Source organism: Microvirga pakistanensis (assembly GCF_004458765.1).
GTDB lineage: Bacteria > Pseudomonadota > Alphaproteobacteria > Rhizobiales > Beijerinckiaceae > Microvirga > Microvirga pakistanensis.
In genome coordinates, this window is sequence record NZ_SPJX01000296.1 from 1 (window position 1) to 57341 (window position 57341).

Sequence of the window (57341 nt, forward strand, 5' to 3'; positions counted from 1 at the left end):
GGTTCACCACCGGCTCCCCGTTGTTCAGGCGCCGCACCTCCGGGTCACGCCCCAGATTGCCCACCAAGATCACCTTGTTCACACTGCCCGCCATCGGACATCCTCCTGTTCACTGGAAGCTGTTGTGGAACAGGAAGACCCGTAGGACAAGTAAATCGTCGTCCTTCTTTCCCTGGAACGGAAACCGGATCGGACCTTTTCCAGGGGAAATTGCCGGTTACGAAGGAAAGCTTCCCAGAAGCCGCAGGAGCAGCTTACCCCTAGGGTCCTAAGCCATGGGGAGGCTTTTAGCGTTCAGAACCATCAGATGACGATGGGGCTGTTGACGGCGATGGCCTTTCTGACGCCGATATTGGCGAACGCCAGCTATCCGCCAGTTCCTCGAAATGATGTAAAAGCCCAACGTGGAAGAACGAGCCGCAGGAGAGGCGCCTTGCAACCATTGTCCAGGCACCCGGGACGAGCTGGCCTTTGACCCTTTTGCGCGACCCAAGGCATGGCTTCGTCTGCCCTGCCTTGGCTCCACGCGGATCGCCTTAAACGATTAGGAAGTCGCTGTAGGTGAGCCCGAGGTACTTCGCGAGCTTGACGACCTCGACCGCCCTGCCCGAGCCCGAGCCGTCCGCGTCGTAGTACAGCACGCCGGTCTTCTTGTTGTAGATCAGGTAATCGTCCCTTTCCTTGGCCGCGGTACCAGTGATGAAGAACTCCTTGTTCACCCTCCTCGGCGAAGTCGCCGAACCTGAGCCGAGCTTTTTGAAGATCGCGTTATCGAACCAGAACGAGTCGTATCTGACGCTGAAATCTCCGACAGTGTCGAGATTGCTCGTCTTGCTGGGCTTGGTGTTCATCACGAAGATATCGCTGCCGCTGCCGCCATACAGGGTGTCAATCCCTGAGCTGCCATAGAGCGTGTCGTTGCCGGCATCGCCGTAGAGCTTGTCATTGCCTGCCCCGCCGTAGAGCTTGTCGTTACCGGCGTTGCCTCGCAGAACATCCCGTCCGGCGCCCGCCTTGAACACGTCGTTGGCAGCGCTGCCGGCGGTACTCTCGGTTGCCAAGTCGGTCACATTGATCGTCAGATCCCTGGTAAAGCTTAGGCCATTTTCGTCTGTGACAGTGACTTTGATGGTGTGTGCCCGTGCCTGTTCGAAGTCCAGCCGAAAACCATTGGCCACCTGGACCTCATAGCGGATCTCGCCGCCGGCGGTGACCTCCACCGGCACGATCTTGAAGCGGCCGTCGGCGCTGACGAGACCGTTCGAGCCGGCCAAGGCGTTGGTGAAAGTATAAGTCATGGTGTCGGCCTGATTGCCGTCGGTCGCACTCAGCACGCCCACCAACGTATTGTTGGTCGACGACTCCCTCACCGCCGCGTTCGACAGCTGAATGTCGGAGGGCGCCATGGCGGGCTCTGTGACCGTCACGGTGACCTTCTTGATGGTAACCAAACCGCCTTGATCCTCGGACCGGATCCAAACGTCATGCGCGCCCCGATTGACCTCCGCGAGAGCGGTTCTAAGGACGATTCTGTTGGTTCCCTCCTGGATCTGGAACAGAGCATGGCCGCCAGGAATTTCCGTCCCGCCTGCATCGGCGACGATGGTGTAGGAGTGCGTGTTCTCAGCGTCGGGATCTGCGGTCGACAGGGTTGCTACGGTCGCGCCGACCTCCGCATCCTGGCGCACACGTCCTCCTGCCGCGATGGCGACATCCGTCGGCGCCTCATTGACGTTGTTGACGGTGACCGTGACCCTCCTGACGACAGAAAAGCCGTCCTGGTCCTGCGATCTAATCCAGAGATCGTGCGTGCCGACCTGCGCATCGTCGAGGCTGGCCCTCAGCACGATCTTGCCTGCGTGCACGCCCGTGCCGATGGCGAAGAAGGGATGCCCGTTCGGCAACGCATCGCCGTTCTGGTTGGCAACGATGGTGTAGATATGCGTCCCTCCATCGGGATCCTGGGTGGCAAGAGTGGCGACCGAGGCGCCGATCTGCGCGTTTTCCGCAACCGTGCCGCCCACGCTGATGCTGATGTCAGTCGGCGCTGGAGCGATGTAAGTGCCGGAACCGTCTGTCACCGTCTCGATGCCGTTTCGGAACAGGGCACGTCTCTGCTCCACGCTGAAGGTCTCATCGCCGGTCAGCGTAACGCTGTCGTCGTTGCTTGCGGCGCCACGCAGGCGCAGGGCGGTGCCGATGTCGGCCACCGTCACGTCTGCTCCACCCGTTGCCGTTAAGGCAATGGAGGCGAAATTGCTTAAATTAGCGATCGACAGATTGAAGGTGCTCCCTCTCAAGGGCAGGGTATTCGTGCCGTCCCCGCCATCCAGGGCCAAGTTCCAGACATGCGTAGCGTCGGCGACGATGATGTCGTCCCCTGCCGAGCCGCGCACGATTTCGAAGCCGGTCATGATCGTCGGAGCCGTGAGATCGAGAGTTCCGGACGCGGTCATGAGAAGGGTGTCGGTGCCGCCGCCGCCCACAAGAATGTCGCCTACGTCAAGACCGCCAGCCGAGACAGACAAGGTCTCAGCTTCATCGGTACCCAAAGCATGCTCGGCCCCAGGACGCAGGATCGCGCCCGTGGTTTCGGAAAAGTGACGGTAGCGGAGTTGATTGTCGGCGGCATCTCGTACCGTCCAGACCACAATCCATTCATCCTCAGAAAGCGCCACCACGGACTGGAATTGATTTGGACCGGAGGACAAGACGTTAATTTTCATTTCGCCCCTAACCGACACGCCCTCCTGATTGAAGCGTTTCTGGTAGAGGTAGCCATCCTCCGATAACCACGAAACAATCCACCCGCCGTCCGGCATTGCCGTCATAGCGGGTCTAGACTGGCCACCAGCGATGACCGTGTTCACCAGCACCGGGCCTCCGAGGCTGGGGACGCCGTTCTGGTCATAGCGAAGCTGATAAATGCCGCTGCTTTGGCTGTCAGTCGCCGACCAGGAGACAACCCAGCCTCCCCCCTCAAGAGCAATCACGTCGTGTGCGCCGCTCGTATCCCTGTGCGGGTCAACCAATGTGACAGGACCGATAGCATTTCCTCCAAGATCATAACGTTGTTGGTAGATGTTCCACTGGGAGTACCATGTGACAACCCAACCGCCATCTGAGAGCGCCGCAACGGAAGGGTTCAGATGACTGTTATTATCAACTAGGTTGACCTGCGTTTCGGTGCCCACTGGACTACCGCGGGAATCATAAAGCTGCTGACGGATCGAGAGTGGGGATGAGCCATCGGAGCTAGACCACGTTACTGTCCACCCACCATTCTGAAGGGACGTGATGACGGGTTCATCTTGAACGCCTGCCTGCTGGGTGTTGACCCGCGTCGGCACCCCGATACGGGCGCCACTCTGATCGAAGCGTTGTTGGTAAATATCACCCATTGCACTCCAGCTTACCGCCCAGCCGCCATCGCTCAAAACAGTGACGGACGTGCTGGTGCGGAAATCATTATCGGCAACAAGGACCGGCGCGCCAATGGGCGCACCGTCGGCTCCGTAAAGCTGCTGATAAATCCCGTAGCCGTCGCCCTGCGAATCCTCCGCTGCCCAGGTGACGACCCACCCACCGCCGCCAAGAGGTGCGACACTCGCCCCTGCTTCGCGGTGCGGAGTGTTGTCGATCGCCTCTTCCGAGCTCGTCTTGATAACTGAGAAAGGCATATTGGAACTCCTTCATTTCCCGCTGGCGCGCGATAGTGTTGGGCCTGGTGACCTGCAGGTTGCTCACCTGTTATAGTTTAATGCTGTAACATATCATCTATAAGAAAGTTTGCCTTTTATCCGCCTGCTGTCAACGAAGGCCGCGTGGCACAGGAGCGATGTGGTATTGCCCTCCGTACCCTCTTTGTTCTAGGGTTTGTGACCTGGAATCATCCGCCGCATTGCATCGGCGGGAGAGACGTCACATATCCCGGAGCTGGCCGCTCATGGCCGCTTCCCCTTTGAAGGCCGCTTACGCCATGGCTAAACTCGACGAGCTGTTCAACCGCGCCAAGGCGGGCGACCCGAATGCGCGCGTGATCTCGGTGCGCGGCGCCCGGGAGCACAACCTCAAGAACGTCGACTTGATGGTCCCAAGAGACAAGCTCGTGGTGTTCACCGGCCTGTCCGGCTCGGGCAAGTCGTCGCTCGCCTTCGATACGATCTACGCGGAGGGGCAGCGGCGCTATGTGGAATCCCTCTCGGCTTATGCCCGCCAGTTCCTGGAGATGATGCAGAAGCCCGACGTGGACCAGATCGACGGCCTCTCGCCTGCGATCTCCATCGAGCAGAAAACCACCTCCAAGAACCCGCGCTCGACCGTCGGCACGGTGACCGAGATCTACGACTATATGCGCCTGCTCTGGGCGCGCGTGGGCATTCCCTACTCCCCGGCCACGGGCCTGCCCATCGAGAGCCAGACCGTCAGCCAGATGGTGGATCGGGTTCTCGACCTGCCGGAAAAGACGAGGCTCTACCTGCTGGCGCCGGTGGTGCGCGGCCGCAAGGGGGAGTACCGCAAGGAGATCGCCGAGTTCCAGAAGAAGGGCTTCCAGCGCCTGAAGATCGACGGCGAGTACTACGCCATCGACGAGGCCCCTGCCCTCGACAAGAAGTTCAAGCACGACATCGACGTGGTGGTGGACCGCATCGTGGTGCGCTCGGACATCGCGGCGCGCCTGGCGGATTCCTTCGAGACGGCGCTGGAGCTCACCGATGGCATCGCCGTCGTCGAATATGCGGACGAGAAGGACGAGAAGGGACAGCCGAAGCGGATCGTCTTCTCGTCCAAGTTCGCCTGCCCGGTCTCGGGCTTCACGATCCCCGAGATCGAGCCGCGCCTGTTCTCGTTCAACAACCCCTTCGGCGCCTGCCCCACCTGCGGCGGCATCGGCCACGAGATGCGCATCGATCCGGCTCTGGTGGTGGACGAGACCCTGTCCCTGAAGCGCGGCGCGATCATGCCCTGGGCGAAGTCCACCTCGCCCTATTACGGCCAGACCCTGGAGGCGATCACCAAGCACTACAAGGCCTCCATGACGAAGCCTTGGACCGAGTTGTCGGAGAAGGTGCGCGACGCGATCCTCTACGGCTCGGACGGCGAGAACATCCGCATGGCCTACGACGACGGTCTGCGCGCCTACGAGGTGAGGAAGCCCTTCGAGGGCGTGATCCCGAACCTGGAGCGCCGCTACAAGGAGACCGAGAGCGACTGGGCCCGCGAGGAGATCGGCCGCTTCATGAGCGAGACACCCTGTGAGGAATGCGGCGGCAAGCGCCTGAAGCCCGAAGCCCTCGCGGTGAAGATCGCGGGCTTCGACATCGGCGACGCCACGGCGCTCTCCGTGAAGGACGCGCACGAGTGGTTCGGCGGCCTCTCGAAGAAGCTCAACAAGAAGCAGAACGAGATCGCAGGCCGGATCCTGAAAGAGATCCGCGACCGCCTGACCTTCCTGGTCGATGTGGGCCTGGAATATCTCACGCTCGCCCGCTCCTCCGGCACCTTGTCCGGCGGCGAGAGCCAGCGCATCCGCCTCGCATCGCAGATCGGCTCTGGCCTGACCGGCGTCCTCTACGTGCTCGACGAGCCCTCCATCGGCCTGCACCAGCGCGACAACGACCGTCTGCTCGTGACGCTGAAGCGCCTGCGCGATCTCGGCAATACGGTGATTGTTGTCGAGCACGATGAGGACGCGATCCTCCAGGCCGATTACGTGTTCGACATCGGCCCCGGGGCGGGCATCCATGGCGGCCAGATCGTCGCCGAGGGCACGCCCGACGAGATCATGAAGAACCCGAAGTCGCTCACCGGCAAGTACCTGACGGGCGAGATGTCCGTGAAGGTGCCGGCGCAGCGCCGCAAGCGCGATCCCAAGCGCATGCTCAAAGTGGTCGGCGCGAAGGGCAACAACCTCAAGAACGTGACCGCGGACATTCCCCTCGGTACGTTCACCTGCATCACCGGCGTGTCCGGCGGCGGCAAGTCCACGCTCGTCATCGACACGCTCTACAAGGCGGTGGCGCGCAAGCTCAACGGCGCGCTGGAGCATCCCGCTCCGCACGAACGCATCGAAGGCCTGGAGCATCTCGACAAGGTCATCGACATCGACCAATCGCCCATCGGACGCACGCCGCGCTCGAACCCGGCGACCTATGTCGGCGCCTTCACGCCGATCCGCGAATGGTTCGCCGGACTTCCGGAGGCGAAGGCGCGCGGCTACCAGGCGGGCCGCTTCTCGTTCAACGTGAAGGGCGGGCGCTGCGAGGCCTGCACCGGCGACGGCGTCATCAAGATCGAGATGCACTTCCTGCCCGACGTCTACGTCACCTGCGACGTGTGCAAGGGCAAACGCTACGACCGCGAGACGCTGGAGGTGAAGTACCGCGACAAGTCCATCGCCGACGTGCTCGACATGACGGTGGAGGAAGCCCGCGAGCTGTTCAAGGCGGTGCCGTCGATCCGGGAGAAGATGCAGACGCTCGCCCGCGTCGGTCTCGACTACGTGCATGTGGGCCAGCAGGCCACCACGCTGTCGGGCGGCGAGGCGCAGCGCGTGAAGCTCTCGAAGGAGCTGTCCAAGCGCGCCACCGGCCGCACGCTCTACATCCTCGATGAGCCAACCACGGGCCTGCACTTCCACGATGTGGCGAAACTCCTGGAGGTGCTGCACGAACTGGTGGATCAGGGCAACACGGTGGTGGTGATCGAGCACAACCTCGAAGTCATCAAGACCGCCGACTGGGTGATCGACATGGGACCCGAAGGCGGCAGCGGCGGCGGTCAGGTCGTGGCCGAGGGCACGCCGGAGGACATCGCCAAGTCCAAGGCCAGCCATACGGGCCGTTTCCTGAAGGAAGTGCTTGAGCGCAGACCCTTGAAGAAGGATGCCTCCGGCAAGGAAGCTCCGAAAAAGGTCAAGAAGGTCACACGGCAGGAAGCGGCGGAATAGCCGCCTCGGGCCTTCAGGAACACAGCCGGATCATGCAATCCCCTACGGCGTCGAGGTCACCCTCGGCGCCTTTTCGATATCGTCGAGCACCGCCTGGTACGGCGTCGTGTCGATGGTCGTGGGACCCGCATAGGGATGGCTCAGGGCCAGGATCGAATAAAGAGCGAGCCCCGTATAGGCTCCGTAAACGGAGAAAATGGCCGTGTGCAGGACCGATGCGGGGAACACCAGGAAAAATGCGACGATGATCAGGAAGCCCGCGATGGCCATCCACCAGAACAATGCGGGCACCCCCTGGTGGAACAGCGCCAATCGCTCCTTCCGGTGATCCTGAAGCCCATCCATGTTCATGATCAGGCGACCACGGAGCGATTGCTGCTGCGGCGTGTCGCCCTTCAGGTCGAGGATTCCTTTGTCGAGGGCGTAATAGGCCTGTCCCACGTTCCGGCTGCCCTGGTTGCGCCCGGTCACCTCCTGCCACTCTTCCTGCAGAACGGCCCTGACATAGGCGGCTAGCTGGCCACGGAGCCTATCCGCTTCCGGTCCGCCCCATTGATCCAGCTGCAGGGCGATATGCTCGATCGCGGAAACCTCCTTCGAAACCTCCTGCTGCAGGTCCGTGTGCGTCGATTGAGCCTCCGCGAAGACGAGCGCCAGGATCAAGCCGTGGATGGCGCCGATGCGAACCGCCACCGTTTCCGCGACGTCGCGCGCCTTCTCCGGAAGGTCGTCGCTCAACCGCCTGCGGACGATCACGAAAGGCACCGCGGAGACTGCGATCGCCACCACCATCGCCAGGGCGGCGCCGAGCCAAACCGGAAGCTGCAAGAGACCCGCCAAGAGATCCGCCATATCCCCCTCCTGGCCGCCGCCTCCCCGTTTCATCCGGCGCCGGTGCCCGCAAGGAGAGCACGTCACGAGCCGGGCTGCCACGAATCTTCGGGCGTAGGCGACCGCGAATCAGGCATCGCCGTCCAGGAGCAGAGCCGGTGCGCCCGAACCTTTTTCTACCCTTTTTGAGCCTCTTGCCTCGTCATGGCATCGGCAGGATGATGACGCGCTTTTTTGCGGTGGAGGAGGCCATGAGCGCCACCGATACAGCCTTTGCCGGCTCGATTCCTGCCCTCTATGAGCGGCATCTCGGCCCCCTGCTCTTTCAGCCTTTTGCCGAAGACCTTGCGGTGCGGCTGAAGGACATCACCTCCGGCAGGATTCTGGAAACAGCAGCGGGAACGGGCATTGCGACCCGCGCGATCGCGGCTCTCCTGCCGGCGCAGGTCCAGATCGTCGCCACCGACCTCAACCAGGCGATGCTCGACTTGGCACAGACCAAGCTCCAGGCCGCAAACGTGACGTGGCAGCAGACCGACGCGCAGAGCCTGTCCTTCGAGGATGCCTCCTTCGATGCGGTGGTATGCCAGTTTGGGGTCATGTTCTTTCCTGACAAACCGGCGGCGTACCGGGAAGCATTGCGCGTGTTGAAGCCCGGCGGGCGCTTCCTGTTCAATGTGTGGGACAGGCTGGACGCGAACTTGGTGAGCAAGATCGTCTCCGACGAGGTGATCGCGATGTTTCCCGACGACCCGCCGCGCTTTTTCGAGCGCACCCCGTTCGGCCATTTCGACGAGGACCGCCTCCGCGGCGAACTCCAATTGGCCGGGTTCGAGACTATCGCCGTGGAGCCCGTCGACAAGGTGAGCCACGCTCCATCGGCTCGCGATGCAGCCACGGGTCTCACCCAGGGGACACCGCTGCGCGGCGAGATCGAGGTCCGGGCGCCCGGCCGCCTCGAAGACGTGACGGAAAGGACCGCTCAGGCCCTCGCGGCGCGGTTCGGTGAGGGAAGCATCGAGAACCGCATGAGGGCGCTCGTGGTCACGGCCCGGCGGTGACCCTGTCCGGTGAGCCGGTCGACCCCCGCTCAGGCATCGGCGAGCGTCATGGCCGAGACGACGACGTTCCGCCCGTGGTCCTTGGCTCGGTAGAGCGCGAGGTCCGCCTCCCGGAGCAGCAGCTCGATGCTGGCATTGGTGGAGGCCGAGCAGCCGACGCTGACGGTAACCTGCGTCTCGGAGCCGAGCATGGCGTTGCCGGCTCTGGAAAAATCATCCCTGACAGCCTCGCCGAGAGCCGCGGCGCATTCCATGTTCATCGGCAGGACGGCTGCGAACTCCTCGCCTCCCAGCCTGCCAAAGGATTGCTGCGGCAGATGCCTGCCAAGCACCTGGCCGAAGAGCTTGAGGACGGTATCGCCGACCTCGTGGCCGTAGCGGTCGTTGATGCGTTTGAAATTGTCGAGATCGAGGACGAGACAGCTGACAGGCTTGCCTGCCTTGGATGCGATCAGCGCCTCCGCATTCTGCATGAAGGCGCGCCGATTGGGGATCCCGGTCAGAGGATCGACGAACGCGGCCTGCTTATAGCCAAGCTCCACGCTTTCCTTGGCCATGGACAGGAAAATGAATGCGAGCGTCGGCGCGAAGACCACCAGGAAGAGGGCCATCTCGGACGACCAGCGATAGGCCAGGGCATCGATCCAGGGAATCGAGGTCAGGGCAATTCCGGGCCAAGTTCGCATGATGTTGAAAATGGCCAGCAGGTTCAGGAGAACAACGGCGATCCGCTGGGACGCGAGAGGCTGTCTGGCATGCCGCTGGAGTTCACGGGCGCTGAGCAGGGAATAGGCGCCTGTCGTCAGCGCAACCAGGATCAGCCGATGATCCTGCCTTTCGTAGATGAACGGGAAAGCCGCGATCCATAGTCCCACCCCCGTCACGATCGCTGGAGGGAACCCCCTGCGGCCGTTGAAGATCCGGCAGCCGGCATAAAGCGTCACATAAGACATCAGTCCTAGCACGTTTCCTATCAGCAGGGCCGGATAGGAACCGCTGGATCGTCCGAGGTTCGCGACTGCGAAACCGCTCGCGATGAGACAAAAAGCCGCTCCCCAGGGCAGGAGTGCGCGCACCTTCCGATTGAGCGTCCAGGCGAACACCAGCAACACGCCGAGAACCAGCGAGAGGAGGACGAAGGCGACGTTGAGCGTGGTTGGATCTAGGGTCATCGAATCGGCGGCAAGGATTCGGCTGGCCTGCAGTAGTGAAGGAGCCCCTGCACGCCCCTTACCCTAGGGAAATGATTGCTATCGCTATCTTCGATTAACCCTCGGATGTCCAGCCCCATACGTCGTGCGACATCGCCGCATGGTCCGCGGCGCAGGAACGAAGCCTTGGCCGCAGCATTCTTCTTCAGGTTGCTTCCGAAGGAGAGTTCCCATGGGCCGCTATCACCGTCACGGGGTGGAAAGCACGGCAGCGATCGCCGGGCACCCGCTTCATCATATGCTGATCGTCTTCCCGGTGGCCTTCCTGATCGGGGCGCTGGGCACCGACATCGCTTTCGTGACGACCGGAAATCCGTTCTGGGCCGAAGCCTCCTATTGGCTGCTGATCGCCGGTATCGTCACGGCGCTCGTGGCCGCCGTTCCCGGCATGATCGATTTCGTGACCATCGACCGCGTTCGCAATCTTTGGATTTCCTGGACGCATATGGTCGCGAATCTGCTGGTGGTGGGGCTGGCCCTCGTGAATGTGGGGGTCCGTCTGGACGACCCGGCGGCGGGCGTCCAGGGTTGGGGCCTGTGGCTGTCCGTCATCCAGACCCTGCTTCTGCTCTTCAGCGGCTGGCTCGGCGGCGAAATGGCCTATCGCTACCGGATCGGGGCCATCCAGGACGACAGCCCGCAAGTCGAACAGTTCCATGTGGAGGTGGATCGGACCCGCGCCGCCGAGACCGTCGATCATCGAAGCGGCACGGGCACGTTCTAGGGCCCGCCCTGTCCATCTTTGCTCGTGGGCATTCAGCAGCTAGACTGAAGGCCCATGAAGCACGTCACACTTATTCTTCCGGCCCTTCTGCTTGCCCTGGGCGCCCCTGCCCAGGCGGCCTCCCCCTGCCCTCCCGGCTTCGCGATGCTGCAGGCCTCCGACACCTGCGTGCGCGTCGGCGGCCGTGTGCGGGCCGAGACCATCCTGCGCTCCTCCGGCAACCGCAAAGCGGACACGGTGACGAGCCAGGCGAGCGGGCGCGTTCAGATGGACGTCAGGAAACAGACCGAGTACGGCCCCCTTCGCGCCTTCATCCGGGTGGAAGGCATCCGGCCCTGAGGCGGCCGCGCAGGCAGGCTCGCGACAGCATGGGCGCCTGCCGCTGATTCCGGATCCGGCAAGGGGTTTCCGTTTCTCACGCAAAAGGGGCCGGAAACCGGCCCCTTCGTCATCGTCATGTAAAGTTCAGGCTTACTGCGCGGTCGAGCTGCCGCCCTGCCCCTGCGAAGATGAGCCACCCTGCTGCTGGAGGGGCAACCTTTGGGAGGACGTCCCGGTATTGCTCCTCTCGGACGACGTGTTGGCCCCGGACGAGCTGCGGGTCGAGACCGACCCGGTCGAGGATGGCGCGTTCGACGTGTTCACGTCCGTCGATGTGCGGGTCGAGCTGCGGCGCTGCTCGACGGAGACTCCGACGCTCGGCGCTTCCTGACGGGTGCGAACGGTCGTGCGGCGGTTCACGGAGACGCTCGGCTCGTTCACTTCCTCGTAGCGGCGCACCGTGCGACGACGAACCTCCACCGGCTCGTCGACCACCTGGTAGCGCCGCTTCTTCACGGCAACTTTCTTCTTCGTCTTCTTCACCGCCACCTTTTTGGACGGCTTCTTCTTGATCACCGTACGGCGAACCTCGGTATCCGGCTCTTCGATGGTGGTCACGCTGCGGCGACGGGTGACCGAGACGCTCGGCTCTTCGACCTCACGCACGGTGCGGGAGCGAACCGAAACGCCCGTGCGCTCGCGGGTCTCGACGCCCACGCCCACGCGAGTGCTGCCCTGCTCGCGGGTCGTCACGTTGGATCGCGAGGTCGTGCTGTCGCTGCGCCGGGTCTCGCCCGCCGCCTGCTCCCGGTCTCCCGATTGCTGTTGGCCAGGAATCATCCGAGTGTCGGAGGTGGACGAAGACGAGGTGTTCGAGTTCGTCGTGGTCTGCGCATAGGCGGTGCCGCTCAACAGCAGAAGGGCAGCACCGAGAGCGATTTTCTTCATGGGTTCATCTCCACTTACCAAATTGTGAAGTGAGAACGCGCATCCCAAATTCGTGTTCCGCATCCCTTAAGTATTGATTGGCACCAATACTCCAAACCACTTTATGAATACCTGTTCATCTTGCCGCGCGGTCGCGCCGTTTACGGAGCATTAACGCCGCCAACCCTTTTAGCGAACGGTGCAGCTTACATTCAGAATCGCTCCTGTAGAGTAGCGATACTAAGTTTCTCAATGGGGATGCGCCGCCATGGCTGTCTTTCAAGCCTTCAATGCCGCAGGTGTCGGCTTCAACATGTCGGGGACGAGCCCGTCCGGCTGGTCCTTCGTGCGGGTCAGCCCGTACATCGAAACGGTCAATACGTACGACGATGGATCCGTCGCGGACTTCGACGTGTACGGCAGTTCCCTAATCGATGCGTACAGCGTCTGGTACCAGGACTACGGATACACGATCGTCATCGACGACCTGCTTTACGAAAACAACGGCCAAGCCGTCCTGTCGATCAAGGGCCTCAACCTCACGACAACGATCGACGACCTGTATGCCTATGAGTGGTATGTCGCGCTCAACCGTGGCCATGACACGTTCTACGGCAACGACTACGCGGACGTGATCCGCGGCGGCAACGGCAACGACCTCGTCAAGTCCTACGGCGGAGCGGACATCGTCTTCGGCGACGCCGGGCACGACGATCTCTACGGGCTCAACGGCGACGACGATCTCTACGGCGGCACGGGCCAGGATTATCTCAGCGGCGGGTACGGCAGCGACTATCTCAGCGGCGGCCTCGACGTCGATACGCTGGTTGGCGGCGCCGGGAACGACTATTTCGTCTTCGATGCGACGGCCTCGCGCTCCAATGTCGACACGATCTCGGACTTCAGTCCAACCTACGACACCGTCATGCTCGACAACCGGATCTTCACGCGGCTCGGACCGGACGGCTGGCTCTCGAGCGCTGCCTTCTGGACCGGTTCCCGCGCCCACGATTCGAGCGACCGGATCATCTACAACAAGACCACGGGCGCCCTGCTCTACGATCCCGACGGAACGGGCAGCGCGGCAGCCGTCAAGTTTGCTCAGATCAAGGCTGGACTCGCCGTCACGAAGGCCGATTTCTACGTGCTCTAGCGGTCAGCGGCTCCCGCAAGATCTCGGCCCCGGCCCAAGCCGGGGCTTTTTCTTTTGGGAACGCCTGCCCCGGCTTGGCGTTGCGTCCCCATGCAGGACATCACGCTGACCCTTACCACCGCTCTCGAGCGATGGCAGAGCTTGTGGCCGAGCTGGTTGGTCAACATCGCTTTTCTCGCCGTCGCAACCCTTCTGCTTCTTTTCCTCCACTCCCTCATCTTCAACGCCTTGCGTTTGGCGTTGCGGGGAAGACTGGCGGAATTCGGACGCAAGCTGCTGCACAGGATCGGTCCGCCGACCAAGCTCGGCCTCCTGGTGCTGGGCCTCGGCCTCGTGCTGCAGGCGCTGCCACGGCGCGGGCCGAGCTACGACCTGATCGAGCGGGGCCTGCTCTTCGGGTTCATCATCTTCCTGGGCTGGAGCGCGATCACCTTCGTGAACACCGTCTCGGAGATCTATCTGCGCCGGGCGCTGAAAGGCTCCGAGGACAGCGTCCTGAGCCGAAAGCTCCTCACGCAGGTGCGCCTGCTGCGGCGAACGGTCGTGTTCGGTCTGGGCTTCCTGACCTTTTCCGCGATGCTCATGACGATTCCGTCCGTACGGCAATACGGCGTCAGCCTTTTCGCGTCGGCGGGCGTCGCCGGCTTGGCCGTCGGCTTGGCCGCCCGGCCGGTGCTCTCGAACCTGATCGCGGGTGTGCAGCTCGCCGTGGCCCAGCCGATTCGGCTCGGCGACGAGGTGCTGCTCGAAGGCGAGTTCGGGACTGTGGAGGAGATCCAGACGACCTATGTGGTCATCCGCCTGTGGGATTGGCGACGCATGGTCGTTCCGCTCTCCTATTTCATGGAAAAGCCGTTCCAGAATTGGACCCGGCAATCCAGCTCCATTCTGGGCTCGGTCTTCTGGTATGTGGATTATGCGACGCCGATCGACGAGGTGCGCGCCAAGTTCCTGCAGATCCTGAAGGAATCGAAGCTCTGGGACGGGCAGGTGGGCGTGCTGCATGTCACGGACGCCAAGGAGACGACCATCGAAATCAGGGGCCTCATGAGCGCGGGCTCCTCGGGAGCCTCGTCCGACCTGCGCAACGAGGTCCGCGAGAAGCTCATCGCGTGGCTGCTGGAAGCCTATCCGCAGGCGCTGCCCCGCACCCGGACCGAGTTCGTCAGCCCGGGACGGGAGCCGATGGCGCAGGTCCGGGCCCATTAATCGGGCCTTAAGGCGGTATGCTACTAAAGCATAACTGACCTACATTATTACCGCTCCTCTTTCGCGGCGCACAGGCCTATATGCTGCATTGCACACGCAAGAACAAAGGCCAGCCGGTACAGGGGCCGGCACATCGATAGGAGTTCCCAATGTTCGTGTCTTATATCCTCGCTAAAGTCCGCACTTACCTGCGTTATCGCGAAACCGTCCGCGAGCTCTCCCTGCTTTCGGACCGCGAGCTCGACGATCTCGGCATCTCGCGCTTCCAGATCGACAGCATCGCTCGCCAGCACGCTGCCGCGTAAAGATAGCTGCACCGCAGCAAAAGGTTTCGCCCGCCTCGAGCGGGCGTTTTCTTTTTGGGCTGCCGCCTTCTTCCGGCTTCGGCCGTCTCACGGCCGGGCTTGGCCTTAGCCGTAGTCGGACGAGGCCGCGCCTCTCCTTATCGGGATCACCGGCTCTGTGCCGGTGATGACCTGGGATGATTCTACCGCCAGCTCTCCGTCATGGCCGTCCCCGGACTTGATCCGGGGATCGGTCCCGGCCATCCCCGTCTTGAGAACCGCGCCGAGTCAAAGACGTGGATGCCCGGCACAAGACCGGGCATGACGAGAGATGAAGAGCACGGGGATCACCGGGACAAGACGGCGACCGCGCGATGGAGGCCAGTTTCGGCGGGGACTAGCGCCCGCCCGTGACCGGCAGGTTGGCGCCGGTGATGTAGGACGCTGCGTCCGACATCAGGAACAGCACGGCCTCGGCGATCTCCTCCGGCTCTCCGATCCGCTGCATGGGAATGAAGGGCTTCAGGCGTTCCAGCCGTCCCAGGTCCTGGGTGCTGCGCTCGTGGATGTCCGTGCGGGTCATGCCCGGCGAAACGGCATTCACGCGGATGCCGTCGGGCGCCAGCTCCCGCGAGAGACCCACCGTCAGCGCATCGATCGCGCCCTTCGTGGCCGCGTACCAGACATACTCGCCCGCGCTCCCGAGCTTGGCCGCGACCGACGAGATGTTGACGATTGAGCCGCCCTTGCCGCCCCTCTTCACGGAAAGACGCCGCGCCGCCTCCCGCGCGACGAAGAGCGCGCCGGTGACATTGATGTCCACGCAGGTGCGCAGAACCTCCGCGGAGGTGTCTTCCAGGCGGCCCGACTTGCCGGTGACGCCAGCATTGTTCACCACGTGCGAGAGAGGTCCGAGCGCCGCCTCGGCCTCGGCGAACATCCGCAGCACGTCCGCCTCGACCGCCACGTTGCCCGGGCAGGCGGTTGCCCTGGCTCCGGACGCCCGGCAGGCGGCCAGAACCGACTCGGCGGCTTCGTGCTCGGACCGATAGGTGATCGCCACGTCAAAGCCGCGAGACGCCGCCAACTGCGCCACCGAGGCCCCTATGCCCCGGCTTCCGCCCGTTATAAGGACCACCGGCCGCGTGGAATGCATCGTATCAACCTCTTCGACAGCACCGGCTCAGCTTGACCAGGGATCCCGTGGGAGTCAACAAGACCGCAGGCATCGGGTCCAAGAGTGGATTGCACTTTTGGGAGACATCCAATGCTCAAGTCTTTAGGCGGCGCATCGCTTGGCGCAAGAAACCGCTTGGCGCAAGAAACCGGGCCACTTTTTCGCGCGATGCGCTAGGAGAATGACCATGAGCAAGATCGAACCCATTCACGTCATCGGCGGCGGCCTCGCAGGCTCCGAAGCCACCTGGCAGATTGCGCAAGCCGGCGTTCCCGTCGTTCTTCACGAGATGCGGCCCGTGCGCGGCACCGACGCGCACAAGACGCAAGGACTGGCCGAGCTCGTCTGCTCCAACTCCTTCCGCTCGGACGATGCCGAGACGAACGCCGTCGGTCTCCTGCATCAGGAAATGCGCACGCTGGGCTCGCTCATCATGGCGAAGGGGGATGCCCATCAGGTGCCCGCGGGCGGCGCGCTGGCGGTGGACCGGGACGGCTTCTCCGATGCGGTGACGGCGGCGCTCGAGGCGCATCCGCTCGTCACCATCGAGCGCGGCGAGATCGCCGGTCTTCCGCCCGAGGAATGGTCGTCCGTCATCGTCGCAACGGGCCCCCTCACCTCGCCGGCCCTGGCCGAGGCCATCCTCAGCCTCACGGGCGAGACCTCGCTCGCCTTCTTCGACGCCATCGCGCCGATCGTCTATCGCGAATCCATCAATATGGACATCGCCTGGTTCCAGTCGCGCTACGACAAGGTCGGTCCGGGCGGCACGGGCAAGGACTACATCAACTGCCCGATGACGAAGGAGCAGTACGACGCCTTCGTGGATGCGCTGCTGGCGGGAGACAAGACCGAGTTCAAGGAGTGGGAGGCCAACACCCCCTATTTCGACGGCTGCCTGCCCATCGAGGTGATGGCCGAGCGTGGCCGGGAAACCCTGCGTCACGGCCCCATGAAGCCCGTCGGCCTCACCGATCCGCGCAGCCCCGACCGGAAGCCCTACGCCGTGGTGCAGCTGCGCCAGGACAATGCGCTCGGCACCCTGTTCAACATGGTGGGCTTCCAGACCAAGCTGAAATACGGCGCGCAGACCGGCATCTTCCGGATGATCCCGGGACTGGAGAACGCCGAGTTCGCGCGCCTTGGCGGCATTCACCGCAACACCTATCTCAACTCGCCCAAGCTCCTCGATCCGACGCTTCGCCTGAAGGCGATGCCGCGCCTGCGCTTCGCCGGCCAGATCACCGGCTGCGAGGGCTATGTGGAGAGCGCGGCGGTGGGCCTCATGACAGGCCGCTTCGCGGCCGCCGAGCGGCTGGGCCATCCCATCCAGCCCCTGCCGCATACCACGGCCCTCGGCGCCTTGATCAACCACATCACGGGCGGCCACATCGAGACCATCGACGAGGGTCCGCGTTCCTTCCAGCCCATGAACGTGAATTTCGGCCTCTTCCCGCCGCTCGACCGGGCGCCGAAGGCGGAGGACGGCAAGCGCCTGCGCGGCTCGGCCAAGACCATCGCGAAGAAGAAGATGCTCACGGACCGGGCCCGCGCCGACCTCGCGGCGTGGCTCGCAGACACGACCCTGCCGGCGGCGGCGGAGTAAACTGCGTCGCCTGTCACATCGTCATGACCGGACTTGATCCTGCCGTCCACGTCCTTTCGAAACGCCGGCAAGGCGTGGATCACCGGCACAGGGCCGGTGATGACGTCAAGGACGGGGTGGCACGGACGGAGCGGTCTTCCTAGAACGGCCCGCGCCAGAGCGCCCAGATCCGCCGCCATTGCGGGAGATCGACGGGTGTGTGGAGAGGATCGTAGTCCCGCCTCTCCATGCCCTTGAGGTACGGCTCGACCAGCGCGAGCGGACGAAAGGCGGTCTCGGCCGCGGACGGGATCGTGGCACGCAATTGTCTCGCCTGGTCGAGATGGCGGCGGGCGATGGCGCGCATGTCGGCGAGCGCTCCTGCGAGGCCGGGGCCGCCGCGTCCGGTGACGATGTCGTCCCGCACGACCCCGTGACGCGCCAGGATGTCGACCGGCACGTAGAGCTGCCCCTGCCGGGCATGGATCGGGAAGGCGCGCAGCAGGCCCGTGACGGCGTAGGCCACGCCGGCATGCCCCGCGGCATCCGCGGTTCCGGGATCCTTGCCGTCCGCCAGGATGATGCTGGACAATTGGATCAGGCTCGACGACGTCTCGCCGGCATAGCCTTCGAGGTCGTTCAGGCTCGGCATGGGATCGTCGTAGAGATCGAACATGCGGGCCTCGATCAGATCCACGAGCGACTGCCGGGGCAGCCGGAACTTGACGATGGTGTCGTCGAGCGCGGCCGCGACGGGATTGGCCCGCACATCGCCCCTCGCCTCGCCCTGCAGCGCATCCCGCCACCATTGCAGGCGGATTTCGCCGAGCATCGGCTCGCGCACGGCCTCCCGCACGCGGGCAATCTCGAAATTGAAGGCATGGAGCGCGTGCAGATAGGGCCGCTTCTCCTCCGGCGCGAGGAGGCTCGCCCAGTAGCGGTCGGGATCGGCCTCCCGCACCAAGGCTTCGCAATGGGCGAAGTTCGCTCGCGGATCCGCCATGTCAGCCGACCGCGATGAGGGCCGCGGCGACTTTGCGGTTCTCGGCCAGCAGGATGTTGTAGGTGCGCGCGGCCGCGCCCGTCTGCATCACGTCGAGGCCGATTCCGGCCTCGCGGAGGCGCGCGCGGAAGGCCCCGGGAAGCGCCGCGATCTCCTGGCCCGTGCCGAAGAGGAGAAGTTCGATCTCCTCCGCCTCGGCCAGGATGGGGTCGAGCGCCTCGTCGGTCAGCTCCCGCATGGAGCCGACCGGCCAGGCCTTGATGCCCGAGGGCAGCGCGAGGATCGAGCCGCGATGGGACATTTCCGCGAAGCGAAAGCCGCCGTTGCCGTAAGCGTCGATCTGGTAACGCCCCGGAACGAAACCGTCGTACAGGCGGCCACTGCTCATCGCATCACTCCGCTGCCGCGGCCCTGCCCTCCGGCACCTTCACGGCCTCGGAGCCGCGCAGGCCGATATAGATCAGCATCGGCGAGGAGATGCAGATCGCCGAATAGGTGCAGATCACCACGCCGTAGAGCATGACCTGGGCGAAGCCCTGGATCGCCTGCCCGCCGAAGAGCACCAGCGCAAGGAGCGAGAGCGCCGTGGTCGTCGCAGTCATGATCGTGCGAGACATGGTGTGGTTGATCGACAGGTTCAGCAGCTCTTCCGCCGGCATGGTCTTGTAGCGGCGCATGAGCTCGCGGGTGCGGTCGAACACCACCACGGTCTCGTTGAGAGAATAGCCCACGATGGTGAGGATCGCGGCGATCGAGGTCATGTTGAACTCGTGCCGCGTGATCACGAAGAACCCGATGGTGAGCACGATGTCGTGCAGCGTGCCTATGATGGACGCCACCGCTAGCTCGCGTTCGAAGCGGAACCACAGATAGAACAGGACCGCGATCACGGAGAGCACCACGCCGATGGTGCCGGACTGAACCAGCTCGCCGGATACGCGCGGGCCCACCGTCTCGACGCGGCGGAACTCATACTCGTTGCTGAACGTGTCGCGGGCCTTCTGCACCACGCCCGCCTGAGCGGCCTCGCCGCCGGGCTGGATGGGGAACCGCAGCGAGACCTCGCCGGCGCTGCCGAATTCCTGAACCTCCACGTCGCCGAAGCCGAAGCTCTCGGCGGTCTGGCGGATCTGGGCGACATTGGCCGGGCCGGACTTGGCCTGGATCTCCATGAGCGTGCCGCCCTTGAAGTCGATGCCGAAATTGAGGCCGAGCGTGAAGAGCATGAGCGCAGTCGCCACCGAGATCAGCGCCGACAGCGGGAACGAGAAGCGCCTGAAGCGCATGAAGTCGAAATGGGAGTTTTCGGGCCAGAGGCGGACGAGGCGCACGATACGCACTCCTTAAAACGGAAGGGCTTTGGGGCGCATCCACTGATACCAGAGCGCAATCATCATGCGCGTCAGGGTAACGGCGGTGATCACCGTCGTGAGGATGCCGAGAATGAACACGACCGCGAAGCCGCGCACAGGGCCGGAGCCGAGGAAGAACAGAATCACGGCGGCGATCGCCATGGTGCTGTTGGAGTCGACGATCGTCGCGAAGGCCCGGTCGAACCCGGCCTGGATGCCGGACACGATGGAACGGCCCGCATGCACCTCCTCGCGGATGCGCTCGTAGATCAGCACGTTGGAGTCCACCGCCGTGCCGATGGTCAGCACGATGCCCGCAATGCCCGGCAGGGTGAGGGTCGCTTCGAGCACCGACATGAGGCCGAAGATCAGGCCCACATGGACGATCAGCGCGATATTGGCGATGAGGCCGAACACGCCGTAGGTGGCGAACATGAAGGCGATGACGAAGATGGCCGCGACATAGGTCGCCATCTTGCCCGCTTCGATGGAATCGCGCCCGAGGCCCGGGCCGACGGTGCGTTCTTCCACGATTGTGAGCTTGGCGGGCAGAGCGCCGGAGCGCAGAAGCACCGCAAGGTTGTTCACCTGCTCGACCGTGAAGCTGCCCGAGATCTGCCCGGACCCGCCGGTGATAGGCGACTGGATTGTCGGGGCGGAGATGACCTCGTTGTCGAGAACGATGGCGAGCTGGCGCCCCAGGTTCTCCGTCGTCGCCTGGCCGAAGCGTTGCGCGCCGCGGATGTTGAAGCGGAAGTTCACGATGGGCTGGTTGGTCTGCGCATCGAAGGCCGCCTGCGCGTCGGTCAGGTCGCCGCCCTCGGCGATGACCCGGCGCTCGACCGGGACCCGCTGGCCGCCGGCATCCCGCATGGGCAGCATGTCCACGTCGGTCGCACCGGCCTGGGCGAGCAGACGGAATTCCAGGTTGCCGGTTTCGCCCAGGAGCGCCTTGAGCTGCTGCGGATCCTGGAGGCCCGGAACCTGGACGAGCACGCGGTCCGCGCCCTGACGCTGGATGCTCGGCTCGGTCGTGCCGGTGGCATCGACGCGGCGGCGGATCACCTCGATGGATTGGTCGACGGCGCGACGCACGCGGTCGTTGATGCCCTCATCCGTGAGGGTCAGCATGATGGCGCCGTCGGGCGATTCGTTCAGCGCCACGCTGGCGTTGCCGGTCTGGCCGAGAACCGCGTTGCTGATCGGCTGAGAGAGCTCCCGCAGACGCGGGATCAGGCGCTCGCGGTCGGCGGCATTGGGCACGCGGATCTGCACGCCGCGCTGGATAGTCTGAATACCGTTCTGGGACGCCACGCGGGTGTCGCGCAGGATCCGGCGCACGTCGTCGCGCAGGAGCGTGATCTGACCGCGCACGAGATCCGCCTCGTCCACCTGGAGAAGCACGTGGGACCCGCCCTGAAGGTCGAGGCCGAGCACGATGGCGCGCGAGGGCACGATCCAGGACGGAACCCAGCTCGGAACCCCGTCCAGATACGCCTTGCGCTGCTCAGGCGACATCAGGCTCGGAATCCCCAGCAGGAGACCGATGATGATGACCGCCAGGGTGGCGATGATCTTCGACTTCGAGAAGCGCAGCATCGTCAGCTCAACCTTTCAAAACCCTATTGCTGCACATGTCGTGCAGCGAACCGGCCCTCAAGGGCTCTCAGCATCGGACCCAAAAGTGGACACCACTTTTAGGACCCATCCGATGCTCCCCCGTTTAACATGGCGCATCGTTGATGGCGGAAAACCGGGTCCACTTTCCGCACGATGCGCCCGCCCGAGGGCCGGTCGATTATTTTCAAGCCTTCACCGGCTCGGTCTTGGAACGGACCTCGGAGATCATCGCGCGAGCGACCTTCACCTTCACGTTGTCGGCGATCTCGACCTCGATGTCGGCGGAATCCTCCAGAACCTTGGAGACCTTGCCGATGATGCCGCCCGAGGTCACGATCGTGTCGCCGCGGCGCACGTTCTTGATCATTTCCTGATGGGCCTTCACGCGGCGCTGCTGCGGCCGGATGATCAGGAACCACATGATCACGAAGATAAGGATGAACGGGACGAACTGGATGATGGCATCCATTCCGCCCCCGGCAGCGGGGGCCCCTTGTGCGAAAGCGGGTGAAATGAACAAGCGGCTCTCCATGGATAAAGGCGCGAGGCGGGCTTCTCATGGGAGCCCACCCGCGCCAAACGAGACTGAAAGTGGGCGGACTATACCGATCGACTCCACGAAATCAATGAAGTTGGAGGGCTTTCCCAAGGCTCCTGCCGCCTTTCTCGCGCCGTCACCGGCTCCGTGCCGGTGATCCCTGCCTTTCCTCACCTCCTCGTCATGCCCGTCTCAAGGCCGGGCATGACGAGGAGGAGGCACAATGGCGAGGATCAGCCCTTTCTCCTCCATGGACCGGGGGACGCTTTTTGCGCTAAGCACGACCTCCTCACCTTTTCTTGAAGTCAGACACCCATGCCCGCCGATCGCACCTCCCCCGAATCCCTGGACCTCCTGAAGCGCATCGCGGACGCTCTGGAGCGCCTGGCGCCCGTTGCCGCCCCGGTGGCGGATTTCGGGGCGGCGGACGCCTTCGTCTGGCACGCGGCGGGCCGCAGGCTCGCCCCCGTGCCCAAGGTGAACCGGGTCGAGATGACCCTGCTCCGGGGCATCGACCGGGTCCGGGACCAGCTGGCCGAGAACACCGCCCGCTTCGCCCGTGGCCTGCCCGCCAACAACGCCCTCCTCTGGGGGGCGCGCGGCATGGGCAAGTCGTCGCTGGTGAAAGCGGTCCACGCGGAGATCAACGCCACCAAGCCCCCCGAGGCCCGCCCCCTCAAGCTCATCGAGATCCACCGGGAGGATATCGAAACCCTCCCCGACCTCATGGGCCTCCTCCGCTCGGACCCGCATCGCTTCATCGTCTTCTGTGACGATCTGTCCTTCGATGCGGACGACACGTCCTACAAGTCCCTGAAGGCGGTGCTCGAAGGCGGCATCGAGGGTCGCCCGGACAACGTGATCTTCTACGCCACCTCCAACCGCCGTCATCTTCTGCCCCGTGACATGATGGAAAACGAGCGCTCCACGGCGATCAACCCGGGCGAGGCCATCGAGGAGAAGGTCTCCCTCTCCGACCGGTTCGGATTGTGGCTCGGCTTCCACAAATGCAGCCAGGACGAATATCTCGACATGATCTTCGGCTATGTCGACCATCTCGGCCTCGGCGGCGACCGCGACGCCATCCGGGCCGAGGCCCTGGAATGGGCTACCACCCGCGGCGCGCGCTCCGGCCGCACCGCCTGGCAGTTCATACAGGATCTTGCGGGGCGGATGGGCAAGGTGATCTGAAGATCATCCTGAGGCGCTACGGCTCTGGCGCGGCTCCCTCTCCCTCAGGAAGAGGGTTGGGGTGAGGGGTTACAGGTTTATCCGGACGGGGCGCACCCCTCACCCGGGCCTTCGGTCCGACCTCTCCCGCCCGGCAGAGGTGGTCAACGCGTCTCCGGCCAAGCCGTGACCTAACCCTACTCCTCGCCGCAAGGAGGAATGCAAGAGCTTGATGATTGTGAAAACCCACGGGTCAAACGCCAAAGGGACGGTGGCTGAGCTCCACCGTCCCTTTGCTTGATCAGCCTCGGGTCTCGGAAGCCAATCCAAATCGATACTGGAATGAGAGCATTGGATTCATCCCAAAAGGGCGGTCCACTTTTGGGTCCGATGCTTCAGTCGGCCAGATGCTTGATCGGGTCGACCGGGCTTGCGCCCTTGCGGATTTCGAAATGCAGCTGCGGCGAGGTCACGTTGCCGGTCTGGCCGGCGGTGGCGATCACCTGGCCGCGCTTCACCTGATCGCCGCGCTTCACGTTGAGCGCGCTGTTATGGGCATAGGCCGTGACGAAGCCGTTGTCGTGGCGGATCAGGACGAGGTTGCCGTAGCCCTTCACCTCGCTGCCTGCATAGGTCACGGTGCCGGCCTCGGCAGCCTTCACAGGGGTGCCCTCGGGGACGGCGATGTTGATGCCCTCGTTGCCGCCATTGGCGCCGAATCCCGCAATGACGCGGCCCCGGGCCGGCCAGCGGAAGTTGCTGGCGGACAGGCTTGCCGTCTGCTCGGGCTCCTGCACGGAAGCCTTCGCCGTCTCGGGCTGCGAAACCGGCGCAGGAGCCGGAGCCGGCGCGACATTCTGCGTGGCCACCGGAGCGGACTTCATGGGCTGGGGTTCGATGGCAGCGACCTTCTGAGGCTCGAGGGGCCGCGCGGGCGACACCAGCGGCTCGTTCGTGGCCGAGGCAACCTGCTGGACGGGAGCGGGCTTCATCCTCGCCGGGGCGGGAGCCGGAGCCACGGCCGGGGCGGAAGCCTGCATGACGGGGCGCGTGCGCCGGGCGGGCTCGACCGGAACCGGATGATCGCTCGTGGCGACCTTCGTCTGATCGACGAAGCGCACCTTCGGCTGGCTGGGTGCCGGGCTCATCGGCGCGGGACGCGAGGGCTGGACCGGAGCGGGGGCTGACGCCATGCGCGAGGGCTGTGGCAGCGGCTGAGCCTGCACCGGGGGAAGGGCCTGCGCCTGCACGGAAGGGGTCGGCAGCGGAGCCGCCGAATAGGAGGGAGTGGGAGGCTCCTGAGACGCCGTCGGCGTACCGGGCGCAACGCGCTCGCTATTGGCGAACGGATTGGAGAACGGATTCTCCGAAAACCGCAGGCTGTCGCCACTACAGGCGGCCGCCGCGCTGCCGATCAAACTCACAAGGGCGATCCGCGATACCGCAACCCACTGCCCAGAACCCGCACGCAACCGCATGACTAAAATACCCCAACCGCACGCAACTTGATGGGGCGATTAAAGCGCTGTTCAGGTTAAGCAACGGTTGACGCCAAGAAAATTGTCGTAACCGTGTCGCGAAAATTTTTCGATTCGATCAGAGTGTTGCCGCAATGCCGGTCACCAGCCGGGCAATGCGCAAGGGAGCCCCCAGGCTCTGGCTGAAGGCGCCGTCCGGCGAGCGGTCGATCCGAACGATGCGCGGCGCACCCTCCTGGGTCAATGCGCCCACGAGACGCCCGCCGGGGCCGAGAAGCGACGTGAGCGTCGTCGGGATCTCGAACCACGCACCGTTGACCAGGATCCGGTCAAACCGATCGCGCACGCGCGCGGCGAGGCCATCGCCGACCTCCACGCGCACCCTGCCCGCCTCGACGATGTTCAAGTGCAGCCTGGCGCTTTCCGCAAGGGTATTGAACCGTTCGACACTCGTCACCTGCGCCCCGAGATGCGCCATCAGGGCGCTCACATAGCCGGTGCCCGTGCCGATTTCGAGAATGCGCTGCCCCGGGGCGACGCCCAGTGCCAGGAGCATGGCCGCCACGGTTCCGGGCGCCGTCATCGTCTGTCCGCAGGGGATCGGCAGGGCGATATCGGTCCGCGACAGGTCGCGGAACCGCCGTGGCGCGAATACGTCCCGCGGAACGAGCTCCATGGCCCGCAGCAGCGCCGTGTCGCGGATGCCCTTTGCGCGGAGCGACAGGATGAAGGATGCAACGCCGATGGCCTCCTGCTCGTCGCGGCCTCCCGCTTCTGAGAAGAAAGGCTCCTGGCTCATCCCGGCCCCTTTCAGCCGAAGGCCTGCGCGTAGCGGGTCAGCGTCGGCTCGTCGGTCATGTCGATGCGCAGGGGCGTCACCGCGATGCGCCTGTCGGCCAGCGCCCAGAGATCCGTCCCGTTCCCGGGATCGAACGGGCCGCGCGCGAAGGCGATCCAGTAATAGGGATTGCCGCGTCCATCGAGACGCGCGTCCAGGCGCAGGAGCTCCTGCGTGCGCTGCCCCTGGTTGACCACCGCGGTGCCCCGGACCTCGTCCGGCTCGCAATCCGGGAAGTTGACGTTGACGAGAATACCCCGGTCGATGCCCACCTCCAGGATCTTGCGGATCACCTTGGGCCCGTGATGCTCCGCGCAGTGCCACTTCAGCGCGTTGCGGCTTCCCGCCCCATAGGCCTGCGACAGCGCGATCGAGGGAATCCCGAGCAGGGTGCCCTCGATGGCGCCCGCCACCGTGCCGGAATAGGTCACGTCTTCGGCCGCATTCTGCCCGCGATTGATGCCGGAGAGCACCAGGTCGGGCCTGTGCTCGCGCATCAGCTCGCGCACGCCCATGATCACGCAATCGGTCGGCGTCCCCTTCACGGCGAAATGCCGGTCGGAGATCTCCCGGAGGCGCAGGGGATCGTTGAGGGAGAGCGAATGAGCGACGCCGCTCTGGTCCGTCTCCGGCGCAACCACCCAGACATCGTCCGACAGGGCGCGGGCGATGGTCTCCAAGGTCTTCAACCCGGGAGCGTGAATGCCGTCGTCGTTGGTGCAGAGAATGCGCATGTCAGGCTCTGGCCTCGATGCGGGCGAGACCGCCCATGTAGGGCCGCAGGGCCGCCGGGACCGTGACGCTGCCGTCCGGGTTCTGGTAGTTCTCCAGAACGGCCACGAGGGTGCGCCCGACCGCGAGGCCCGAGCCGTTGAGCGTGTGCACGAAGCGCGGCGACTTCTCTCCGGCCGGGCGGTAGCGGGCATTCATGCGGCGCGCCTGGAAGTCGGAGCAGACCGAGCAGCTCGAAATCTCGCGATAGGCCCCCTGCCCCGGTAGCCAGACCTCGATGTCGTAGGTCTTGGTCGACGAGAAGCCCATGTCGCCCGTGCAGAGGGTCATGGTGCGGAACGGCAGCTCCAGCTTCTTCAGCACGTTCTCGGCGCAGGCGAGCATGCGCTCATGCTCGTCGGCGGAGGTGTCCGGCGTCGTGATCGAGACGAGCTCGCATTTCACGAACTGATGCTGGCGGATCATGCCGCGCGTGTCGCGACCGGCGGAACCGGCCTCGGCGCGGAAGCTCGGCGTGAGCGCGGTGAACCGCAGGGGCAGCTCCTCCTCGGAGAGGATCTGCTCGCGCACGAGGTTGGTGAGGGTGACTTCCGCCGTCGGGATCATGCCGTAGCGGGCATCCCTGATCATCTTCTGGACGGCCTCGCGCGGCTGCCCTTCGAAGGCGGCAAGGACCGCCTGCTCGAGCGAGGAGCCCGGAAAGGCCCAGAACTGATCGTCCTCGAATTTCGGCAGCTGCGCCGTGCCGAACATTGTCTCGTCGCGCACCAGGAGCGGCGGGTTCACTTCCGTGTAGCCGTGCTCGCTGACGTGCAGGTCGATCATGAACTGACCGAGCGCCCGCTCGAGTCGGGCGAGCTGGCCCTTCAGGACAACGAAGCGGGCGCCCGAGATCCTGGCGGCGGTCTCGAAATCCATGAGCCCGAGGGCCTCGCCGATCTCGAAATGCTGCTTGGCACCGTTGGTCTTCGGGGGCGTGCCGAAACGGTGGCGCTCCACGTTGCCGTGCTCGTCGTCTCCGACAGGCACATCGTCCTTCGGGATGTTCGGGATCGCCGCGAGCGCCTCGAACAGGGCCTTCTCGGCCATGCGCTCGGCCTCTTCCAGCGCGGGCATCGATTCCTTGATCCGGCCGACCTCGGCCATCAACTCCTGCGCTCGCGCCTCGTCCTTCTTGGCCTTGGCCTGGCCGATCTCCTTAGAGAGAGCGTTGCGGCGCTCGGTGGCGGCCTGCAGGGCCGAGACGGCGCTTTTGCGGGCATCGTCGAGGGCGATCAGGCGCTCGGACAAGGGCCCCATGCCCCGGTTCCGGAGGCCTTTGTCGAAAGCCGCGGGATTGTCGCGGATGGAACGAATGTCGTGCATGGGAGTGACTTTTTGAGCCTGTTGGTGACGCGGCCCTGCCTAAAGCATCGGACCCGAAAGGGGAACCCGCTTTCGGGATCAATCCGGTGCTTCCTCTCAGGCGGCGCATCGTTCGCGCAAGGATCAGCGGGCTTGAGCCCCCGGGGCGCCTTACCCTTCCGCCGCGCGGGCGGCCTCGGCTTCCGCGCGCCTCTTCTCGACCATGCGGACGGAGAGGATGGACGCCTCGTAGAGAAGCAGGGTGGGGATCGCGAGCGCGAACTGGCTGATCACGTCCGGAGGCGTCAGTACCGCCGCGATCACGAAGACGATCACGACGGCATAGCGCCGCTTGCTCTTGAGGAACTCCGAATCGATGATTCCGGCGCGGGCCAGCAGGGTCAGGATCACCGGCAGCTGGAAGCAGATGCCGAAGGCGAAGATCAGGGTCATGATCAGCGACAGGTACTCGCTGACCTTGGGCAGAAACTCGATCGCCGGCGCATTGTCGGTCGCGAGCTGCTGCATGCCGACCGAGAAGCGCATCAGCAGCGGCATGGCGATAAAGTACACGCAGGCCGCGCCGACCGCGAAGAGAACCGGCGTCGCGACGAGATACGGCAGGAAGGCCCGCCGCTCGTTCTTGTAGAGGCCGGGTGCCACGAACTTGTAGATCTGGGCGGCGATCACCGGAAAGGCCAGGAAGCCCGCGCCGAAGGCCGCGACCTGTATCTGGGTGAACAGGTATTCGAGCCCGTGGGTATAGACGAGGTGGGCCCTCTCCGGCGAGCCGACCGCGAGCACATAGGGCCACACCAGCGCGTTGTAGATGTACTTGGCGCCTGCGAAGCAGACGAAGAACATGGCGACGAACGCCACCATCGCCTTGATCAGGCGCGAGCGCAGCTCGGTCAGATGTTCGATCAGAGGCGCGCGCGATGCCTCGACCTCATCCTCTTCAATCGGGGCGGTGGTCATCAGGCCTTTGCGTCCGGTTTCTCAAGGGCCGCTTCTGGAACGGCAGCAGCTTTCCGCGCCTCGGCCTCTGCCTCACGGCGGAGGGATTCGGCAATGGCTTCGGCCGGGTCGTCCATCGGCGGCGGCGGCAGATCGATCAGCGGATCGGGCGGCGCAGGGGCGCGGCCTTCGACGATGGCCTGGATCGAGGCATCACCCGTCGGCTGCTGCGCAGGCGGCTCGGCTGCTGCCGTCACCGGCGCCTCGACGGCCCCCTTCAGCTCGTCCCGGATCTTCTGCATGGGGTTGAAGTTCGTGGTGTTGAGGTTGGAGACGGAGTCGTTCACGCCCTGGAGCTGCTTCTTGACCTCGTCGAGCTCGGCCTCGCGGATCGCCTCGTTGAACTGCCCCTGGAACTCCGCCGCCATGCGGCGAAGCTTGCCCGTGACCTGTCCGACTGTCCGCAAGGCGCGCGGCAGGTCCTTCGGGCCAATCACAATCAGCGCAACGGCGCCGATCACCATGACCTCACCCCAGCTCATGTCCAACATGGCGTGGCCCCGACCCTGCCTTTACTCACCGCAGCCACGAGCGTGACCGCCACCGAAAACTCAACCGACCTTGTGATCCGTCGTCGCGGCATTCGTCTGGGCGCCGGTGGCGCCCGCCTGATGGTCGAGCGTACGCACCGGCTCGGACGGCTGCACCGGCTTCGGCGCGTCGTCCTCGTTCATGCCCTTCTTGAAGGCCTTGATGCCCTTTGCGACATCGCCCATCAGGTCGGAGATCTTGCCCCGTCCGAACAGCAGGACGACGATCAGACCCACGACGATCCAGTGCCAAATACTAGCGCCACCCATGGCAATCCTCCTGCGCCGTGACAGGCGCGGCTTTGGAATATGAAGTCGCGGCCAACCTATGCGTCGGACGCGGCGAAAACAAGGACATCCTTTGGTCCAACCTCGATGCCCACATCCTGGCCTTCCTTGACGCCAACGGGATCGTGAACGCGGGCCTGGAGCGGACGCTCGAGTCCGGGCACGTCGATATGCACCAGATCGACCTCGCCGAGAAAGCGGCGTGATACCACACGTCCCGGCAGGCAGAAGCCGGAGGGCTTCAGCCGCACCCCCTGCGGCCGCACGCAGACGATGGCCGGGCCTTCGGGCAGATGCGGCGCCGGAAACACGCCCACGGCGCAGCTCACCTGCCCGTTCCGCACCTGGCCTTCGATCTCGTTGAAGTCGCAGAAAAACCGGGCGGCGAAGAGATTGACCGGGCTGCGGTAGATCTCCTCGGCGGTGCCCTGCTGGACGATGCTGCCTGCGCGCATCAGCACGATCCGATCGGCGATCCGCATGGCCTCTTCGGGATCGTGCGTGACCACGATGGTCGTCGCGCGGGTTTCCCGCAGGATCGCGACGGTCTCGTCCCGGATGGCATCGCGCATGCGCCTGTCGAGGTTGGAGAACGGCTCATCCATGAGCAGCACGCCGGGTCTGGGCGCGATGGACCGCGCCAGCGCCACGCGCTGCTGCTCCCCGCCGGACAGGGTATGAGGAAATTCGTTCGCGTAATGATCGAGCCCCACGCGGGACAGAGCGCGGCGGGCCGCGATGCCGGCCTCGGCGGCCGAGAGATCCCCTAAGCCGAACATCACGTTCTGCAGGATCGTCATGTGCGGGAACAGGGCGTAGTCCTGGAACATGAGGCCGATGCCCCGCCGCTCCGGCTCCACGAAGGTCTTCGCGCCGCTGACCTCGCGGCCGTCCATCAGCACCCGGCCCGAGGTGGGAGCCTCGACGCCCGCGGCGATGCGCAGGAGCGTGGTCTTGCCGCAGCCCGAATGGCCGAGAAGGCAGACGAGCTCTCCCGGCTCGACCGTCAGCGACACGCCGTTCAGAGCCTGGACGGCGTTGTAGGTCTGGACGATGTTCTCGAAGGCGAGCTGGGCCGGAATCGACGCGCCCGCCGTCCCGCGCTGCCCCCATCGGGGAAGCCTGAATCGGTCGCGGCCGGAGACGGCGGGCCTGTCGCTCATTCGTCGTCGGTTCCGCGGGTGTCGGTCTGATGCATCTCGAGGGGCTCCTGGAAGAGATCGTCGTGGTCCAGAGGATCCTCGTCCGCGCGCAGGGCCTCCGCGTCGGAGGGAACCGGCACCGACATGCCCGACGGAACGCGGCCTTCGATGAAGCCAGCCCCCTTCAGCTCCTCGAGGCCCGGCAGGTCCTCGATGGCGTCGAGGCCGAAATGATCGAGGAAGGCGGGCGTGGTGCCGTAGGTCACGGGACGGCCCGGCACCTTGCGGCGGCCGCGAAGGCGTATCCAACCGGTCTCGAGCAGCAGGTCCAGGGTGCCCTTGGAGGTGGCCACGCCCCGGATCTCCTCGATCTCCGCGCGGGTCACCGGCTGATGATAGGCGATGATCGAGAGGGTCTCCATGGCGGCGCGGGAGAGTTTGCGCTGCTCGACCACGTCGCGGGCGAGCACGAAGGCCAGATCGCTTGCCGTGCGGAACGCCCATTTGCCCGCCACCCGGACGAGATTGACGCCCCGGAGCGCATAAAGCTCCTGAAGGTCGCGAAGGATCGCCTCGATATCCGCGCCCTCCGGCAGGCGGCCCGCCAGCTCCGCCGCGCTCAGCGGCGCGGCCGAGGCGAACAGGAGGGCCTCGGCAATGCGGATCGCCTCGCCGTGATCGGGCACGCGGCTCTCGGCCAGGGTCTCTGCGGACGCGTCCGCATCCTGCATTTCGGCTGTCTCGTCCATCATGACGGGGCTCCTGTCTCGGCCGGGTCGGCAACAGACTTGACCCAGACCGGGGCGAAGGCTTCATCCTGCCTGACCGTGAGCTTGCCCTCCCGGACCATTTCAAGGGTCGCCGACAGGGCCGAGGCCAGAATGGTCGGCCGCATGGAAGGCTCGACCATGTATTCCACCAGATAGGTATCGAGCGTCACCCAATCGCTTAGATGCCCCACGAGGCGCTCCAGGGCCTCGCGCGCATCGACGAGGGACCACACGGTCCGCTTGTGCAGGGACACCCGGCTGTTGAACTGCACCTGCCTCTGCTGGGCATAGGCCTTGAGCAGGTCGTAGAGGCCCGCCTCGTAGCGGGAGTTCCTGTTGACGACCACGGGTTCCGGTGCGCCACGGGCGAAGACGTCGCGGCCCAGGAGCGACCGCTCGCCGAGCTTTCTGGCGGCCTCGCGGATGGCCTCCAGACGTTTCAGGCGGAGGGCCAGGGCGGTGGCCAGTTCCTCTGCGCTCGGCTCCTCGCCTTTCGGAGGTTCAGGCAGCAGGAGGCGGGACTTGAGATAGGCGAGCCAGGCCGCCATCACGAGGTAATCGGCCGCAAGCTCGAGGCGCATGCGGCGCGCCTCCTCGATGAAGGCGATGTACTGCTCGGCCAGGGCCAGGATCGAAATGCGGTGCAGGTCCACTTTCTGGCGGCGGGCAAGCTCCAGCAGCAGATCGAGCGGACCCTCGAAACCGTCCACGTCGACGAGGAGCGCGGGTTCGCCGTCCGCGCGCTCGGCGACAGGCTCGACATCCTCGAACGGTAGGGGCTTGGCCATGGGCGATACTCGGCTGCGCGGGGGCTCGACCTTGCGGCGGTTAAGACGTCATCGCAAGTGCCGCGTCGAGTCTCGCACGGGCATCCACAGGGTCGAGCGGCTCCGGCTCGTGCCGGATGCGGGCGAGCGCCGCCTCGGCCCGGCGCAGGGCCGCGCCGTCCAGAACCGGGGCCGCCTCGGCCACGGCCGCCATTTCGTCCATCTGGCCGTTGCAATGCAGGGCGATGTCGCAGCCCGCCGCGAAGGCAGCCTCGGTCTTCTCGCGGAAGGAGCCCGACAGGGCCTTCATGGACAGGTCGTCGGTCATGAGAAGCCCGTCATAACCGATATGGCCGCGTATGATGTCGCGGACGACGATCGGAGAGGTCGTTGCGGGCCGCTCCGGATCGAGGGCCGTGTAGACCACGTGGGCGGTCATCGCGAGCGGCATGTCCGTGAGCATGCGGAAGGGCGCGAAATCGTGGCGCTCCAGCTCTTCGCGCGAGGCCTCGACCACCGGAAGGGCCAGATGGCTGTCGGCGCCGGCCCGGCCATGGCCGGGAATGTGCTTGACCACCGGCAGGACGCCGCCCGCCAGGAGCCCCTCGGCGGCGGCGCGGCCGAGCACGGCCACCTTGTCCGGGGTCTTGCCATAGGCCCGATCGCCGATGACGTCGTGCGCTCCGGGGGACGGCACGTCGAGCACCGGCAGGCAATCCACCGTCACGCCGACGGCACGCAGATCGTGGGCGATCAGCCGCGCGCCGAGACGCGCCAGCTCCCGCTGCACCAGGGGATCGTTGGCATGGACAGCGCCATAGGTGGCGCCGGAGGGGTATTTCGGCCAATGGGGAGGGCCCATGCGCTGAACCCGGCCGCCTTCCTGATCGATCAGGATCGGGGCGTCCTCCCGGCCGACAGCCTCCCTTAAGGACGCGCAGAGCGCCCTCACCTGCCCGGGCGTGTCGATATTCCGCCGGAACAGGATGAAGCCCCAGGGGGCCGCCTCCTTGAAGAAGGCGATCTCGTCGGGGGTCAGCTCGGTGCCGGAGCATCCGGCAATAAAGGCACGGGTTTTCATGCCCGCGCCTTAAGTCCCTTCATGGAACCGGTCAAGAAGTCTTGTCGGCCTCGTTCCGGCGAACCTAGTTCTTGGCCACGAAGCACTGGCCGCCCTGCCCCTGCAGCTTGGAGCAGAGAGAGGAAGCCTCTTCCCGCGACATCGGTCCGACCCGGACGCGATAGATCGTGTTGCCGTTCACCTCGGCCTTGCGGATCAGGGACGACCGGCCTTCGAGGTCCGGGTATTTCCGCTGATAGGAGGCGAAGGCCGATTCCGCGGCCCCTTCCGAATTGGCGAGACCCAGCTGGACGGCATAGCCGCCGACCGATGTCGTCGTGTCCGCCGGTGCCACCGGAACGGGCTGGGCCGAGGCCACCCGTTGCGGAGCCGGCGCTGCGGCAGGCGTGGCGTCCACCGGGGCCGCAACCGGCGCGGGCTTCGGCGCCGGGGCGGGCGTTGCCGGAGCCGCGACAGGCGTGGCCGAGGCAGCCTTGGGCTGGGCTGCAGCTGTCTGCGCCGCTGCGGGCTGGGCTGCAGCCGGCATGGTCATGGTCGGGACAGGGGCCCGAGCCGGTTGCGCAGGGGCGGCTTCCGGCGCGCCGACCACGGTGCCGTCGGGCCTGATCGTGACGGTGCGAACCTTGCGCGGCTCGCCGAGATTCAAGCTGTTGGAGCCGCTGCGGCCAGGAGAAGCGGCGCCCGGGACGGTCGCGCCCGTCGCGTCGGCCGTCGCGGAACCGCCGCTGGAGTACACCGCCTGCTTCACGTCGACGGGCTGTTCCTCACGGTTCACCACCTTGGTGTCGGTGTTCTGCGTGCGCTCGTAGATCTGCTTGTTCTGATTGGGGATTTCGACCCCGCCTGGATTCTGCGGCTGCACCTTGACCGGATCCTTGGTCGCCTGAACCAGAATCGGTTCACGGCCTGCCGGGCCGGAGGAACCCGTGACCACATAGGCTCCGGCGCCGCCGATGGCGATCGCGCCGACGATCGCACCCATGGCCACCAAGCCCTTGCGGGAGCGCTGCCGCTTGATCGCCGGATAATTGAGGCGCTCGGGCTGAGGATAATCGTCCCGGCCGTAGCCCTCCTCGTCATAATACCCGTCCCCCTGCGCGTCCCGATGATCGGACACTTGGTGGTAGGCCGAAGCCGGCTCGTCATAGGCGTAAGCCTGAGCGTGACCGCGCGGGGCCTCGGGCTGGGCATAACCGCCCAGTTGGACATCCGGCGCCTCGAACGAGGGCTGGCGCGCCTGAGGCGGAGCCGGACGCGAGCGGGGCGTCACAGTGTCGCGGTCTGCGAAGAGGCCATCGACCGCAGAGGGCTGCTGGCGTGGGCGCGCAGCGCCGTCATTGGCCAAAATGGCCTGAAAAGGGTCGTCCTGGCCCACAATTCGGGCGAGTTCCGCCAACGGATCGTTGCGCGTTGCGGCGGCGGACTTGGGTGGGGGGGAGCCCGCCTGGGCAAGGTGCTGCTCGATCTCGTTGAGATCGACCGCAAAACGGGGCTTCGGTGATTCGCTCATGCGCCGGTTCTCCAGTTACGCGACAGAAGCCCTAAAACGCTCCGCCGGCACGACGTTACGGTATCCGGCACGAACACTTCCCAAGCAGTTGATCCGCTTGGGAAAATGTTAGCGCATTTCATCGGGTGCCGTAACGCCCAGGATCGCGAGGCCGGATGCGAGCACCCCCTTTAGGGCATGCACGAGAGCAAGCCTCGCTTTCGTTGAATCTTTATCAGTTAGATTAACAAAGCGTAATTGCGGCAAGTCTTTGCCCTTGTTCCATAGGCTATGGAAGGCGCTGGCGAGGTCATAGAGGTAGAAGGCGACCCGGTGCGGCTCGTGAGCCTCGGCCGCCGATTCCACTGTCCGCGGGAACTGAGCGATGCGGTGAATGAGGTCCGCTTCCGCCTCGTCGCTCAGAATCGCCAGATCAGCCTTCTGGAGCTCGGCCGCCGAAAAGTCCTCGCCCGGATAGGCCTCCGCCGCCTGACGGAAGATCGAGGCGCAGCGGGCGTGGGCGTATTGCACGTAGAAGACCGGGTTGTCCTTGGACTGCTCGACCACCTTCGCGAGGTCGAAGTCCAGGGTGGCGTCGTTCTTGCGGAAGATCATCATGAAGCGCACCGCGTCCCGGCCCACCTCGTCCACCACGTCGCGCAGGGTCACGAAGTCCCCGGAGCGCTTCGACATCTTCACCGGCTCGCCGCCCCGCAGGAGCTTGACGAGCTGGCAGAGCTTCACGTCGAGGTCGCCCCTGTTGTCCGTGACCGCCTTCACGGCCGCCTGCATGCGCTTGACGTAGCCGCCGTGATCGGCGCCCCATACGTCGATCATGGAGGCGAAGCCGCGCTCGTACTTGGAGCGGTGATAGGCGATGTCCGAGGCGAAGTAGGTGTAGGAACCGTCCGACTTCAGCAGCGGACGATCGACTTCGTCGCCGAAGGCGGTCGCGCGGAACAGAAGCTGCTCGCGGTCCTCCCAATCCTCGTCCTTCTGGCCCTTGGGGGGCGGCAGGCGGCCCATATAGACGAGGTCGCGGGAACGCAGGTCCTCGATCAGCTTCTTCACCTGATCCTCGGCCCCAAGCTGCAGGGAGCGCTCGGAAAAGAACACGTCGTGGTGGATGTTGAGCACCGCGAGGTCGTTGCGGATCATCTCCATCATGGCGTCGATGGCGGCCTCGCGGACCAGCGGCAGCCACTCGGCCTCCGGCTTGTCGAGCAGGCCCTGGCCATGGTCCCGGGCGAGCCGTTCGCCGACGGGCTTGAGGTAATCGCCCGGATAGAGCCCCTCGGGGATCTCGCCGATCTCCTGGCCCAGGGCTTCCTTGTAGCGAAGGTAGGCCGAGCGGGCGAGCACATCGACCTGCGCACCCGCGTCGTTGATGTAGTACTCGCGGGTCACCTTGTAGCCGGCGAAGTCGAGGAGGCCGGCGAGCGCGTCGCCGAACACGGCGCCGCGGCAATGCCCCACATGCATCGGGCCCGTTGGATTGGCCGAGACGTATTCCACGTTGACGGCGGTGCCGCCCCCCTGCCCGCTCCGGCCGAATCCGGCGGTGTCCACCACGGCGGCGCGCAGCACCTCGTGCATGAGAGCGGGAGCAAGGCGGATATTGATGAAGCCGGGGCCCGCGATCTCCACCGTGGTGACGCGCGGGTCTTGCCTCAGGTCGGCCACGAGCAGCTCGGCGAGCGCGCGCGGGTTCATGCGCGCCTCCTTGGCCAGCACCATGGCGGCGTTGGTGGCGAGATCGCCGTGGGAGGGGTCGCGCGGCGGCTCGACCACGACGCGGCTCACGTCGAGCCCCGCTGGAATCTTCCCCTCGCCGGCCAGACGGCCAAGCGCATCGGCAACCCGCTTCTCAAACAACGCGAAAATGTTCATGGTACTTCATCTCAATGACCGGCCTAACCCAGTCGACAAAACCGCTTCGCAAGCCCTCATCCTGAGGAGGCCTTTAGGCCGTCTCAAAGGACGAGGGCGTCTCCAGCATCCTCTGGATCACCCTTCGAGACGCCGCTTCGCGGCTCCTCAGGATGAGGTCTGCGGGCAGACTTTCAAAAGGCTCAGCCGCGCCTAACGCAAGTCCGGCGTCACGTCAAACAGGCGCCGGTGTTCAAGGATCGCATATCGGTCCGTCATTCCGGCGATGTAATCCGCCACCCGGCGCGCGAGGCGCGCCTCGTCGTCCTCCGGCAGGTCCGCCTGCCACTCCTCCGGCATCAGCCGCGGCTCCGCCTTGAAGCGGCGGAACAGGTCCCGCAGCACCTGATCGGCCTGGGCCCGGACCCGCATCACCTCGGGATGGCGGTACATGCGGGCATAGAGGAAGCGCTTGATGGCGGCGTCCGCCTCGCGCATGGGCTTGGAGAAGCAGACCATCGTCTCGCCGGCCCGGCGGATCTCCTCGGCGGATCGGGGCGACAGGGCCGCGATGCGCCGATCGCCCTCGGCCACCACATCCTCCACGAAGCGCGTGATGACCCGGCGGACCAGCTCGTGGATGCGCCGCGACAGGTCGAGGCCCGGCCAGCGCCCGTCGACCTCGGTCAGGATCTCGTCGAGGAGCGGCACCTCGCGCAGGTCGTCGATCCTGAACAAGCCCGCCCTGAGGCCGTCGTCGATGTCGTGGGCGTCATAGGCGATGTCGTCGGCGATCGCCGCGGCCTGGGCCTCGCCGCTGGCGAAGGTGGCGAGTTCCAGGTCCTGAACCGCATTGTATTCAGTGATGGCGAGCGGCACGCCGCGCTCGGCATAGCGCAGGGTCGGCCCCCCCTGCGTATCGAGCAGCGGCCCGTTGTGCTTGACCAGACCCTCCAGGGTCTCCCAGGTGAGGTTGAGCCCGTCATAGTCCGGATAGCGCCGCTCCAGGCGGGTGACGATCCTGAGCGCCTGGGCATTGTGGTCGAAGCCGCCGAACCCCGCCATGCACTCCTCGAGCGTGTCCTCGCCCGTATGACCGAAAGGCGTGTGCCCGAGGTCGTGGGACAGCGCCAGGGCCTCGGCAAGGTCCTCGTCGAGGCCCAGCGACCGCGCCAGGGCCCGGGCGATCTGGCTCACCTCGATGGTATGGGTCAGGCGGGTCCGGAAGTGGTCGCCCTCATGGTAGACGAACACCTGCGTCTTGTGCTTGAGCCGCCGGAACGCCGACGAATGGATGATCCGGTCGCGGTCGCGCTGGAACTCGCTGCGGGTCGGCGAGACCGGCGTGGGATAAAGCCGTCCGCGGCTCGCCCACGGATCGCAGGCATACGGGGCTCGCCATCTCTCGCCAAAGGGCCGCACGATCATTCCCGGGTTGAAGCCTCGTCAGGGCGCACTTACCTTGCTCTTAGAGCATGAATCGGAAAAGCGGCACCCGGTTTTCTGACAAAATCATGTAAATCAAGAGCTTGTCCAATACTTATGTCCTCTCAAGGACCGGAAGTACCCATGACCGGAATTTCCCTCACCGAACGCGCCGCCCGTCGCATCAACGAGATCATGGCCGCCGAGCCGGAAGGCTCGATGCTGAGAATCAGCGTCAACGGGGGCGGCTGTTCGGGGTTCCAGTATGCCTTCGACGTGGACCGGACCCGGCAGGACGACGACCTTATCATCGAGAAGGACGGAGCCACGGTGGTGGTGGACGAGGTGTCCATCCAATACATGGATGGCTCCGTGATCGACTTCGTGGACGACCTGATCGGCCAATCCTTCAAGATCGAGAATCCCCACGCCACCGCCTCCTGCGGTTGCGGCACGTCGTTCTCCTTGTGAAACCCTGTCTCCCGTTCTAGCCTCCGCTGCGAGATTCCGGCCCGAAGGCTTCCAGAAGTCCGGGCCTTTTTTCCTGCGGGGACCAAGATGACGTTTCGTTACCGTTCGGGCGTGTGCGCCCTCGCCCTCCTGGCCGGAACGGCGGCCATGCAATTCGAGCCGGCAATCCTGCGGGACGTGGTCGTCGGCAGCGGTCCGCAGCAGCTCTCCGTCGGAGCCGTGCGGACGTCGCTCTGGAGCATGGCCCTGGCCCAGACGGCGGACAGCTTCACCCTGAACGACGTCCGCTTCACCTGGGGCGGCGCCACCTACGAGGCCAAGCAGGTCTCGTTCAGCGGCGCCTCCATGGCGCGCGGCGAGATCGAGAGCCTGTTCTCCTCCACCGCCGAGCCCCTGGCCGACAAGCTCGCCCGGATCGACATCAAGCAGGTGAGCATCCCCGAGCTGAAGGTCACGCAGAAGCTCGGCAAGGAGACGCAGACGGCCTCCTACCGGAACGTTTCCCTCAACGACATCGTCCGCGGCAGGATCGCGTCACTGACGGTCGAGACCTCCGCCATCGAGGAAACGGGCGGTCCGGACAAGACCCTCATCAGCTACGGGCGCACCACTCTCAGCGACTTCGACGCCCCCGCCTTCGCGAAGCTCTACGAGACGAAGGACGCCTCCGCTCCGCTCACCCGGATCTACAGCGCCTTCTCCATCGACAGGATCGACATCAGCGACGGCGCGGGCCTGTATAGCGCTCAGATCGCCCGCCTGAGCGGCCGGGACATCATGGCCAGGCCGACGAAGGATTCCTGGCAGGGGACGATCTCCGCCATCTCCGAACTGGCCGGGAAGGAAACGACCGCGCCCGAAGAGCAGATCCGTCTCCTGCCCATCGTCGTCGACCTTCTCGGCGCCTTCGACGCCGGCCTCGTGGAAGCGACAGGCATCACGTTCAAAGGCGACGAGAAGGAGAACAAGGCAACCGGCTCCGTTGCCCGTATCGCCTATACCGGCGCTGTCGGCTCGCAGACGCCCGAGTTCCGCATGGAGGGCCTCGACGTCACGGAAACGGAGTCCCGCGTGAAAATCGGCGCCGTCAGCCTGTCCGGCTTCTCCCTGGCGCCGACCCTCGAAGGCCTCAACGCGCTCGAGGGCAAGCAGCTGGCGGACCTCGACAGGGCCGCATGGCGCAGTCTCATCCCGACTCTCGGAACCCTGCGCATCACGGACATGGACATCGATGCGCCTGCGGCCGAGGACAAGCCCGACGAGCGCGTGCGTGTCACGTGGGGGCTCTTGGAGGTCACGGCCGACAAGCCGCGCAACGGCATTCCGACGAATATCCGCTTCGAGCAGCGCGATATCTCCGTACCTCTTTCCGATAGCAGCGACGACGAGCTCGCCCAGCAGCTCAAGGGCCTCGGCTACAACGCCATCGAGGGCTCCTTCGTCGTGGCGGCCGCCTGGAACGAGGCCTCGCAGGAGATCGCCATCCGGGAATTCTCGATGGACACCAAAGAGTTGGGAAGCCTGCGCCTGACGGGTCTCATCGGCAATGCCAGCCCGGATCTCTTCAGCCCCGACGAGGCGACGGCCGCGGCCGCGCTGATCGGCGCCAGGGCGAAATCGGCCAGCGTCGTGATTGAGAACCGGGGACTGGTCGAACGCTACCTGGAGAAGGCCGCCAAGGACGAGGGCACCACGCCCGATGCGCTGAAAAAGCTCTATGCGGGAGCCACGCCGCTCATCGTGTCGAGCATGATCGGCAATTCCGAGCAGGCGCGGATTCTGGGCGGGGCCGTCGCCCGCTTCATCGAGAAGCCCGGCAAGCTCACGATCGACGCCCAGCCCAAGAACCCATCGGGCTTCGGCCTGATGGACGCGATGCTCGCCTCCGACCCGAAGGCGGCGCTGGACAAGCTCAAGATCACCGCGAAGGCGGAGTAACCTCCCTGTCATCCCCGGACTTGTTCCGGGGATCCACGTCTTCGTGGCGTAGCGGCTGTGAAGACGTGGATGGCTGCATCTCGTGCGGCCACAACGACGGAGACACGGCTCTTGTGTCCTTCACGTCATCAGCCCTGCGCCGGCGATCCCAATCACACGAAGCGCAAAGCTCTTCACAACAAGATGGCCGGGACAAGCCCGGCCATGACGGAGAGATGGAGACTAGATCAGCGTCGGCTGATCCTGCTCGGCAGCCTGGGCCTCCACCACGGCGATGGCGGTCAGGTTGACGATGCCGCGGGCGGTCACCGACGGCGTCAGGATATGCGCGGGCTTGGCCGGACCGATGAGGATCGGACCGACGGGCAGCGAATCCGCCAGGATCTTCGTGAACTGGAAGGCGATGTTGGCCGCATCCAGGTTCGGCATGATCAGAACGTTCGCCTCGCCCGTCAGGCGCGAGCCCGGATTCACCCGGTCGCGGATCATTTGGGAGAGGGCGGCGTCGGCCTGCATCTCGCCATCGACCTCAAGGTCGGGCGCACGCTCGTTGATGCAGGCGAGCGCCTCGCGCATCTTCATCGCCGAGCGGGTATCAGCCGCGCCGAAATCCGCATGGGAGACCAGTGCGATCTTCGGCTCCATGCCGAAGCGGCGCACGTGGCTCGCGCAGGCGATCGCCATGTCGGAGATCTCTTCGGCGCTCGGGTCGAACTGCACATGCGTGTCGGCCAGGAAGTAGGCGCCCTTCGACGTGATGACGAGCGAGAGCGCCGCCATCTCATGGACGCCCGGAGCAAGGCCGATGATGTCCTTGATGTGCTTGACCCGAGACTGGAAGCGTCCCTCGAGGCCGCAGATCAGCGCATCCGCATCGCCGCGCCGCACGGCGAGCGCGCCGATCACGGTGGAGTTGGTGCGAACGAGGGTCTTCGCCGCATCGGGCGTGATGCCCTTGCGGCCCGCGGCCTCCACGTAAGAGGCCACATAATCGCGATAGCGCGGATCGTCGTCCGGATTCACGAGTTCGAATTCCCGTCCGATGCTCATGGAGAGACCGAAGCGCTTGATGCGCGCCTCCACCACGTTGGGACGACCGATCAGGATCGGCTTCGCAAGGCCTTCTTCCGCGATCACCTGCACGGCGCGCAGCACGCGCTCGTCCTCGCCCTCCGCATAGATCACCCGCTTCGGGTTCGCCTTCGCCTGCGAGAAGAGCGGCTTCATGATGAAGCCCGAGCGGAACACGAAGCGGCTCAGGGATTCGGCGTAGGCGTCGAGATCCTCCAGCGGCCGCGTGGCGACGCCGGACCTCATGGCGGCCTCAGCCACCGCCGGCGCGATGCGCAGGATCAGGCGCGGATCGAAGGGGCTCGGGATCAGGGACTTGCGCCCGAAGGGATGCGCCTCGCCGCCATAGGCGCGCGCCACGACCTCGGACGGAGCCTCGCGGGCGAGGCTCGCAATCGCCTTCACGGCGGCCGCCTTCATGTCCTCGTTGATGGTGGTTGCGCCCACATCGAGCGCGCCGCGGAAGATGTAGGGGAAGCAGAGGACGTTGTTGACCTGGTTCGGATAATCCGAGCGGCCCGTGCAGATCATGGCGTCCGGGCGGATCACCTCAGCCTCCTCCGGCATGATCTCGGGGTAAGGGTTGGCCAGCGCCAGGATCAGCGGGCGCGGCGCCATCTTCGCCACCATCTCGGGCTTGAGAACGCCGCCGGCCGAAAGGCCGAGGAACACGTCCGCGTCGGGAATGACGTCACCGAGCGTGCGCGCATCGGTCTTCTGCGCATAGGCCGACTTCCAGCGGTCCATGAGCTCGTTGCGGCCTGCATGGACGACGCCCTCGATGTCCGTGACCCAGATGTTCTCGCGCTTGGCGCCGAGCGACACGAGGAGATTGAGGCACGCGAGCGCGGCGGCGCCCGCTCCGGAGGTGACGATCTTCACCTCGCCGATGCTCTTGCCGGCCAGCTCCAGGGCGTTGGTGACGGCGGCGCCCACGATGATCGCGGTGCCGTGCTGGTCGTCGTGGAAGACCGGGATCCCCATGCGGCTTTTGAGGCGCTCCTCCAGCTCGAAGCATTCGGGAGCCTTGATGTCTTCCAGGTTGATGCCCCCGAAGGTGGGCTCGAGCGCCGCGATCACCTCCACGAGCTTGTCCACGTTCTTCTCGGCCACCTCGATGTCGAACACGTCGATGCCGGAGAACTTCTTGAACAGGACGGCCTTGCCCTCCATCACGGGCTTGGAGGCGAGCGGGCCGATATCGCCGAGGCCCAGCACCGCCGTGCCGTTGGAGATCACGGCCACGAGGTTCTGGCGGGAGGTCAGGTTCGCGGCCTGCGCCGGATCGGCCGCGATGGCCTCGCAGGGGGCGGCGACGCCGGGGGAATAGGCGAGCGCCAGGTCGCGCTGGTTGCCGAGGGGCTTGGTGGGCTGGATCTCGAGCTTACCGGGACGCGGGTGCTGGTGGTAGAACATCGCCCCCGATTTCAGATCCTGCGAGATGTTGTCTCCCATCCCAACGCTCCTTACACCAACCGTTGCATGTCACAGGCCCTTGTGAGCGCCACGGCTCCCGGCGTCAATGTTCTTCTCTCGCGACCTATTTGACATCCACTCGCAGGGGAGGCCCAAAAACGCTTCGGCAGCGCATGAGCGCTGCCGAAAACAGGGACATCACAGGTTTCCGGAGGCCTATTTCTCCGGCAGATTCGTCCGGATATGCAGCTCGCGCAGCTGCTTGGGCGTCGCCTCGGAGGGGGCGCCGAGCAGCAGGTCTTCCGCCTTCTGGTTCATGGGGAAGAGCGTGATCTCGCGCAGGTTATGGGCGCCGCAGAGCAGCATCACGATGCGGTCCACGCCCGCCGCCATGCCGCCGTGGGGCGGCGCGCCGTACTGGAAGGCGCGGTACATGCCGCCGAAGCGCTCCATCACTTCCTTCTCGCCGTAGCCGGCGATCTCGAAGGCCTTCACCATCCGGTCGGGGCGGTGATTGCGGATCGAGCCCGAAGCCATCTCGTAGCCGTTGCAGACCATGTCGTACTGGAAGGCCGTGATCTTGAGGATCTTGTCCTTGTCCGCCGGGTCGAGGGCCATGAACTCCTCATGGCTCATATTGGCCATGGAGAACGGGTTGTGGGAGAAGTCGATCTTCTTCTCGTCCTCGTTCCACTCGTATTGCGGGAAATCGACGATCCAGCAGAACGCGAACTGGTTCTTATCGCCCAGGCCCAGCTCGTCGCCGATGCGCACGCGCGCCTTGCCGGCGAGCGAAGCGGCCTTGTCCTCCGTGCCGGCCGAGAAGAACACGGCGTCGCCCGCCTTGATGCCGGCTTTCTCGCGGATGACCGCCTGCGCGGCCTCGGGTATGAACTTGGCGATGGGGCCCTTGGCCTGGATCTGACCGCCCTCGTCCTCGAACACGATGTAGCCGAGGCCGGGCGCGCCTTCCGAGCGGGCCCAGTCGTTGAGCTTGTCGAAGAAGGAGCGCGGCTGCGAAGCGGCGCCCGTGGCCGGGATGGCGCGCACGACGCCGCCGGACTTGATGACGTTCTTGAACGCGTTGAAGGTCACGTCCTCGCGCTCGAACACCTCCGACACGTCGGCGATGACGAGCGGGTTGCGCAGGTCAGGCTTGTCCGTGCCGTATTTCAGCATCGCCTCGAAGTACGGGATGCGCGGGAACACCTCCGTGACCGGCTTGCCGTCGGCGAATTCCTTGAAGGTGTCCCGGATCACCGGCTCCATGGTCTGGAACACGTCTTCCTGCGTGACGAAGCTCATTTCCAGGTCGAGCTGGTAGAACTCGCCCGGGAGGCGGTCGGCGCGCGGGTCCTCGTCGCGGAAGCAGGGCGCGATCTGGAAATACCGGTCGAAGCCGGAGATCATGATGAGCTGCTTGAACTGCTGCGGAGCCTGCGGCAGCGCATAGAACTTGCCGGGATGGATGCGCGACGGCACCAGGAAGTCGCGCGCGCCCTCGGGCGAGGACGCGGTCAGGATCGGCGTCGTGAACTCGAAGAAGCCGCCGGACTTCATGCGGGTGCGAAGAGAGTCGATGATCGCGCCGCGCTTCATGATGTTGCTGTGCAGCTTCTCCCGGCGAAGATCCAGGTACCGGTACTTGAGGCGGGTTTCCTCCGGGTAGTCCTGGTCGCCGAAGACCGGCATCGGCAGTTCGTCCGCCGGGCCCAGCACCTCCATGTCGGTGATGTAGACCTCGATCGTGCCGGTGGGCAGCTCCGGGTTCTCGGTGCCGGCCGGGCGGTTGCGCACCTTGCCGTCCACCCGGATCACCCATTCGGACCGGGCGGTCTCGGCCAGCTTGAAGGCCGCCGAATCCGGGTCGATCACGCATTGCGTCATGCCGTAATGGTCGCGCAGATCGATGAACAGCACGCCGCCATGGTCGCGGATGCGGTGGCACCAGCCGGACAGGCGGGCGGCCTGGCCGACATCGGATTCGCGGAGCGCGCCGCAGGTGTGGGTACGGTAACGGTGCATGGAGGCGGACATTGAACAAGCCTGCTGGTTCGGTGTTCCGCGCAACATCCATGGGAGGCCGGGGAAGTCAAGGAGGAACGACGCATGAGAGCCACGTTCGGGCGCCTCCGCCCTGCGACGCGTGCCAGCCGGCAGATCCTGGCTTGTCCTTCGAGAACAGGGGAGTGCGGCCCTCCCTCAAGCCTCGGGGCAGTCCCGGGCGCACCCGCCTACACCACCGGCTTCCGGTAGAGGTGCCATGTCGTATGCCCGAGCACCGGCAGGACCGCCGCCAGTCCCAGGAAGACCGGCAGCGCGGCGACGAAGAGCGGGAGCGCGACGGAGATCCCCCAGCCCAGCATGGGCCGAGGATTGCCGATCGCCGACCGGACGCTCGCGATCATCGCCGTCACGAGATCCACCTCCCGGTCCAGGAGCAGCGGAAGAACCCTTACCCGTCCCGGAGGGCAGCCGCGCCGCGCTTTTCTTTGTTTTTCAATGATTTTTTCGCGTTCCGAGCCCTCGAAATCCTTGCGGAACAAAGCGTGAATTCCCATATCCGCTGCATGACACTCACTCATGCCACGACCCTGCTGAAGCCCGGCCGGAACGCCCCCAACGAGGAGCGGATCGAGGGCAATTGGCACGTCTATCCTTTCGAGGCAGCCCTCGAGATCGACTATGTGGACCAGGCCGGCAATCCGACCCGGCGCTGGGTGATCGCGCGCGAGCTGAAGGTCGGCCCCGGCAAGATGCTGCTGGGCGGCATCGACATGTCCGATGACGGGTATCGCGGCTTCAGGGTCGACCGGATCGAGCGCCTCGAGGACGCCGAGACCGGCCTCGTGGTCGACCGGAACATCCTGGACTGGCTCGTGAAGAGGGCCGAAAGACAAGCAAAAGAGCGGAGGAAAGCCCTTCGGAACGCTTAAGGAGGGGTCGCCTGCACAAGCAGGTTCCGTTAAAAGACGTTTCCATGAATTTGATTACCACCACCGAGGCGCTTTCCGACGCCTGCTCCCGCCTGAGCCAGCATCCGTTCGTCACCGTCGACACGGAGTTCCTGCGCGAGACCACCTATTACCCGAAGCTCTGCCTGATCCAGATGGCGGGGCCGGATCCCGAGAACGCGTTTCTCATTGACCCGCTGGCCGACGGCATCAGCCTCGAGCCGTTCATGGCGCTCATGTCCGACAAGCGGATCGTGAAGGTCTTCCACTCCGCCCGGCAGGACCTGGAGATCATCTGGAACTTAGGGAGCATCGTCCCCGAGCCCCTGTTCGACACGCAGGTCGCAGCCATGGTTTGCGGCTACGGCGACTCCGTCTCGTACGAGCAACTGGTGAACGATCTCGCCAAGGCGAAGGTCGACAAGTCCTCCCGGTTCACCGACTGGTCGCGCCGCCCCCTCAGCGATGCCCAGCTCACCTACGCCCTCTCGGACGTGACCCATCTGGTCAAGGTCTACGAGGCGCTCATGGTCCAGCTCGAGAAGAACGGCCGTCTGGCCTGGCTTGACGAGGAGATGTCCATTCTGACCTCCCCCGAGACCTACCAGGCCGACCCTGAGAATGCCTGGCGGCGCCTCGTCGGACGCCTGCGCAAGCCCAGGGAGGTCGCCGTCCTCATGGAGGTCGCCGCCTGGCGCGAGCGCGAGGCTCAGGGACGCGACGTTCCCCGCGGCCGCATTCTCAAGGACGACGCCCTGATCGACATCGCCACCTCCGCGCCCCGCAGCGTGGAGGCGCTGGGCAGGTTGCGTTCCATCCCGAACGGGTTCGAGCGCTCCCGCACGGGCGCCGACATCCTGGAAGCGGTCGAGCGCGGCCTCGCGCGCGATCCGTCCGCCATCGCCATGCCCGAGCGCAGCCGGGGCCGCGGCAATACCGGGGCGGTCGTCGACCTGCTGAAGGTCCTGCTCAAGGCCGTGGCCGAGCAGGAGGGCGTCGCGCCCAAGATCGTCGCCACCGTCGAGGAACTCGAGGCCATCGCCGACAGCGACCATGCGGACGTGCCGTCCCTGCATGGCTGGCGGCGGACCCTCTTCGGCGACAAGGCGCTGGCGCTCAAGAACGGCCAGCTCGGCCTCGTTCTGGAGCGGGGCCGGGTAAGGCTGCGGGCACTTTCCGACCCGTAGGGGCCGCTACCGTTCGGCTGACCCGCCTGGCATGACCCACTTCACCTCATCACCGGCCTCGTGCCGGTGATCCCGGCTCAGTGAGGTGTTGCGCTTCTCATCATTGGGATGGCCGGGACAGGCCCGGCCATGACGGGAACGCTCCGGCGAGCCGCACCGGACAGCTCACCGTCCGAAGATGCCCTTGAAGAACTGGGCCATCTTGTTGTGCTTCTTCTTGCGATCCACGTCCGCCTGGCTCTTCACCCAGGCGATCTGGACGACGCGGCGCTCGCCGGAAAACGGCAGGTGGCCGTGCCAGGAATTGTCCGAGCGCAGGAACGCGAACATGGTGCCCATGGTCGGCGGCACCTCGAGTTTGAAAGGCTCGAAGTTCTTGCCGTCGTAGAGCACGCGCAGACGGCCGCCCTCGTCCTGCTGCCACTCGTCGTTCATGTAGACGAGCATCGTCATGACCTTGGACGGGCCGTCCGTGTGGATCGCACCATATTTCGGCTGCGAGCGCCTCATGATCGTGGTGAGGCGCGGATACGGGCTCAGGTCGACACCGAATTTTTCCGACAGGGCCTGCGTCAGCTCGGGCCCTTCGAGTTCCTCGATCAGCTCCTTGAACCGGCCGTGAAGCTTGACCTCGTCAACCGTGAGATAACCCGGCTTTTTGATCTCGGGAAAGTCGCGCCGAAGCTGGTCGATCACGTCCCGGTTCAGAAAATTGGACGCCAGAAGGTGATCGTAGGGATCACGCGAATGCTGCGCATTCTGCACAGCCGACAGATTGATGAGGCTCATAATCCCGCTCCCGCGACGCCCCACACCTGCTCTCATGGCAAGGTTGAATGATCCTTCCCCAAAGGCTGCAGCACCCAACGGCGAAGGCAACCCAAAGGTGCCGCTCTAATCCTGAATTTCGATCACCGGCTCCATCCCGAGGAGCTTGCCGAGCGCCTTCATGCGGCCCGCGAGTCGCTCGTTGGCCAGATCCTGCATATCCGACGGCAGATGGAGGACGACCTGCCTGCCCCTCACCCTTAAGGGCGCCTGCGGAAGGATGCCTTCCATGGAGACCGAGACCGGGTAGGCGACTCGCATGAGCGCCGCGAGCAGGCGCGCGCGCTCCAGGTAACGCGGCCCGGCCAGGCTCCTGATCCGCGCGCTCACCTTGTCGGGTGAGAGCCCCTCATGCCGGAAGAAGATCGACAGCGCGAGATAGGCCCGTCCCGGATGGTCGAGGCCCGCGAAGGCGCCATAGGCGATGAGGTTGAGGCTCTGCTCGCCCCGGTAATCGGGATGCGCGCGCCAGCCGATATCGGCCAGCAGGCAGGCGGCCCGCCGCAGCCTGGTCTCGGCTTCGGTCTCGGCGATCCCAAGGCTCGTCATGAAGGCCTCGGTCCACTGGCACAGTTCCTCGCCATGGCGCGGCGAGCGGGAGCGCAGCAGATTGAGGTCGCTGGCAGCCGCCAGCAGCGGATCGCGCCTCTGCGTGTCCCGGTCGAGCTTGTCGAAGAGAACGCCTTCGCGCACGCCGAAAGCCGAAATCGCCACCTCCTTCGGCTCGCCGAGACGGATGATCTCCTCCAGCACGATGGCGCCATAGGCTAGCAGCGGCCGTCGGGCCTCGGAAACGCTCTCGATATCCTTCAGGGTCTTGGCGTCGGCCTCCTCCACCAGATGCAGGAAGTCGAGACCGTCCTCGGGATTGAGGATGTAGCCGTGCATCACGTGAAGCGGATAATCGGTCGCCGCTTGGTGCAGGCGCGCCAGCGCGCGCCAGGTGCCGCCGACCGCATAGAAGGTGCGGCCATGCAGGTTTTCCAGATATTCCGGCGCGCGTTCGAGGGCTGCGCGCACGATCTTCTGCGCCTTCTTCAGGGAGCCGCCGCTCACGTCCTGCAGGGCGAGGCCGCCGAGCGGCATGGTGACGCCCGTGCCGACCGCCGAGCCCTTCACGTCCACGAGTTCGAGACTGCCGCCTCCCATGTCGCCGACGATGCCGTCCGGCTGATGGAAGCCCGCCACGATGCCGAGCGCGGAGAAACGCGCCTCCTCACCCCCCGAAAGCAGGCTGATCGGACGCCCGCAGGCCCGGGCGGCCGCCTCCAGGAAGGCAGGCCCGTTGGTGGCGTCGCGCGCGGCGGCGGTTGCGAGCACGAAGACGTCGGACACCTGCATCGTGTCGCACAGCACCCTGAACCGGGCGAGCGCACGAAGCGCGCGGTCCACTGCCTCGTCGTCCAGACGGCCCGTGGTGGCCACGTGACGGCCGAGACCGCAGAGAACTTTCTCGTTGTAGATGGGCGTCAAGGCGCGCGCCATGCCCTCGTAGGCCACGAGGCGCACCGAGTTCGAGCCGATGTCGATGATGGCGACCGGGCGTCCGATCTTGAGTCTACCCTGGGCTTCTCGGACGGTGTTCTGCATGTCAGCGCTGTCCCCGCTTCGCGAGCGCCCGGGGACTGGAGGTCTTGAGGGATTTGCCACGGCCGGAGAGGCTCGGATTGGTCATGAAATACTTATGGGCGTTGAACGGTTCCTCGCCCTTGACCGGCGCGATCCGCTGGCTCGTGCCGTCCGGGAGCACGGCCCAGCTCTGCTCGTTGTCGAGGAGGTTGGCAAGCATGATCTGGTCCAGCACCTGCTGATGCACGGTCGTATTGATGATCGGCAGCAGAGCCTCGACCCGTCGGTCGAGATTGCGCGTCATCAGGTCGGCGGACGAGATGTACACATGCGCCTTCGGGTTCGGCAGCCCATGGCCGTTGCCGAAGGCATAGATGCGCGTGTGCTCCAGGAAGCGACCGACGATGGATTTCACCCGGATATTGTCCGACAGCCCCAGGATGCCCGGCCTCAGGCAGCAGATGCCGCGCACGATGAGGTCGACCTGCACGCCGGCAGCGGACGCATCGTAGAGAGCATCGATGATGTCGGGATCCACCAGCGAGTTGCACTTGCCCCAGATCGCGCCGGGCCGCCCCGCCTTGGCGTGAGCGGTCTCCTCCTCGATGTGCTGGAGCAGGCGCTTTCTCAGGGTCAGGGGCGACACCGCCATGCGCTCCAGTTCCGCCGGCTCCGCGTAACCCGTCACGAAATTGAAGATGCGCGACACGTCCCGGCCGATCGCGGGATCGGCGGTGAAGAAGGACAGGTCGGTGTAGATGCGCGCCGTGATCGGGTGGTAATTGCCCGTGCCCACATGGCAATAGGTGATGAGCTGGCTGCCTTCGCGCCGCACCACCATGGAGAGCTTGGCGTGCGTCTTCAGTTCGATGAAGCCGAACACCACCTGCGCACCGGCGCGCTCCAGGTCGCGGGCCCAGCGGATGTTGGCCTCCTCGTCGAAGCGGGCCTTGAGCTCGACCAGGGCCGTGACGGACTTGCCCGCCTCCGCGGCTTCCGCGAGAGCCGCCACGATGGGCGAATCCGAGGAGGTGCGGTAGAGCGTCTGCTTGATCGCCACCACGTTCGGATCGCGCGCGGCCTGGCGCAGGAACTGCACCACCGCGTCGAAGGATTCGTACGGGTGGTGGACGATAATGTCCTTCTCCCGGATCGCCGCGAAGCAATCGCCGCTATGCTCGCGGATGCGTTCGGGGAAACGCGGATTGTACGGCTTGAACTTGAGGTCCGGGCGCTCCAGGGCCACGAGCTGCGACAGGTCGCGCAAGCCCATCATGCCCTCGACCACGAAGACCTCGTCCTGGGAGACCTCCATCTCCTCGGCCACGAAGAGGCGCAGGTCCTCCGGCATCGCGGCCTCCACCTCGAGGCGGATGACGCTGCCGCGGCGGCGCTGCTTGAGCGCCGTCTCGAACAGGCGCACCAGATCCTCAGCCTCTTCCTCCACCTCGATATCGGAATCGCGGATGACCCGGAAGGCGCCCTGCCCCTGGATTTCGTAGCCGGGGAACAGGCGGCCCGTGTAGAGAACGATCATCTGTTCGAGGGCGATGAAGCGAGCCGAACTCGTCTCGGAGAAATCCGGCAGACGGATGAAGCGATCGGCTCGCGACGGCAGGCGGATCAGCGCGTTCAGCACCTTGCCGTCGCTCTGGCGCACGAGCTTGAGCGCGATTGACGAGCCGAGATTCGGGATGAACGGGAACGGATGCGCCGGGTCGATGGCGAGCGGCGTCAGCACCGGGAAGATGTGGTTGAGGAAGTAATCCTCGAGCCAGGACGCCTCCGGCTTTGTCAGCCCCGTGCCCTCGATGAGGACGATCCCCTCCCCCTGCAGGGCCTCGCGCAGCTCGCCCCAGCGGCGCTGCTGGTCGGAGGCCAGGCGGGACACCTCCACCGAGATCTTGGTCAATTGCTCCTGCGGCGTGAGCCCGTCCTGCGAGATGGTGGACACGCCGGAGCGCACCTGCCCGCGCAGGCCCGCGACGCGAACCATGAAGAACTCGTCCAGGTTCTCCGCCGAGATCGAGAGGAAACGCAGTTCCTCCAGCAGCGGATGATTGCGGTTGGAGGCTTCCTCCAGCACCCGGCGGTTGAACTGCAGCCAGGACAGCTCCCGGTTGATGAAGCGCTGCGGGAACTGCCGCAGCACCGCGCCGTCGAGCTCGATATCCGGCGGCGCCTTGGGCAGGGGCGCCTCGCTGATCGTCTCCAGATCCCTCAGGGCAATCGCATCGCGCACTTCGATCTCCGCCGCTTCTCTCTTCGGCGTCCGTTTTGCTCTGGGGGTCGTGACATTTTCACGACGTTTCGATGACAGGGCGGTCGGGTCAGGCTTCACTCGTTTTCATCCGTTTCCTGCGAGGCTCCGAGGATCTCGGCGGCGATCGCGCGCGACACGCGTCTTCCCCGGCTGAGCGCCTCCCTGTCCAGAAGCGCCACCAGTTCCGAAGCCTTGGCGAGAGACCGTTCGATCCGAAGCGAAATATAATCGACAACGGAAGTATCGACCACGAGTTGCCTGTCGACGAACAGCTTCACCAGAACCGCCTTGAGCAGGGCGTCGTCGGGCGCATCGAGAGACACGCTCGGGGCCAGTCGCAGGCGCGACAGCAGGTCCGGCGTGTTCAGGCCCCAGCGGTCGGGCGGCGTCTCGCTGGTGATCAGAAGGGAGGCCTTCCGCTCCCGCGCGAGGTTCAGAAGGTGGAACAGGGCCGCCTCGTCCCGCTCGCCGCGGTCCATGTCCTCGATGGCGAGCGCCCCGTTCGAGATCAGGTGCGGAACCTTGTCGTGGCTGATATCGCGGGCATCGATGGTCCAGGCATGGGCATTCGTGGCCCAGATCGAGGCGAGATGGCTCTTGCCGCTGCCGCGCGGGCCGATCAGCAGCAGGATCGTGTCGGGCCAGTCGGGCCAGCTCTCGATGAGGCCGTAGGCCAGCTCGTTGGAGGGGCTGACCAGAAAGTCCTCCGCCCCGAAGCGCGGATCGAGAGGCAGGTCGAAGGCCAGCTGCTTGGGTGCGTCACGCATCGAAATCGGCCCTGTCCTCGATCTTCGGGTGGATGACCACCGGGGCGCCGCCGCGATAGAGAGGACTGGCCAGATATTGCTGCAACGCGAAGCGGGCGATCACCCCCATGGCGGCGGCCAGCGGCACCGCGAGCAGCAGGCCCACGAAGCCGAAGAGCGCCCCGAAGGCCAAAAGGGCGAACATCAGCCAGACCGGGTGGAGCCCCACGGAATCGCCCACCAGCTTGGGGGACAGGATGTTGCCCTCCACGAACTGGCCGAACACGAAAATGCCGAGCGTCGCCAGGATCATGGTCCAGTCGGGCCAGAACTGCACGATGGCCACGCCCATGGACAGGATGAGGCCGGTGAGCGAGCCCACATAGGGGATGAAGCTCAGGAGCCCCGCCGTCATGCCGATCAGAGCCCCGAAGTTCAGGCCGATCACGGTCAGCCCCACCGCGTAGAACGTGCCGAGGATGATGCAGACCATCGCCTGCCCGCGCACGAAGCCAGCGATGGCCCGGTCGATGTCGCGGGCGATGGCCCGGATCGTCTCCCGCTGGCGGACCGGCATCCAGGAATCCACCGTCCTGACCATGCGGTCCCAGTCCACCAGCATGTAGAACGCCACCACGGGCGTCACCACGAGCAGGGAGAAGATGCTGATGAGCGCCTGCCCGCCGGACCAGAGCCCCTGGAGGAAGGTGGCGATCCAGGCCACGCCCTGGCTGATCAGGTTGCCCACGGAGGTCTGCATCTGCGGCAGGGAACCGTTGGCCCCGAGCCGGTCGAGGAGCGGCCTGAGCTGCTCGTTCGCGAGCTCCTGGAGCCTTGCGACGTAACTGGGGATCCGTTCCACGAACGCGCCGACCTGCTGGACCGCGAACGGAACCAGGATCATGAGCGTGATGATGAAGACGAGGACGAAGAGCACCAGGATCAGGAGGCTCGCCCCCAAGCGTCCGATCCCGAGCTTCTGCATCCGGTCGGCAAGGGGGTCGAGCAGATAGGCCAGGGCGAAGCCCGCCACGAACGGCAGGAGGATGCCCCGCAGCACGAACAGCAGGAGCACCGCGAAGACCAGCGCCGCAATCCAGAATCCGATCTGCCGTTGGATCGTCATCGGTACTCCATACCCGAAACCCCTGGGCGCCTTAAGCAGCCATGTGCCGCAGCCAGCCTCCGAGATAGGCACCTGCGGAGGCGACGGTCAAGGTTGCGACGGTCAGCATCATGATATCCTCAAGCCCACCCAGCTCGATTCCATAGGCATTGGCGGCCAGCGCGTAGGCCGCGAAGCCGATCTGGGCCACGGTGTTGAGCTTGCTCACCATCAGCGGCTTAATCTCGACCGGGCGGCTCATGACCCAGGACAGGAGGACGGCCGACACGATCATCACGTCCCGCGACACGACCGTGATGGCCAGCCAGCTCGGGATCGCTCCCACGACCGCGAGCGCCACATAGATCGACACCAGCAGCGCCTTGTCGGCAATCGGGTCGATATAGGCGCCGAACTCGCTCCTCATGTCGAAATGGCGGGCGATGAAGCCGTCAACCCCGTCCGAAATGCCGGCCACGACGAACAGGATGAAGGCGGCCGCCCATTGCTGCTGCATGATCATGACGATCACGATGGGGACCATGATGAGGCGGGCGATGGTGATCAGGTTCGGGATGGTCATCGTAAGAGGATGATGCCGGGTTGAAGGCCCAAGTTCAATGTCCGAGGCTTCCTGGGACAATCACGGGTGACACCTCCCATCATGGCCGGGCTCGTTCCGGGCATGACTCCGGAAAGGGGGTGGGGATGACGGCCCAGGCTCGCCCTCCCCTGAGGGAAAACCCTTGCCTCGGAGCGTCTCTCGCCTTACTCCCCACCCCAACACGGGGTGTGCCCATGACGACCGAGAAGCCCGAGAAGCAGACGAACGGCCTGACCTATGCCCAAGCGGGCGTCGACATCGACGCGGGCAATGCCATGGTGGATCAGATCAAGCCCCTGGTGCGATCCACGCGCCGCCCTGGCGCGGACGCGGAAATCGGCGGGTTCGGTGGCCTGTTCGACCTCAAGGCGGCCGGATTCAGGGACCCGATCCTGGTGGCCGCCAACGACGGCGTCGGCACGAAGGTGAAGATCGCCATCGACACCGGCATCCACGACACCATCGGCATCGATCTCGTGGCCATGTGCGTGAACGACATCATCGTGCAGGGCGCGGAGCCCCTCTTCTTCCTCGATTATTTCGCCACCGGAAAGCTCTCGCCCGACGTCGGCGTCCACATCGTGAAGGGCATCGCAGAGGGCTGCCTCCAGGCGGGCTGCGCGCTGATCGGCGGCGAGACGGCGGAAATGCCGGGGCTCTACGCCCGGGGCGATTACGACCTCGCGGGCTTCGCGGTGGGCGCGGCCGAGCGCGGCACCCTGCTGCCGAAGGACGTAAGCGTGGGCGACGTGCTCATCGGCCTGCCCTCCTCCGGCGTCCATTCCAACGGCTTCTCGCTCGTTCGCCGGATCGTGGAACGCTCCGGCCTCGCCTGGGACGCTCCCGCCCCCTTCGCGCAAGGGAAGACCCTGGCGCAGGCCCTTCTCGAGCCGACCCGGATCTACGTGAAGTCCCTTCTCCAGGCACTGAAGGGCGGCGACGGGATCAATGCCCTGTGCCACATCACCGGCGGCGGCTTCCCCGACAACATCCCGCGGGTGCTGCCCGACGGAGTCGGCGTGCGGCTCGATCTCAATGCCATCGCCGCTCCGCCCGTGTTCGGATGGCTGAGCCGCACGGGCGGGGTTGCGGAAGCGGAAATGCTGCGCACCTTCAACTGCGGCATCGGCATGATCGTGGTGGCGGCAGCCTCCAAGGCCGACGCGGTCATGGAGCGCCTTCGCCAGACGGGCGAGAGCCCGGTGCGCATCGGCGAGACCGTGGCCCATGCGGGCGGCGAGCGCGTCCAGACCTCGGGATCCCTCAAGCTCTGATGGCCCGTCGCGTCGCCGTTCTGATTTCAGGCCGCGGGTCCAACATGGTCTCGCTGGTCGAGGCGGCTTCCGGGCCCGGCTTCCCGGCCCGGATCGCCCTGGTGCTCTCGAACCGTCCCGACGCGGCCGGACTGGAGCGCGCCAGGGCCGCCGGCATCGCGACGGCCGTCATCGACCACACGCAGCATCCGACCCGCGAGCGCTTCGAGCAGGCGATGGACGCGCTGCTGGTCGAGCACGGCATCGAGTTCATCTGCCTGGCCGGTTTCATGCGGGTGCTCACCGATTGGTTCGTGGAGCGCTGGACCGGCCGGATGATCAATATCCACCCTTCCCTCCTGCCCCTGTTCCGCGGCGTGAACACCCATCGCCGCGCGCTGGAGGAAGGCGTGCTCATCCACGGCTGCACGGTGCATTTCGTGGTGCCGGAGCTCGATGCGGGCCCCATCATCGCGCAGGCCGCCGTGCCGGTCGTCCCCGGCGACACAGAGGAGAGCCTGGCCGCGCGCATTCTCGTGCAGGAGCACCGGCTCTATCCGCAGGCCCTGCGCATGATCTGCGACGGGACGGCTCGGCTGGAGAATGGAAGGGTTGTGTTCTCGAACGACTGGGATGCAGGCGGGGCGCTGCGCTCGCCATCGCCCTGAACACCTAAGAGGCAATTGACACCCGCTCGAAACGGGCGTCGAATCAAAGCTGCTGGGTGGCCTCTTTAGACGGGAGGAAGCAATGGAACAGCTTGACCGTCGCCAAACCTTGTTCAGTATTGCCGCAGCATCCGTTCTTCCAATTCAATCTGCCGCCGCTCAAACATCTGGCACACCGGAGGGCCGGGAAATCGCGCCCGGTGTTCGACGCGTGGATTACACGAAGCGCGAGACGATGATCCCGAACTACAAGACGGTATCGATGCGCGACAACATCTACCAACCGGGTGCGAGCACCAGCGGGTCAAGTATGGCCAACGACATGGTCTGCCATATGCTGGAGGGCGAGCTGACCGTGGATACAGGGTCCGGCGACAGCCTTTATAGGAAGGGTGACGTATGGTCGTGCACCAAAGGCATGCCGGAGCGCAGCAAGAACACCGGCAGTACCGTGGCCATCATGCGAGTGATCGATCTGCTGCCGGGATAATTCCGGTTCAAATGGCTCCCGCATACCCTAATGGGGAAAGGCCGGGCTCAAGCCCGGCCTTTCTGGTATCACGCGTCTGGATGCGAGCTAGATCTTAGGACGCTGCAGCTTGCAGGAATCGAGGGCGGAGAGCGCCTTCTCGCGGGCGCTGTCGTTAAACACGCCGGTCTCGCGATAGGCCAGCAACTCGTCGGCGCTCAGGGAACGCATCGTGCGGCCCGCGTAGCAGTCACAGCCACGGTTCAGGGACGCTTCGCTGACGCCGCTCTGGAGCCTCGCTTGCGTGATGGCGCAGGCCTGGCTGACGCGGACGCGCAGCTGGGCGACGCTTTCGGTCTTCAGGGCCGGATCGGGCTGATACTGGGTCGGCGCGCTGGACGAGGCCGCAAAGGCTGCCGTGGTGCCGGCCACGATGGCAACAGCCGTCAGCAGCCCGCGCAGGGTCGTTGTCATGGATAGCTCCCCGGAAACAAGATCACGTCCGAGCTTTAAGAATAGATTTCGCCGCCCCGATCAAGGGCAACACGAAAACAGCCTTAAAACTTAGCCAACGACTGCCTCGGTCCTTTCCTGAACGACAGCAAGCGGCACCTCCGGCACGGCATCCGGCTGGACCTTCTCGAGCGCCACCCGGTTGTCGTGGAAGGCCGCCCCGCCATAGGGCGCGACCTGGTCGCCGCCCGTCAGGGTGTTGATGCCGCGGCCCAGGGGATGCGCCTTGTTGGGCCAGATCCCCTCCGCGATCAGCACCCCGCGCCGCACGCCGTCGAAGAGCCGGGCGCGCAGGAAAACCTCGCCGCGATGGTTCTTCAGCTTCACCCAATCACCATCGGCAATGCCCTGCCGTTCGGCATCGCCCGGATGGATCATCACCTCCGGCCTGCCCTCCTTGG

The 57341-nt window shown here is 65.3% G+C and carries 51 protein-coding genes and 1 pseudogene (1 of these 52 running past the window's edge); 16 read left to right on the top strand and 36 right to left on the bottom strand.

Annotation, left to right across the window (positions count from 1 at the left end):
• Both E4K09_RS15985 and E4K09_RS15990 read right to left on the bottom strand, forming a co-directional pair.
• A partial coding sequence (locus tag E4K09_RS15985; RefSeq protein WP_166802353.1) for a single-stranded DNA-binding protein occupies positions 1–94 on the bottom strand: 94 nt, incomplete at its 3' end.
• Between the two features lie 442 nt (positions 95–536).
• Positions 537–3680 carry a hypothetical protein gene (locus tag E4K09_RS15990; protein WP_134498688.1) on the bottom strand — a complete coding sequence of 1048 codons (3144 nt, stop codon included), beginning with the start codon at positions 3678–3680 and terminating at the stop codon, positions 537–539.
• A gap of 299 nt (positions 3681–3979) precedes the next feature.
• On the opposite strand from E4K09_RS15990, the gene uvrA reads away from it, so the two are divergent.
• Positions 3980–6949 carry an excinuclease ABC subunit UvrA gene (gene uvrA, locus E4K09_RS15995; protein WP_134498867.1) on the top strand — a complete coding sequence of 990 codons (2970 nt, stop codon included), beginning with the start codon at positions 3980–3982 and terminating at the stop codon, positions 6947–6949.
• 42 nt (positions 6950–6991) lie between these two features.
• Here uvrA and E4K09_RS16000 read toward each other — a convergent pair whose 3' ends face one another.
• Positions 6992–7801, bottom strand: a complete 810-nt coding sequence (locus tag E4K09_RS16000; protein WP_166802354.1) for a bestrophin-like domain — start codon at positions 7799–7801, stop codon at positions 6992–6994.
• A 230-nt stretch (positions 7802–8031) separates the two neighbouring features.
• Between E4K09_RS16000 and E4K09_RS16005 the strand changes: the two genes are divergently transcribed.
• Positions 8032–8841, top strand: coding sequence for a class I SAM-dependent methyltransferase (locus tag E4K09_RS16005; RefSeq protein ID WP_134498692.1), 810 nt, complete (start codon positions 8032–8034; stop codon positions 8839–8841).
• Between the two features lie 29 nt (positions 8842–8870).
• Here E4K09_RS16005 and E4K09_RS16010 read toward each other — a convergent pair whose 3' ends face one another.
• Positions 8871–10013 carry a GGDEF domain-containing protein gene (locus tag E4K09_RS16010; protein WP_134498694.1) on the bottom strand — a complete coding sequence of 381 codons (1143 nt, stop codon included), beginning with the start codon at positions 10011–10013 and terminating at the stop codon, positions 8871–8873.
• A 211-nt stretch (positions 10014–10224) separates the two neighbouring features.
• On the opposite strand from E4K09_RS16010, the gene E4K09_RS16015 reads away from it, so the two are divergent.
• Together E4K09_RS16015 and E4K09_RS16020 are read left to right on the top strand one after the other, a co-directional pair.
• Positions 10225–10776, top strand: coding sequence for a DUF2231 domain-containing protein (locus E4K09_RS16015; protein ID WP_134498696.1), 552 nt, complete (start codon positions 10225–10227; stop codon positions 10774–10776).
• Positions 10777–10830: 54 nt separating this feature from the next.
• A complete protein-coding gene (locus tag E4K09_RS16020; protein WP_134498698.1) occupies positions 10831–11115 on the top strand; it encodes a porin in 285 nt (94 codons plus the stop codon).
• Positions 11116–11247: 132 nt separating this feature from the next.
• On the opposite strand, the gene E4K09_RS16025 is transcribed toward E4K09_RS16020, so the two are convergent.
• Positions 11248–12045, bottom strand: a complete 798-nt coding sequence (locus E4K09_RS16025; protein WP_134498700.1) for a hypothetical protein — start codon at positions 12043–12045, stop codon at positions 11248–11250.
• A gap of 247 nt (positions 12046–12292) precedes the next feature.
• On the opposite strand from E4K09_RS16025, the gene E4K09_RS16030 reads away from it, so the two are divergent.
• The 3 genes from E4K09_RS16030 (at position 12293) to E4K09_RS16040 (ending at position 14691) form a co-directional block, all read left to right on the top strand.
• Positions 12293–13177, top strand: coding sequence for a calcium-binding protein (locus tag E4K09_RS16030; RefSeq protein WP_134498702.1), 885 nt, complete (start codon positions 12293–12295; stop codon positions 13175–13177).
• A 90-nt stretch (positions 13178–13267) separates the two neighbouring features.
• Positions 13268–14386, top strand: a complete 1119-nt coding sequence (locus E4K09_RS16035; RefSeq protein ID WP_134498704.1) for a mechanosensitive ion channel family protein — start codon at positions 13268–13270, stop codon at positions 14384–14386.
• 149 nt (positions 14387–14535) lie between these two features.
• Positions 14536–14691 (top strand): DUF1127 domain-containing protein, encoded by a 156-nt coding sequence (locus E4K09_RS16040; protein WP_134498706.1) that lies wholly within the window; start codon positions 14536–14538, stop codon positions 14689–14691.
• Positions 14692–15067: 376 nt separating this feature from the next.
• Here the strand turns inward: E4K09_RS16040 and E4K09_RS16045 are convergent, their stop codons facing one another.
• Positions 15068–15826 (bottom strand): SDR family oxidoreductase, encoded by a 759-nt coding sequence (locus E4K09_RS16045; RefSeq protein ID WP_134498708.1) that lies wholly within the window; start codon positions 15824–15826, stop codon positions 15068–15070.
• A 208-nt stretch (positions 15827–16034) separates the two neighbouring features.
• Here E4K09_RS16045 and trmFO point away from each other — a divergent pair, with 208 nt between their 5' ends.
• A complete protein-coding gene (gene trmFO, locus E4K09_RS16050) occupies positions 16035–17453 on the top strand; it encodes a methylenetetrahydrofolate--tRNA-(uracil(54)-C(5))-methyltransferase (FADH(2)-oxidizing) TrmFO (RefSeq protein WP_134498710.1) in 1419 nt (472 codons plus the stop codon).
• A gap of 139 nt (positions 17454–17592) precedes the next feature.
• Here the strand turns inward: trmFO and E4K09_RS16055 are convergent, their stop codons facing one another.
• The 5 genes from E4K09_RS16055 to yajC form a co-directional block, all read right to left on the bottom strand.
• Complete coding sequence (locus E4K09_RS16055) at positions 17593–18435, bottom strand: phytoene/squalene synthase family protein (RefSeq protein WP_134498712.1); 843 nt, start codon at positions 18433–18435, stop codon at positions 17593–17595.
• A gap of 1 nt (position 18436) precedes the next feature.
• Positions 18437–18823: an Mth938-like domain-containing protein gene (locus E4K09_RS16060; protein ID WP_134498714.1), complete on the bottom strand. Its 387-nt coding sequence runs from the start codon at positions 18821–18823 to the stop codon at positions 18437–18439.
• 4 nt (positions 18824–18827) lie between these two features.
• On the bottom strand, positions 18828–19766 hold the full coding sequence (gene secF, locus E4K09_RS16065; RefSeq protein ID WP_134498716.1) for a protein translocase subunit SecF: 939 nt from the start codon (positions 19764–19766) through the stop codon (positions 18828–18830).
• A gap of 12 nt (positions 19767–19778) precedes the next feature.
• Positions 19779–21386 (bottom strand): protein translocase subunit SecD, encoded by a 1608-nt coding sequence (gene secD / locus E4K09_RS16070; protein WP_134498718.1) that lies wholly within the window; start codon positions 21384–21386, stop codon positions 19779–19781.
• Positions 21387–21591: 205 nt separating this feature from the next.
• A complete protein-coding gene (yajC, locus tag E4K09_RS16075; RefSeq protein WP_244610529.1) occupies positions 21592–21927 on the bottom strand; it encodes a preprotein translocase subunit YajC in 336 nt (111 codons plus the stop codon).
• 333 nt (positions 21928–22260) lie between these two features.
• Here yajC and E4K09_RS16080 point away from each other — a divergent pair, with 333 nt between their 5' ends.
• A complete protein-coding gene (locus E4K09_RS16080) occupies positions 22261–23136 on the top strand; it encodes an ATP-binding protein (protein WP_134498722.1) in 876 nt (291 codons plus the stop codon).
• Between the two features lie 374 nt (positions 23137–23510).
• On the opposite strand, the gene E4K09_RS16085 is transcribed toward E4K09_RS16080, so the two are convergent.
• From E4K09_RS16085 to E4K09_RS16150, 14 genes are all read right to left on the bottom strand, one after another.
• Positions 23511–24539 (bottom strand): M23 family metallopeptidase, encoded by a 1029-nt coding sequence (locus E4K09_RS16085; RefSeq protein WP_244610530.1) that lies wholly within the window; start codon positions 24537–24539, stop codon positions 23511–23513.
• A gap of 172 nt (positions 24540–24711) precedes the next feature.
• Complete coding sequence (locus E4K09_RS16090; RefSeq protein ID WP_134498726.1) at positions 24712–25392, bottom strand: protein-L-isoaspartate O-methyltransferase family protein; 681 nt, start codon at positions 25390–25392, stop codon at positions 24712–24714.
• An 11-nt stretch (positions 25393–25403) separates the two neighbouring features.
• Positions 25404–26165 carry a 5'/3'-nucleotidase SurE gene (surE, locus tag E4K09_RS16095; protein WP_134498728.1) on the bottom strand — a complete coding sequence of 254 codons (762 nt, stop codon included), beginning with the start codon at positions 26163–26165 and terminating at the stop codon, positions 25404–25406.
• Position 26166: 1 nt separating this feature from the next.
• Entirely contained in the window at positions 26167–27528 is a 1362-nt protein-coding gene (gene serS, locus E4K09_RS16100) for a serine--tRNA ligase (RefSeq protein WP_134498730.1), read from the bottom strand.
• 150 nt (positions 27529–27678) lie between these two features.
• Positions 27679–28485, bottom strand: a complete 807-nt coding sequence (tatC, locus tag E4K09_RS16105; RefSeq protein ID WP_134498732.1) for a twin-arginine translocase subunit TatC — start codon at positions 28483–28485, stop codon at positions 27679–27681.
• Positions 28485–29015, bottom strand: a complete 531-nt coding sequence (gene tatB, locus E4K09_RS16110) for a Sec-independent protein translocase protein TatB (RefSeq protein ID WP_134498734.1) — start codon at positions 29013–29015, stop codon at positions 28485–28487. Before tatB ends, tatC begins: the two co-directional genes overlap by 1 nt.
• 60 nt (positions 29016–29075) lie before the next feature.
• The gene (locus E4K09_RS16115) at positions 29076–29324 is read right to left on the bottom strand and encodes a twin-arginine translocase TatA/TatE family subunit (RefSeq protein WP_134498736.1); all 249 of its coding nucleotides are present in this window, start codon (positions 29322–29324) and stop codon (positions 29076–29078) included.
• 56 nt (positions 29325–29380) lie between these two features.
• Positions 29381–30505: an ABC transporter ATP-binding protein gene (locus E4K09_RS16120; protein ID WP_134498738.1), complete on the bottom strand. Its 1125-nt coding sequence runs from the start codon at positions 30503–30505 to the stop codon at positions 29381–29383.
• Entirely contained in the window at positions 30502–31215 is a 714-nt protein-coding gene (gene scpB / locus E4K09_RS16125; protein ID WP_244610538.1) for an SMC-Scp complex subunit ScpB, read from the bottom strand. Before scpB ends, E4K09_RS16120 begins: the two co-directional genes overlap by 4 nt.
• A 17-nt stretch (positions 31216–31232) precedes the next feature.
• Entirely contained in the window at positions 31233–32042 is an 810-nt protein-coding gene (locus E4K09_RS16130) for a segregation and condensation protein A (RefSeq protein ID WP_134498740.1), read from the bottom strand.
• A gap of 40 nt (positions 32043–32082) precedes the next feature.
• Positions 32083–33102 carry a beta-N-acetylhexosaminidase gene (nagZ, locus tag E4K09_RS16135; protein WP_134498743.1) on the bottom strand — a complete coding sequence of 340 codons (1020 nt, stop codon included), beginning with the start codon at positions 33100–33102 and terminating at the stop codon, positions 32083–32085.
• A 64-nt stretch (positions 33103–33166) separates the two neighbouring features.
• A complete protein-coding gene (locus E4K09_RS16140; RefSeq protein ID WP_134498745.1) occupies positions 33167–34612 on the bottom strand; it encodes an SPOR domain-containing protein in 1446 nt (481 codons plus the stop codon).
• Positions 34613–34720: 108 nt separating this feature from the next.
• Positions 34721–36481 (bottom strand): arginine--tRNA ligase, encoded by a 1761-nt coding sequence (gene argS / locus E4K09_RS16145; protein ID WP_134498747.1) that lies wholly within the window; start codon positions 36479–36481, stop codon positions 34721–34723.
• Positions 36482–36673: 192 nt separating this feature from the next.
• Complete coding sequence (locus E4K09_RS16150; RefSeq protein ID WP_134498749.1) at positions 36674–37888, bottom strand: deoxyguanosinetriphosphate triphosphohydrolase; 1215 nt, start codon at positions 37886–37888, stop codon at positions 36674–36676.
• Between the two features lie 141 nt (positions 37889–38029).
• On the opposite strand from E4K09_RS16150, the gene erpA reads away from it, so the two are divergent.
• Both erpA and E4K09_RS16160 read left to right on the top strand, forming a co-directional pair.
• Positions 38030–38356, top strand: a complete 327-nt coding sequence (erpA, locus tag E4K09_RS16155; protein ID WP_134498751.1) for an iron-sulfur cluster insertion protein ErpA — start codon at positions 38030–38032, stop codon at positions 38354–38356.
• Positions 38357–38443: 87 nt separating this feature from the next.
• Positions 38444–40294 (top strand): hypothetical protein, encoded by a 1851-nt coding sequence (locus E4K09_RS16160; RefSeq protein WP_134498753.1) that lies wholly within the window; start codon positions 38444–38446, stop codon positions 40292–40294.
• Positions 40295–40516: 222 nt separating this feature from the next.
• Here the strand turns inward: E4K09_RS16160 and E4K09_RS16165 are convergent, their stop codons facing one another.
• From E4K09_RS16165 to E4K09_RS16175, 3 genes and pseudogenes are all read right to left on the bottom strand, one after another.
• Positions 40517–42820 carry an NADP-dependent malic enzyme gene (locus E4K09_RS16165; protein ID WP_134498755.1) on the bottom strand — a complete coding sequence of 768 codons (2304 nt, stop codon included), beginning with the start codon at positions 42818–42820 and terminating at the stop codon, positions 40517–40519.
• Positions 42821–42997: 177 nt separating this feature from the next.
• Positions 42998–44806 carry an aspartate--tRNA ligase gene (gene aspS, locus E4K09_RS16170; protein WP_134498869.1) on the bottom strand — a complete coding sequence of 603 codons (1809 nt, stop codon included), beginning with the start codon at positions 44804–44806 and terminating at the stop codon, positions 42998–43000.
• Positions 44807–45015: 209 nt separating this feature from the next.
• Positions 45016–45228 (bottom strand): annotated as a pseudogene (locus E4K09_RS16175) (DUF2189 domain-containing protein); the annotation flags it as partial.
• A 102-nt stretch (positions 45229–45330) separates the two neighbouring features.
• Between E4K09_RS16175 and E4K09_RS16180 the strand changes: the two are divergent.
• Positions 45331–45717 carry a hypothetical protein gene (locus tag E4K09_RS16180; RefSeq protein WP_134498759.1) on the top strand — a complete coding sequence of 129 codons (387 nt, stop codon included), beginning with the start codon at positions 45331–45333 and terminating at the stop codon, positions 45715–45717.
• A gap of 44 nt (positions 45718–45761) precedes the next feature.
• Positions 45762–46922, top strand: a complete 1161-nt coding sequence (gene rnd, locus E4K09_RS16185; RefSeq protein ID WP_134498761.1) for a ribonuclease D — start codon at positions 45762–45764, stop codon at positions 46920–46922.
• Between the two features lie 165 nt (positions 46923–47087).
• On the opposite strand, the gene E4K09_RS16190 is transcribed toward rnd, so the two are convergent.
• The 6 genes from E4K09_RS16190 to E4K09_RS16215 all read right to left on the bottom strand — a co-directional run bounded on the left by E4K09_RS16190 (position 47088) and on the right by E4K09_RS16215 (position 54016).
• A complete protein-coding gene (locus tag E4K09_RS16190; RefSeq protein ID WP_134498763.1) occupies positions 47088–47711 on the bottom strand; it encodes a 2OG-Fe(II) oxygenase in 624 nt (207 codons plus the stop codon).
• A gap of 105 nt (positions 47712–47816) precedes the next feature.
• Entirely contained in the window at positions 47817–49340 is a 1524-nt protein-coding gene (gene ppx, locus E4K09_RS16195; RefSeq protein ID WP_134498765.1) for an exopolyphosphatase, read from the bottom strand.
• A 1-nt stretch (position 49341) separates the two neighbouring features.
• On the bottom strand, positions 49342–51510 hold the full coding sequence (locus tag E4K09_RS16200) for an RNA degradosome polyphosphate kinase (protein ID WP_244610539.1): 2169 nt from the start codon (positions 51508–51510) through the stop codon (positions 49342–49344).
• A 146-nt stretch (positions 51511–51656) separates the two neighbouring features.
• The gene (locus E4K09_RS16205; protein ID WP_134498769.1) at positions 51657–52349 is read right to left on the bottom strand and encodes a P-loop NTPase family protein; all 693 of its coding nucleotides are present in this window, start codon (positions 52347–52349) and stop codon (positions 51657–51659) included.
• Complete coding sequence (locus tag E4K09_RS16210; RefSeq protein ID WP_134498771.1) at positions 52342–53454, bottom strand: AI-2E family transporter; 1113 nt, start codon at positions 53452–53454, stop codon at positions 52342–52344. Before E4K09_RS16210 ends, E4K09_RS16205 begins: the two co-directional genes overlap by 8 nt.
• Positions 53455–53485: 31 nt before the next feature.
• Positions 53486–54016 carry a CDP-alcohol phosphatidyltransferase family protein gene (locus E4K09_RS16215; RefSeq protein WP_134498773.1) on the bottom strand — a complete coding sequence of 177 codons (531 nt, stop codon included), beginning with the start codon at positions 54014–54016 and terminating at the stop codon, positions 53486–53488.
• A 215-nt stretch (positions 54017–54231) separates the two neighbouring features.
• On the opposite strand from E4K09_RS16215, the gene purM reads away from it, so the two are divergent.
• From purM to E4K09_RS16230, 3 genes are all read left to right on the top strand, one after another.
• Positions 54232–55311 carry a phosphoribosylformylglycinamidine cyclo-ligase gene (purM, locus tag E4K09_RS16220; RefSeq protein ID WP_134498775.1) on the top strand — a complete coding sequence of 360 codons (1080 nt, stop codon included), beginning with the start codon at positions 54232–54234 and terminating at the stop codon, positions 55309–55311.
• Entirely contained in the window at positions 55311–55958 is a 648-nt protein-coding gene (purN, locus tag E4K09_RS16225; RefSeq protein ID WP_134498777.1) for a phosphoribosylglycinamide formyltransferase, read from the top strand. Before purM ends, purN begins: the two co-directional genes overlap by 1 nt.
• Positions 55959–56040: 82 nt before the next feature.
• Positions 56041–56448, top strand: a complete 408-nt coding sequence (locus E4K09_RS16230; protein WP_134498779.1) for a cupin domain-containing protein — start codon at positions 56041–56043, stop codon at positions 56446–56448.
• 87 nt (positions 56449–56535) lie between these two features.
• On the opposite strand, the gene E4K09_RS16235 is transcribed toward E4K09_RS16230, so the two are convergent.
• Both E4K09_RS16235 and E4K09_RS16240 read right to left on the bottom strand, forming a co-directional pair.
• Entirely contained in the window at positions 56536–56901 is a 366-nt protein-coding gene (locus tag E4K09_RS16235) for a hypothetical protein (RefSeq protein WP_134498781.1), read from the bottom strand.
• A 90-nt stretch (positions 56902–56991) separates the two neighbouring features.
• Positions 56992–57341, bottom strand: the final stretch of a protein-coding gene (locus E4K09_RS16240; RefSeq protein ID WP_134498783.1) for a molybdopterin-containing oxidoreductase family protein. The gene runs 1804 nt beyond the window's last position; the window shows 350 of its 2154 coding nt (coding positions 1805–2154); its start codon lies off the right edge, out of view — the gene reads right to left on this strand; it ends in the stop codon at positions 56992–56994.

Bases quoted from the DNA above. Each gene is read 5' to 3' on its own strand.
- E4K09_RS15990 (WP_134498688.1), bottom strand. From the start codon at position 3,680: ATGCCTTTCTCAGTTATCAAGACGAGCTCGGAAGAGGCGATCGACAAC.
- uvrA (WP_134498867.1), top strand. From the start codon at position 3,980: ATGGCTAAACTCGACGAGCTGTTCAACCGCGCCAAGGCGGGCGACCCG.
- E4K09_RS16000 (WP_166802354.1), bottom strand. From the start codon at position 7,801: ATGGCGGATCTCTTGGCGGGTCTCTTGCAGCTTCCGGTTTGGCTCGGC.
- E4K09_RS16005 (WP_134498692.1), top strand. From the start codon at position 8,032: ATGAGCGCCACCGATACAGCCTTTGCCGGCTCGATTCCTGCCCTCTAT.
- E4K09_RS16010 (WP_134498694.1), bottom strand. From the start codon at position 10,013: ATGACCCTAGATCCAACCACGCTCAACGTCGCCTTCGTCCTCCTCTCG.
- E4K09_RS16015 (WP_134498696.1), top strand. From the start codon at position 10,225: ATGGGCCGCTATCACCGTCACGGGGTGGAAAGCACGGCAGCGATCGCC.
- E4K09_RS16020 (WP_134498698.1), top strand. From the start codon at position 10,831: ATGAAGCACGTCACACTTATTCTTCCGGCCCTTCTGCTTGCCCTGGGC.
- E4K09_RS16025 (WP_134498700.1), bottom strand. From the start codon at position 12,045: ATGAAGAAAATCGCTCTCGGTGCTGCCCTTCTGCTGTTGAGCGGCACC.
- E4K09_RS16030 (WP_134498702.1), top strand. From the start codon at position 12,293: ATGGCTGTCTTTCAAGCCTTCAATGCCGCAGGTGTCGGCTTCAACATG.
- E4K09_RS16035 (WP_134498704.1), top strand. From the start codon at position 13,268: ATGCAGGACATCACGCTGACCCTTACCACCGCTCTCGAGCGATGGCAG.
- E4K09_RS16040 (WP_134498706.1), top strand. From the start codon at position 14,536: ATGTTCGTGTCTTATATCCTCGCTAAAGTCCGCACTTACCTGCGTTAT.
- E4K09_RS16045 (WP_134498708.1), bottom strand. From the start codon at position 15,826: ATGCATTCCACGCGGCCGGTGGTCCTTATAACGGGCGGAAGCCGGGGC.
- trmFO (WP_134498710.1), top strand. From the start codon at position 16,035: ATGAGCAAGATCGAACCCATTCACGTCATCGGCGGCGGCCTCGCAGGC.
- E4K09_RS16055 (WP_134498712.1), bottom strand. From the start codon at position 18,435: ATGGCGGATCCGCGAGCGAACTTCGCCCATTGCGAAGCCTTGGTGCGG.
- E4K09_RS16060 (WP_134498714.1), bottom strand. From the start codon at position 18,823: ATGAGCAGTGGCCGCCTGTACGACGGTTTCGTTCCGGGGCGTTACCAG.
- secD (WP_134498718.1), bottom strand. From the start codon at position 21,386: ATGCTGCGCTTCTCGAAGTCGAAGATCATCGCCACCCTGGCGGTCATC.
- E4K09_RS16080 (WP_134498722.1), top strand. From the start codon at position 22,261: ATGCCCGCCGATCGCACCTCCCCCGAATCCCTGGACCTCCTGAAGCGC.
- E4K09_RS16090 (WP_134498726.1), bottom strand. From the start codon at position 25,392: ATGAGCCAGGAGCCTTTCTTCTCAGAAGCGGGAGGCCGCGACGAGCAG.
- surE (WP_134498728.1), bottom strand. From the start codon at position 26,165: ATGCGCATTCTCTGCACCAACGACGACGGCATTCACGCTCCCGGGTTG.
- serS (WP_134498730.1), bottom strand. From the start codon at position 27,528: ATGCACGACATTCGTTCCATCCGCGACAATCCCGCGGCTTTCGACAAA.
- tatC (WP_134498732.1), bottom strand. From the start codon at position 28,485: ATGACCACCGCCCCGATTGAAGAGGATGAGGTCGAGGCATCGCGCGCG.
- tatB (WP_134498734.1), bottom strand. From the start codon at position 29,015: ATGTTGGACATGAGCTGGGGTGAGGTCATGGTGATCGGCGCCGTTGCG.
- E4K09_RS16115 (WP_134498736.1), bottom strand. From the start codon at position 29,324: ATGGGTGGCGCTAGTATTTGGCACTGGATCGTCGTGGGTCTGATCGTC.
- E4K09_RS16120 (WP_134498738.1), bottom strand. From the start codon at position 30,505: ATGAGCGACAGGCCCGCCGTCTCCGGCCGCGACCGATTCAGGCTTCCC.
- scpB (WP_244610538.1), bottom strand. From the start codon at position 31,215: ATGCAGGATGCGGACGCGTCCGCAGAGACCCTGGCCGAGAGCCGCGTG.
- E4K09_RS16130 (WP_134498740.1), bottom strand. From the start codon at position 32,042: ATGGCCAAGCCCCTACCGTTCGAGGATGTCGAGCCTGTCGCCGAGCGC.
- nagZ (WP_134498743.1), bottom strand. From the start codon at position 33,102: ATGAAAACCCGTGCCTTTATTGCCGGATGCTCCGGCACCGAGCTGACC.
- E4K09_RS16140 (WP_134498745.1), bottom strand. From the start codon at position 34,612: ATGAGCGAATCACCGAAGCCCCGTTTTGCGGTCGATCTCAACGAGATC.
- argS (WP_134498747.1), bottom strand. From the start codon at position 36,481: ATGAACATTTTCGCGTTGTTTGAGAAGCGGGTTGCCGATGCGCTTGGC.
- E4K09_RS16150 (WP_134498749.1), bottom strand. From the start codon at position 37,888: ATGATCGTGCGGCCCTTTGGCGAGAGATGGCGAGCCCCGTATGCCTGC.
- erpA (WP_134498751.1), top strand. From the start codon at position 38,030: ATGACCGGAATTTCCCTCACCGAACGCGCCGCCCGTCGCATCAACGAG.
- E4K09_RS16160 (WP_134498753.1), top strand. From the start codon at position 38,444: ATGACGTTTCGTTACCGTTCGGGCGTGTGCGCCCTCGCCCTCCTGGCC.
- E4K09_RS16165 (WP_134498755.1), bottom strand. From the start codon at position 42,820: ATGGGAGACAACATCTCGCAGGATCTGAAATCGGGGGCGATGTTCTAC.
- aspS (WP_134498869.1), bottom strand. From the start codon at position 44,806: ATGCACCGTTACCGTACCCACACCTGCGGCGCGCTCCGCGAATCCGAT.
- rnd (WP_134498761.1), top strand. From the start codon at position 45,762: ATGAATTTGATTACCACCACCGAGGCGCTTTCCGACGCCTGCTCCCGC.
- E4K09_RS16190 (WP_134498763.1), bottom strand. From the start codon at position 47,711: ATGAGCCTCATCAATCTGTCGGCTGTGCAGAATGCGCAGCATTCGCGT.
- ppx (WP_134498765.1), bottom strand. From the start codon at position 49,340: ATGCAGAACACCGTCCGAGAAGCCCAGGGTAGACTCAAGATCGGACGC.
- E4K09_RS16205 (WP_134498769.1), bottom strand. From the start codon at position 52,349: ATGCGTGACGCACCCAAGCAGCTGGCCTTCGACCTGCCTCTCGATCCG.
- E4K09_RS16210 (WP_134498771.1), bottom strand. From the start codon at position 53,454: ATGACGATCCAACGGCAGATCGGATTCTGGATTGCGGCGCTGGTCTTC.
- E4K09_RS16215 (WP_134498773.1), bottom strand. From the start codon at position 54,016: ATGACCATCCCGAACCTGATCACCATCGCCCGCCTCATCATGGTCCCC.
- purM (WP_134498775.1), top strand. From the start codon at position 54,232: ATGACGACCGAGAAGCCCGAGAAGCAGACGAACGGCCTGACCTATGCC.
- purN (WP_134498777.1), top strand. From the start codon at position 55,311: ATGGCCCGTCGCGTCGCCGTTCTGATTTCAGGCCGCGGGTCCAACATG.
- E4K09_RS16230 (WP_134498779.1), top strand. From the start codon at position 56,041: ATGGAACAGCTTGACCGTCGCCAAACCTTGTTCAGTATTGCCGCAGCA.
- E4K09_RS16235 (WP_134498781.1), bottom strand. From the start codon at position 56,901: ATGACAACGACCCTGCGCGGGCTGCTGACGGCTGTTGCCATCGTGGCC.